51 protein-coding genes and 3 rRNA genes (2 of these 54 running past the window's edge) are annotated in these 57,671 nt (G+C 71.7%); 37 read left to right on the top strand and 17 right to left on the bottom strand.

Going from position 1 to position 57,671, the window contains the following annotated elements; translation table 11 throughout:
• The 16 genes from ATL41_RS02610 to ATL41_RS02535 form a co-directional block, all read left to right on the top strand.
• Positions 1-1,111 (top strand): 16S ribosomal RNA (locus tag ATL41_RS02610) (it extends 411 nt beyond the left edge of the window).
• A gap of 448 nt (positions 1,112-1,559) precedes the next feature.
• Positions 1,560-4,674 (top strand): 23S ribosomal RNA (locus tag ATL41_RS02605).
• Positions 4,675-4,742: 68 nt separating this feature from the next.
• Positions 4,743-4,859: ribosomal RNA gene (rrf, locus tag ATL41_RS02600) — 5S ribosomal RNA — on the top strand.
• The 16S, 23S and 5S rRNA genes sit together here, the layout of an rRNA operon.
• 1,601 nt (positions 4,860-6,460) lie before the next feature.
• Positions 6,461-7,264: a tetratricopeptide repeat protein gene (locus tag ATL41_RS02595; RefSeq protein ID WP_181010224.1), complete on the top strand. Its 804-nt coding sequence runs from the start codon at positions 6,461-6,463 to the stop codon at positions 7,262-7,264.
• Positions 7,261-8,298 (top strand): HAD-IIA family hydrolase, encoded by a 1,038-nt coding sequence (locus ATL41_RS02590; RefSeq protein WP_098457071.1) that lies wholly within the window; start codon positions 7,261-7,263, stop codon positions 8,296-8,298. Before ATL41_RS02595 ends, ATL41_RS02590 begins: the two co-directional genes overlap by 4 nt.
• Before the next feature lie 183 nt (positions 8,299-8,481).
• Entirely contained in the window at positions 8,482-8,634 is a 153-nt protein-coding gene (locus tag ATL41_RS13130; RefSeq protein WP_169924482.1) for a hypothetical protein, read from the top strand.
• A 1-nt stretch (position 8,635) separates the two neighbouring features.
• Positions 8,636-9,520, top strand: coding sequence for a TlyA family RNA methyltransferase (locus ATL41_RS02580; protein ID WP_098457069.1), 885 nt, complete (start codon positions 8,636-8,638; stop codon positions 9,518-9,520).
• Positions 9,517-10,443 (top strand): NAD kinase, encoded by a 927-nt coding sequence (locus ATL41_RS02575; protein ID WP_098457068.1) that lies wholly within the window; start codon positions 9,517-9,519, stop codon positions 10,441-10,443. The genes ATL41_RS02580 and ATL41_RS02575 overlap by 4 nt, the downstream gene beginning before the upstream one ends.
• 2 nt (positions 10,444-10,445) lie before the next feature.
• On the top strand, positions 10,446-12,164 hold the full coding sequence (recN, locus tag ATL41_RS02570; RefSeq protein WP_098457067.1) for a DNA repair protein RecN: 1,719 nt from the start codon (positions 10,446-10,448) through the stop codon (positions 12,162-12,164).
• 8 nt (positions 12,165-12,172) lie between these two features.
• Positions 12,173-13,357 (top strand): putative cytokinetic ring protein SteA, encoded by a 1,185-nt coding sequence (steA, locus tag ATL41_RS02565; protein ID WP_098458889.1) that lies wholly within the window; start codon positions 12,173-12,175, stop codon positions 13,355-13,357.
• Between the two features lie 60 nt (positions 13,358-13,417).
• On the top strand, positions 13,418-14,497 hold the full coding sequence (locus ATL41_RS02560) for a copper transporter (protein WP_098457066.1): 1,080 nt from the start codon (positions 13,418-13,420) through the stop codon (positions 14,495-14,497).
• Positions 14,494-15,351, top strand: a complete 858-nt coding sequence (locus ATL41_RS02555; RefSeq protein WP_098457065.1) for a hypothetical protein — start codon at positions 14,494-14,496, stop codon at positions 15,349-15,351. Before ATL41_RS02560 ends, ATL41_RS02555 begins: the two co-directional genes overlap by 4 nt.
• The gene (gene murJ / locus ATL41_RS02550) at positions 15,333-17,012 is read left to right on the top strand and encodes a murein biosynthesis integral membrane protein MurJ (RefSeq protein ID WP_245854582.1); all 1,680 of its coding nucleotides are present in this window, start codon (positions 15,333-15,335) and stop codon (positions 17,010-17,012) included. Before ATL41_RS02555 ends, murJ begins: the two co-directional genes overlap by 19 nt.
• The gene (locus tag ATL41_RS02545) at positions 17,009-18,073 is read left to right on the top strand and encodes a glycosyltransferase family 4 protein (RefSeq protein WP_098457064.1); all 1,065 of its coding nucleotides are present in this window, start codon (positions 17,009-17,011) and stop codon (positions 18,071-18,073) included. The genes murJ and ATL41_RS02545 overlap by 4 nt, the downstream gene beginning before the upstream one ends.
• A gap of 87 nt (positions 18,074-18,160) precedes the next feature.
• Positions 18,161-19,825 (top strand): CTP synthase, encoded by a 1,665-nt coding sequence (locus ATL41_RS02540; RefSeq protein ID WP_425432647.1) that lies wholly within the window; start codon positions 18,161-18,163, stop codon positions 19,823-19,825.
• The gene (locus ATL41_RS02535; protein WP_098457063.1) at positions 19,822-20,481 is read left to right on the top strand and encodes an NUDIX domain-containing protein; all 660 of its coding nucleotides are present in this window, start codon (positions 19,822-19,824) and stop codon (positions 20,479-20,481) included. Before ATL41_RS02540 ends, ATL41_RS02535 begins: the two co-directional genes overlap by 4 nt.
• Positions 20,482-20,571: 90 nt before the next feature.
• On the opposite strand, the gene ATL41_RS02530 is transcribed toward ATL41_RS02535, so the two are convergent.
• The 3 genes from ATL41_RS02530 to ATL41_RS02520 all read right to left on the bottom strand — a co-directional run bounded on the left by ATL41_RS02530 (position 20,572) and on the right by ATL41_RS02520 (position 23,323).
• A complete protein-coding gene (locus ATL41_RS02530; protein ID WP_098457062.1) occupies positions 20,572-21,540 on the bottom strand; it encodes a COX15/CtaA family protein in 969 nt (322 codons plus the stop codon).
• Between the two features lie 65 nt (positions 21,541-21,605).
• A complete protein-coding gene (locus tag ATL41_RS02525; protein ID WP_098457061.1) occupies positions 21,606-22,388 on the bottom strand; it encodes an ABC transporter permease in 783 nt (260 codons plus the stop codon).
• The gene (locus tag ATL41_RS02520; RefSeq protein WP_098458886.1) at positions 22,385-23,323 is read right to left on the bottom strand and encodes an ABC transporter ATP-binding protein; all 939 of its coding nucleotides are present in this window, start codon (positions 23,321-23,323) and stop codon (positions 22,385-22,387) included. The genes ATL41_RS02525 and ATL41_RS02520 overlap by 4 nt, the downstream gene beginning before the upstream one ends.
• A gap of 134 nt (positions 23,324-23,457) precedes the next feature.
• Between ATL41_RS02520 and ATL41_RS02515 the strand changes: the two genes are divergently transcribed.
• From ATL41_RS02515 to ATL41_RS02475, 9 genes are all read left to right on the top strand, one after another.
• Positions 23,458-25,242, top strand: a complete 1,785-nt coding sequence (locus tag ATL41_RS02515) for a fibronectin type III domain-containing protein (protein ID WP_169924481.1) — start codon at positions 23,458-23,460, stop codon at positions 25,240-25,242.
• Positions 25,243-25,525: 283 nt separating this feature from the next.
• On the top strand, positions 25,526-26,284 hold the full coding sequence (locus ATL41_RS02510; protein ID WP_098457059.1) for a helix-turn-helix transcriptional regulator: 759 nt from the start codon (positions 25,526-25,528) through the stop codon (positions 26,282-26,284).
• Positions 26,281-27,723 (top strand): Fe-S cluster assembly protein SufB, encoded by a 1,443-nt coding sequence (gene sufB, locus ATL41_RS02505; protein ID WP_098457058.1) that lies wholly within the window; start codon positions 26,281-26,283, stop codon positions 27,721-27,723. Before ATL41_RS02510 ends, sufB begins: the two co-directional genes overlap by 4 nt.
• Positions 27,723-28,955, top strand: a complete 1,233-nt coding sequence (gene sufD / locus ATL41_RS02500; protein ID WP_098457057.1) for a Fe-S cluster assembly protein SufD — start codon at positions 27,723-27,725, stop codon at positions 28,953-28,955. The genes sufB and sufD overlap by 1 nt, the downstream gene beginning before the upstream one ends.
• Positions 28,952-29,287, top strand: a complete 336-nt coding sequence (locus ATL41_RS02495) for a non-heme iron oxygenase ferredoxin subunit (RefSeq protein WP_098457056.1) — start codon at positions 28,952-28,954, stop codon at positions 29,285-29,287. Before sufD ends, ATL41_RS02495 begins: the two co-directional genes overlap by 4 nt.
• A gap of 21 nt (positions 29,288-29,308) precedes the next feature.
• Positions 29,309-30,064, top strand: a complete 756-nt coding sequence (gene sufC, locus ATL41_RS02490) for a Fe-S cluster assembly ATPase SufC (protein ID WP_098457055.1) — start codon at positions 29,309-29,311, stop codon at positions 30,062-30,064.
• A 117-nt stretch (positions 30,065-30,181) separates the two neighbouring features.
• The gene (locus tag ATL41_RS02485) at positions 30,182-31,453 is read left to right on the top strand and encodes a cysteine desulfurase (protein WP_098457054.1); all 1,272 of its coding nucleotides are present in this window, start codon (positions 30,182-30,184) and stop codon (positions 31,451-31,453) included.
• Between the two features lie 26 nt (positions 31,454-31,479).
• Positions 31,480-32,034 (top strand): Fe-S cluster assembly sulfur transfer protein SufU, encoded by a 555-nt coding sequence (gene sufU, locus ATL41_RS02480; RefSeq protein ID WP_098457053.1) that lies wholly within the window; start codon positions 31,480-31,482, stop codon positions 32,032-32,034.
• The gene (locus ATL41_RS02475; protein ID WP_098457052.1) at positions 32,031-32,354 is read left to right on the top strand and encodes a metal-sulfur cluster assembly factor; all 324 of its coding nucleotides are present in this window, start codon (positions 32,031-32,033) and stop codon (positions 32,352-32,354) included. Before sufU ends, ATL41_RS02475 begins: the two co-directional genes overlap by 4 nt.
• A gap of 111 nt (positions 32,355-32,465) precedes the next feature.
• Here the strand turns inward: ATL41_RS02475 and ATL41_RS02470 are convergent, their stop codons facing one another.
• The 5 genes from ATL41_RS02470 to ATL41_RS02450 are packed head-to-tail and all read right to left on the bottom strand — an operon-like array spanning position 32,466 to position 38,017.
• The gene (locus ATL41_RS02470; RefSeq protein WP_098457051.1) at positions 32,466-34,901 is read right to left on the bottom strand and encodes a DEAD/DEAH box helicase; all 2,436 of its coding nucleotides are present in this window, start codon (positions 34,899-34,901) and stop codon (positions 32,466-32,468) included.
• A 9-nt stretch (positions 34,902-34,910) separates the two neighbouring features.
• Complete coding sequence (gene ypfJ / locus ATL41_RS02465; protein WP_098458885.1) at positions 34,911-35,783, bottom strand: KPN_02809 family neutral zinc metallopeptidase; 873 nt, start codon at positions 35,781-35,783, stop codon at positions 34,911-34,913.
• A 19-nt stretch (positions 35,784-35,802) separates the two neighbouring features.
• A complete protein-coding gene (locus tag ATL41_RS02460; RefSeq protein WP_245854580.1) occupies positions 35,803-36,525 on the bottom strand; it encodes an energy-coupling factor transporter transmembrane component T family protein in 723 nt (240 codons plus the stop codon).
• A complete protein-coding gene (locus tag ATL41_RS02455) occupies positions 36,522-37,370 on the bottom strand; it encodes an energy-coupling factor ABC transporter ATP-binding protein (RefSeq protein WP_425432646.1) in 849 nt (282 codons plus the stop codon). Before ATL41_RS02455 ends, ATL41_RS02460 begins: the two co-directional genes overlap by 4 nt.
• Positions 37,367-38,017, bottom strand: a complete 651-nt coding sequence (locus ATL41_RS02450) for a biotin transporter BioY (RefSeq protein WP_098457049.1) — start codon at positions 38,015-38,017, stop codon at positions 37,367-37,369. The genes ATL41_RS02455 and ATL41_RS02450 overlap by 4 nt, the downstream gene beginning before the upstream one ends.
• A gap of 117 nt (positions 38,018-38,134) precedes the next feature.
• Between ATL41_RS02450 and ATL41_RS02445 the strand changes: the two genes are divergently transcribed.
• On the top strand, positions 38,135-39,733 hold the full coding sequence (locus tag ATL41_RS02445) for an ABC-F family ATP-binding cassette domain-containing protein (protein WP_098457048.1): 1,599 nt from the start codon (positions 38,135-38,137) through the stop codon (positions 39,731-39,733).
• Here the strand turns inward: ATL41_RS02445 and ATL41_RS02440 are convergent.
• Genes ATL41_RS02440 through ATL41_RS02430 form a run of 3 tightly spaced genes read right to left on the bottom strand, consistent with a single transcriptional unit; the run spans position 39,706 to position 41,227 of the window.
• Positions 39,706-40,665 carry an SURF1 family cytochrome oxidase biogenesis protein gene (locus ATL41_RS02440; protein WP_098457047.1) on the bottom strand — a complete coding sequence of 320 codons (960 nt, stop codon included), beginning with the start codon at positions 40,663-40,665 and terminating at the stop codon, positions 39,706-39,708. The genes ATL41_RS02445 and ATL41_RS02440 overlap by 28 nt on opposite strands.
• Positions 40,662-40,889: a hypothetical protein gene (locus ATL41_RS02435; RefSeq protein ID WP_098457046.1), complete on the bottom strand. Its 228-nt coding sequence runs from the start codon at positions 40,887-40,889 to the stop codon at positions 40,662-40,664. The genes ATL41_RS02440 and ATL41_RS02435 overlap by 4 nt, the downstream gene beginning before the upstream one ends.
• On the bottom strand, positions 40,886-41,227 hold the full coding sequence (locus ATL41_RS02430; RefSeq protein ID WP_245854579.1) for a DUF3099 domain-containing protein: 342 nt from the start codon (positions 41,225-41,227) through the stop codon (positions 40,886-40,888). Before ATL41_RS02430 ends, ATL41_RS02435 begins: the two co-directional genes overlap by 4 nt.
• A gap of 269 nt (positions 41,228-41,496) precedes the next feature.
• On the opposite strand from ATL41_RS02430, the gene fabG reads away from it, so the two are divergent.
• From fabG to ATL41_RS02415, 3 genes are all read left to right on the top strand, one after another.
• Positions 41,497-42,183 carry a 3-oxoacyl-ACP reductase FabG gene (gene fabG / locus ATL41_RS02425; RefSeq protein WP_281253854.1) on the top strand — a complete coding sequence of 229 codons (687 nt, stop codon included), beginning with the start codon at positions 41,497-41,499 and terminating at the stop codon, positions 42,181-42,183.
• Positions 42,184-42,253: 70 nt separating this feature from the next.
• The gene (gene fabI / locus ATL41_RS02420) at positions 42,254-43,021 is read left to right on the top strand and encodes an enoyl-ACP reductase FabI (protein ID WP_098457043.1); all 768 of its coding nucleotides are present in this window, start codon (positions 42,254-42,256) and stop codon (positions 43,019-43,021) included.
• A gap of 12 nt (positions 43,022-43,033) precedes the next feature.
• Positions 43,034-43,555, top strand: coding sequence for a SixA phosphatase family protein (locus ATL41_RS02415; protein ID WP_098457042.1), 522 nt, complete (start codon positions 43,034-43,036; stop codon positions 43,553-43,555).
• A gap of 111 nt (positions 43,556-43,666) precedes the next feature.
• Here the strand turns inward: ATL41_RS02415 and serB are convergent, their stop codons facing one another.
• Together serB and glgC are read right to left on the bottom strand one after the other, a co-directional pair.
• Positions 43,667-44,338: a phosphoserine phosphatase SerB gene (gene serB, locus ATL41_RS02410; protein ID WP_281253853.1), complete on the bottom strand. Its 672-nt coding sequence runs from the start codon at positions 44,336-44,338 to the stop codon at positions 43,667-43,669.
• Positions 44,339-44,396: 58 nt separating this feature from the next.
• Positions 44,397-45,641 (bottom strand): glucose-1-phosphate adenylyltransferase, encoded by a 1,245-nt coding sequence (gene glgC / locus ATL41_RS02405; protein WP_098457041.1) that lies wholly within the window; start codon positions 45,639-45,641, stop codon positions 44,397-44,399.
• Between the two features lie 116 nt (positions 45,642-45,757).
• Here glgC and glgA point away from each other — a divergent pair, with 116 nt between their 5' ends.
• Positions 45,758-46,972, top strand: coding sequence for a glycogen synthase (gene glgA / locus ATL41_RS02400; RefSeq protein WP_098457040.1), 1,215 nt, complete (start codon positions 45,758-45,760; stop codon positions 46,970-46,972).
• A gap of 21 nt (positions 46,973-46,993) precedes the next feature.
• Here glgA and ATL41_RS02395 read toward each other — a convergent pair whose 3' ends face one another.
• The 3 genes from ATL41_RS02395 to ATL41_RS02385 form a co-directional block, all read right to left on the bottom strand.
• Positions 46,994-47,653, bottom strand: a complete 660-nt coding sequence (locus ATL41_RS02395; protein WP_098457039.1) for a LuxR C-terminal-related transcriptional regulator — start codon at positions 47,651-47,653, stop codon at positions 46,994-46,996.
• Between the two features lie 28 nt (positions 47,654-47,681).
• A complete protein-coding gene (locus ATL41_RS02390; protein ID WP_098457038.1) occupies positions 47,682-49,016 on the bottom strand; it encodes a sensor histidine kinase in 1,335 nt (444 codons plus the stop codon).
• Between the two features lie 121 nt (positions 49,017-49,137).
• Positions 49,138-49,992, bottom strand: coding sequence for a hypothetical protein (locus ATL41_RS02385; RefSeq protein WP_098457037.1), 855 nt, complete (start codon positions 49,990-49,992; stop codon positions 49,138-49,140).
• Positions 49,993-50,041: 49 nt separating this feature from the next.
• Between ATL41_RS02385 and ATL41_RS02380 the strand changes: the two genes are divergently transcribed.
• The 5 genes from ATL41_RS02380 to ATL41_RS02360 all read left to right on the top strand — a co-directional run bounded on the left by ATL41_RS02380 (position 50,042) and on the right by ATL41_RS02360 (position 54,952).
• On the top strand, positions 50,042-50,827 hold the full coding sequence (locus ATL41_RS02380) for an ABC transporter ATP-binding protein (RefSeq protein ID WP_098457036.1): 786 nt from the start codon (positions 50,042-50,044) through the stop codon (positions 50,825-50,827).
• Between the two features lie 128 nt (positions 50,828-50,955).
• The gene (locus ATL41_RS02375) at positions 50,956-51,405 is read left to right on the top strand and encodes an NfeD family protein (protein ID WP_098457035.1); all 450 of its coding nucleotides are present in this window, start codon (positions 50,956-50,958) and stop codon (positions 51,403-51,405) included.
• A 58-nt stretch (positions 51,406-51,463) separates the two neighbouring features.
• Entirely contained in the window at positions 51,464-52,663 is a 1,200-nt protein-coding gene (locus tag ATL41_RS02370; protein WP_098457034.1) for an SPFH domain-containing protein, read from the top strand.
• Positions 52,664-52,783: 120 nt separating this feature from the next.
• Positions 52,784-54,016, top strand: a complete 1,233-nt coding sequence (locus ATL41_RS02365; RefSeq protein ID WP_245854577.1) for an MFS transporter — start codon at positions 52,784-52,786, stop codon at positions 54,014-54,016.
• A gap of 39 nt (positions 54,017-54,055) precedes the next feature.
• The gene (locus tag ATL41_RS02360; RefSeq protein ID WP_425432645.1) at positions 54,056-54,952 is read left to right on the top strand and encodes a TrmH family RNA methyltransferase; all 897 of its coding nucleotides are present in this window, start codon (positions 54,056-54,058) and stop codon (positions 54,950-54,952) included.
• A gap of 3 nt (positions 54,953-54,955) precedes the next feature.
• On the opposite strand, the gene yczR is transcribed toward ATL41_RS02360, so the two are convergent.
• The gene (yczR, locus tag ATL41_RS02355) at positions 54,956-56,389 is read right to left on the bottom strand and encodes a MocR-like transcription factor YczR (RefSeq protein WP_098457033.1); all 1,434 of its coding nucleotides are present in this window, start codon (positions 56,387-56,389) and stop codon (positions 54,956-54,958) included.
• A gap of 62 nt (positions 56,390-56,451) precedes the next feature.
• On the opposite strand from yczR, the gene yczE reads away from it, so the two are divergent.
• Together yczE and ATL41_RS02345 are read left to right on the top strand one after the other, a co-directional pair.
• Positions 56,452-57,132 (top strand): membrane protein YczE, encoded by a 681-nt coding sequence (gene yczE / locus ATL41_RS02350; RefSeq protein ID WP_219810359.1) that lies wholly within the window; start codon positions 56,452-56,454, stop codon positions 57,130-57,132.
• A 10-nt stretch (positions 57,133-57,142) separates the two neighbouring features.
• Positions 57,143-57,671: the beginning of a carboxylate-amine ligase gene (locus ATL41_RS02345; protein WP_098457032.1), read on the top strand. The gene runs 587 nt beyond the window's last position; only the first 529 of its 1,116 coding nucleotides appear in the window; the start codon lies at positions 57,143-57,145; its stop codon lies off the right edge, out of view.

Genomic DNA, 57,671 nt, shown 5'->3' with positions numbered 1-57,671 from the left:
GAAGGCCTTCGGGTTGTAAACCCCTTTCAGCAGGGAAGAAGCGAAAGTGACGGTACCTGCAGAAGAAGCGCCGGCTAACTACGTGCCAGCAGCCGCGGTAATACGTAGGGCGCAAGCGTTGTCCGGAATTATTGGGCGTAAAGAGCTCGTAGGCGGTTTGTCGCGTCTGGTGTGAAAACTCAAGGCTCAACCTTGAGCTTGCACCGGGTACGGGCAGACTAGAGTGCGGTAGGGGTGACTGGAATTCCTGGTGTAGCGGTGGAATGCGCAGATATCAGGAGGAACACCGATGGCGAAGGCAGGTCACTGGGCCGCAACTGACGCTGAGGAGCGAAAGCATGGGGAGCGAACAGGATTAGATACCCTGGTAGTCCATGCCGTAAACGTTGGGCACTAGGTGTGGGGCTCATTCCACGAGTTCCGTGCCGCAGCAAACGCATTAAGTGCCCCGCCTGGGGAGTACGGCCGCAAGGCTAAAACTCAAAGGAATTGACGGGGGCCCGCACAAGCGGCGGAGCATGCGGATTAATTCGATGCAACGCGAAGAACCTTACCAAGGCTTGACATACACCGGAATCATGCAGAGATGTGTGCGTCTTCGGACTGGTGTACAGGTGGTGCATGGTTGTCGTCAGCTCGTGTCGTGAGATGTTGGGTTAAGTCCCGCAACGAGCGCAACCCTCGTCCTATGTTGCCAGCACTTCGGGTGGGGACTCATAGGATACTGCCGGGGTCAACTCGGAGGAAGGTGGGGATGACGTCAAATCATCATGCCCCTTATGTCTTGGGCTTCACGCATGCTACAATGGCCGGTACAAAGGGCTGCGATACCGCGAGGTGGAGCGAATCCCAAAAAGCCGGTCTCAGTTCGGATTGGGGTCTGCAACTCGACCCCATGAAGTCGGAGTCGCTAGTAATCGCAGATCAGCAACGCTGCGGTGAATACGTTCCCGGGCCTTGTACACACCGCCCGTCAAGTCACGAAAGTCGGTAACACCCGAAGCCGGTGGCCCAACCCTTGTGGAGGGAGCCGTCGAAGGTGGGATTGGCGATTGGGACTAAGTCGTAACAAGGTAGCCGTACCGGAAGGTGCGGCTGGATCACCTCCTTTCTAAGGAGCCACAACCGATCGGATCTACCACTGGTTCACCTGCCTTGCGGGTGGCGGTGCCGGTCGGTCAAGTGCCACGCTCGGGCCGAACGCGCCTGGGGTGGGACGCTCATGGGTGGAACATTGACTTCTTGCGAGCTCGGGTGCTGGTGCACCGGTCAGTACGCCTCCTTGTGGGGTGGGAACGCCACGTGCCGGCGGCCTGGGGGAGTTCAAGCACACTGTTGGGTCCTGAGGGAACAGGCCTCTCGGTGCCGGTGACGGCGTCGGGTGGACTGGTTTCCTTCACGGACTGCCCCTGGCGGGTGAACCGCCGGTGATCTTCGGGTCGCCGGTAGGCGCGGCGCTGATGAGGGGGTGGGGTCGTTGGTAGCTTGAGAACTGCACAGTGGACGCGAGCATCTTTGTAACATCAAAGATTTATCTTTGGTATCTGCAATTTAGCTGTTGTCAAGTTTTTAAGGGCACAGGGCGGATGCCTTGGCACTAGGAGCCGAAGAAGGACGTTGTAGCCTGCGATAAGCCTCGGGGAGTTGGCAAACGAACCGTGATCCGAGGATGTCCGAATGGGGAAACCCACCTGGAGTCATGTCCAGGTACCCGCACCTGAATATATAGGGTGTGTGGAGGGAACGTCGGGAAGTGAAACATCTCAGTACCGACAGGAAGAGATATTCCGTGAGTAGTGGCGAGCGAAAGCGGATCAGGCCAAACCGATGGCGTGTGATACCCGGCAGGGGTTGCGTCATCGGGGTTGTGGGACCTTTTGGATCATTCTGCCGGATGGTCAGGGAGTCAGAAAGCTTCGTCATAGTCGAAGGCCTTGGGAAGGGCCGGCACAGAGGGTGACACCCCCGTAGACGAAATGGCGTAGCCTCCCGAGAGTGTTCCCAAGTAGCACGGGGCCCGAGAAATCCCGTGTGAATCTGTCGAGACCACTCGATAAGCCTAAATACTACCTAGTGACCGATAGCGGACAAGTACCGTGAGGGAAAGGTGAAAAGTACCCCGGGAGGGGAGTGAAATAGTACCTGAAACCGTGTGCCTACAATCCGTTGGAGCCTCCTTAGCAGGGGTGACAGCGTGCCTTTTGAAGAATGAGCCTGCGAGTTAGTGCTCAGTGGCGAGGTTAACCCGTGAGGGGAAGCCGTAGCGAAAGCGAGTCCGAACAGGGCGATCATAGTCGCTGGGTCTAGACCCGAAGCGGAGTGATCTACCCATGGCCAGGTTGAAGCGCGGGTAAGACCGCGTGGAGGACCGAACCCACCTAGGTTGAAAACTGGGGGGATGAGCTGTGGGTAGGGGTGAAAGGCCAATCAAACTCCGTGATAGCTGGTTCTCCCCGAAATGCATTTAGGTGCAGCGTCACGTGTTTCTTGCCGGAGGTAGAGCTACTGGATGGCCGATGGGCCCTACAAGGTTACTGACGTCAGCCAAACTCCGAATGCCGGTAAGACAGAGCGTGGCAGTGAGACTGCGGGGGATAAGCTCCGTAGTCGAGAGGGAAACAGCCCAGACCACCAGCTAAGGCCCCTAAGCGTGTGCTAAGTGGGAAAGGATGTGGAGTTGCACAGACAACCAGGAGGTTGGCTTAGAAGCAGCCACCCTTGAAAGAGTGCGTAATAGCTCACTGGTCAAGTGATTCCGCGCCGACAATGTAGCGGGGCTCAAGTACACCGCCGAAGCTGTGGCATTCACATTTTCGCTAGGCCTTCGTGGTCCAGGCATGTGGATGGGTAGGGGAGCGTCGTGTGGGCAGTGAAGCTGCGGGGTAACCCAGTGGTGGAGCCTACACGAGTGAGAATGCAGGCATGAGTAGCGAATGACGGGTGAGAAACCCGTCCGCCGAATGACCAAGGGTTCCAGGGCCAGGCTAATCCGCCCTGGGTAAGTCGGGACCTAAGGCGAGGCCGACAGGCGTAGTCGATGGACAACGGGTTGATATTCCCGTACCGGCGAAGAACCGCCCAGATCGAACCCGGTGATGCTAAGCGCCCGGACCGTCACCTGTTGACCCTTCGGGGTCTTGGTGTGCGGCGAGGCCGCGACCCGAGCTGGTAGTAGGTGAGCGTATTAACAGGGGTGACGCAGGAAGGTAGCCGAGCGTGGCGATGGTTGACCACGTCCAAGGTTGTAGGGCGAGCAGTAGGCAAATCCGCTGCTCACATAGCCTGAGAACTGACGGTGACCCCGTATGGGGGATGATTCGGTGATCCTATGCTGCCTAGAAAAACCTCGACGCGATGGTTCTAGCCGCCCGTACCCTAAACCGACTCAGGTGGTCAGGTAGAGAATACTAAGGCGACGAGATAATCATGGTTAAGGAACTCGGCAAAATGCCCCCGTAACTTCGGGAGAAGGGGGGCCTGAGGCGTGTACCGGCTTGCCCGGGAAGCGTTTGAAGGCCGCAGAGACCAGGGGGAAGCGACTGTTTACTAAAAACACAGGTCCGTGCGAAGTCGCAAGACGATGTATACGGACTGACGCCTGCCCGGTGCTGGAAGGTTAAGAGGACTGGTCAGCTCTTCGGAGCGAAGCTGAGAATTTAAGCCCCAGTAAACGGCGGTGGTAACTATAACCATCCTAAGGTAGCGAAATTCCTTGTCGGGTAAGTTCCGACCTGCACGAATGGCGTAACGACTTCCCCGCTGTCTCAACCGTGAACTCGGCGAAATTGCACTACGAGTAAAGATGCTCGTTACGCGCAGCAGGACGGAAAGACCCCGGGACCTTTACTATAGCTTGGTATTGGTGTTCGGTGCGGCTTGTGTAGGATAGGTGGGAGACTGTGAAGCCGGCACGCCAGTGTCGGTGGAGTCATCGTTGAAATACCACTCTGGTCGCTCTGGATACCTAACTTCGGTCCGTGATCCGGACCAGGGACAGTGCCTGGTGGGTAGTTTAACTGGGGCGGTTGCCTCCTAAAATGTAACGGAGGCGCTCAAAGGTTCCCTCAGCCTGGTTGGCAATCAGGTGTCGAGTGCAAGTGCACAAGGGAGCTTGACTGTGAGACTGACAGGTCGAGCAGGGACGAAAGTCGGAACTAGTGATCCGGCGGTGGCTTGTGGAAGCGCCGTCGCTCAACGGATAAAAGGTACCCCGGGGATAACAGGCTGATCTTGCCCAAGAGTCCATATCGACGGCATGGTTTGGCACCTCGATGTCGGCTCGTCGCATCCTGGGGCTGGAGTAGGTCCCAAGGGTTGGGCTGTTCGCCCATTAAAGCGGTACGCGAGCTGGGTTTAGAACGTCGTGAGACAGTTCGGTCCCTATCCGCTGCGCGCGCAGGAAACTTGAGAAGACCTGTCCCTAGTACGAGAGGACCGGGACGGACTAACCTCTGGTGTGCCAGTTGTTCCGCCAGGAGCATGGCTGGTTGGCTACGTTGGGAAGAGATAACCGCTGAAAGCATCTAAGCGGGAAGCTTGCTTCAAGATGAGGTTTCCACGCCCCTTGCGGGTGAGAGGCTCCCAGTAGACCACTGGGTTGATAGGCCGGATGTGGAAGTGAGGACCAAAGACTCATGGAGCTGACCGGTACTAATGAGCCGACAACTTGATAACAACTAATTTTGTGCTACGCGTCCACTGTGCGGTTCCCGAGATACCAGCGACGGATATCTCCATAGAGTTACGGCGGTCATAGCGAGAGGGAAACGCCCGGTCCCATTCCGAACCCGGAAGCTAAGCCTCTCAGCGCCGATGGTACTGCCCTGGAGACGGGGTGGGAGAGTAGGACGCCGCCGGACAACCATTCACCAAAGGCCCACCCCGCACGGGGTGGGCCTTTGGCGTGCGCGCATGCAGGGACGGCCACCGGCCTGCCGGCCGCTGTCCCGGTCTCACGACCCGGCTCGGCGGCGCTTCTTGCCGCCAGCCGGACCCCCGCGCGGCAACGGGGCCGCGAAGGCCCGTCATTCGTCACACCTCGCTCCCCATCGTTCTCTGCGACAATGGAGCGCAACTCAATCGTGGAAGGAACCGCATCAGCGTGAACGAGAACCCAGACAGGAACCGCCGCGACGACGGCGAGCAGCCCAGGCGGTCCTCGTCCGCACCCCGAGGCAGCCGCGACGACCGCGGCAGCGACCGAGCACCGCGCAGCGACAGAGCACCGCGCAGCGACAGAGCACCGCGCAGCGGTAGCTACGGCCGCCGCGACTCTGGTCCCCGCTACGGCGACGCACGCCGCGACGACAACCAGGGCAGCCGCTACGGCGCTGGCCGCGACGCCCGGCCCAGCTCGAACGACCGCGGCGACGAGCGTGGGTCCTTCCGCAACGACGACCGCCGCTCCGGTGCAACGCGCAACGACCGTGACACGCGTCCTTCCTACGGCGGCCCGCGAGGTGGAGGCCGGGACTCTCGTCCGTCCTACGGTTCGCGTCCTTCGTTCGGCGCGGAGCGTCGCGACGATCGCGGGACGGGTCGTGAGGAGCGTGGCTTCCGGGGCGGTCAGCCGCGCCGCGACGATGAGCGCACCCAGCGCGACGAGCGTGGCTCTTACGGTTCGCGCCCGTCGTTCGGCGGCTCCCGCGGTGGTGACCGCGACTCCCGCCCGACGCGCGACTCCGGCCGTGACCGGCGCCCGTCCTACGGTGCAGGCCGCGACGACCGCGACTCGCGCCCGACGTTCGGCGACTCGCGCGATGGAGACCGCGACGCGCGGTCCTCGTTCGGTCGGCCCCGAGGTGGAGGCCGGGACTCTCGTCCGTCCTACGGTTCGCGTCCCTCGTTCGGCGCGGAGCGTCGCGACGATCGCGGCACAGGTCGCGAGGAGCGTGGCTTCCGGGGCGGTCAGCCCCGCCGCGACGATGAGCGCACCCAGCGCGACGAGCGTGGCTCTTACGGTTCGCGCCCATCGTTCGGCGGCTCCCGCGGTGGTGGCCGCGACTCCCGCCCGTCCTACGGTTCGCGTCCCTCCTTCGGATCCGACCGTCGGGACGAGCGCCCCCGTAGCGAGAGCGGGGCGGCGCGTCGCGACGAGCGCTCCACCAGCGGCGAGCGTCGTCCGTCCAGCTACGACCGTCGTCCTGCGCACCGCGAAGGCCGTCCGCCGGCGGGGGACTACCGCCCCCGCACCTCGGACCGTGCAGGCTCGCGCGGCTACGAGGGCGGCGACGACCGCCGTCGTGACGACCGCCCGGGTCTGCGGCAGCGTCCCGACCGCCACGAGCACAGCAACCGTCCTGCCCGTGACGACCGCCCGCGCAACGCTGAGGGCGACGCCCCGCGCCACGGGCCTGTCCTGCCCGACGAGGTCTCGTTCAGCGAGCTCGACCGCGACGCTCGCGGTCGCCTGCGAACGCTGAGCAAGGACAACGCCGAGGCCGTCGGGCGCCACCTCGTCATGGTCGCCCGCCTCATCGACGTCGACCCGGAGCTGGCATACGAGCACGCCCAGGAGGCCGTCCGCCGCGGCGGGCGCGTCGACATCGTCCGCGAGGCCGCAGGCCTCGCGGCCTACCGCACGGGTCGCTACGCCGAGGCGCTGCGCGAGCTGCGCACCGTGCGTCGGCTCAACGGGTCGTCCGAGCACCTTCCGGTCATGGCTGACTGCGAGCGCGGACTTGAGCGCCCTGAACGGGCGATCGCCCTCGCAGCCACGCCTGAGGCCGAGACGCTCGAGCCCTCCGCCAAGGTCGAGCTCGCGATCGTCGTCAGCGGCGCCCGCGGCGACCTCGGCGAGCTCGACGCCGCACTCGCGGTGCTCGACCAGATCGAGGTCCCGCGCGGGGAACGCCTCCTCGAGGCGCGCGTCGCCGTCGCACGCTCGCTCGTCCACGAGGCCGCCGGTCGCCCCGACGCCGCTGCTCACGCGCTCGCCGGTTTCACCGCCGACGAGATCCGCGCCGCGAGCGGCGAGGTCGACGAGGAGGACGACGTCGTCGTCTACGACCTGACCGAGGAGCTCGTCCCCGAGCCCGAGACGCCTGACGACGCGGCAGCGACCGAGGGAGACGACACCGACACGTCGGCCGACACCCCGAGGGGCGACGCACAGGTCGCCGACGGCGAGAGCGACGACGCAGCCCTGGAGGCCGACGACCCGACCAGCGGCGCGACGCAGACCGCCGAGGCCGTCGCTCCCGACGAGCGCGGCGACGCTCCCGAGGACGACGCCGAGACTGACAGCACGGAGGACGAGAAGTGACCGCAGCCGGCCTCATCGGGACCGACCGGCCGCTCGCCGAGGCCTACGACCTCGCGCTCGTGGACCTCGACGGCGTCGCCTACCGCGGCCCGCTGCCGATCGACCACGCAGCCGAGGGGCTCACGTCCGCGCGCGAGCGCGGGCTCGGGCTCGTCTTCGTCACCAACAACGCGTCGCGAGAGCCCGAGTCGGTCTCGGACCAGCTCACGTCGCTCGGCATCCCGACGCAGCCCGACGAGGTCATGACCGCGGCCCAGGCCGCGGCCAAGGTTCTCGAGACGCGGCTCGCACCCGGGGCGAAGGTGCTCGTCGTCGGCGGCGCCGGCCTGCGCACCGCCGTGACGACGTCGGGCTTCACGGTCGTCGGCTCCGCCGACGACGAGCCCGACGCAGTCGTCCAGGGCTTCGCGCCCGAGCTCGGCTGGAAGGACCTCGCGGAGGCGGCGTACGCCGTCGGGCGCGGCGCCTGGTACGTCGCGAGCAACCTCGACCTCTCCCTGCCGACGGCCCGCGGTTACGCGCCCGGAAACGGCGCGCTCGTCGGAGCCGTCGTCAACGCGACCGGCGTCACGCCGGACAGCGCCGGTAAGCCGTCGCCGCGGATGTACGAGCTCGCGGTCGAGCGCGCCGGCGCCGAGCGTGTGCTCGTCGTCGGTGACCGCCTCGACACCGACCTCGCCGGCGCGCGCGCCGGAGGATACCCCGGTCTGCACGTCCTCACGGGCGTCAACACCGCGCGCGACGACGTGCTCGCCGAGCCGCACCTGCGTCCGCACCTCATCGGTGAGGACCTGCGTGCGCTGCTCGTCGCGCACCCCGAGCCGCGGCTCGAGTCCGGCTGGTGGGTCAGCCGCGGCGCGGCCGCCCGGGTCGTCGACGGACGTCTCGAGCTCGACGACACGAAGCTCGCCGACGACGCGGACGGCGTCGACATCGTCCGTGCGGCGTGCGCTGCTGCGTGGGACAGTGTCGACTCCGGCGCCGGCGCGGTCGCCCCTGACTCCGTCCCGGAGTTCGCGGTCGGCGACCACTGAGGCACCTGCCACCAGGCACAGGCGCCGCAGCCTCGGACACACGTCCGTCGCTGCGGCGTCGTCGTACCAGGGGAGCGGGCTAACCTGGGTGAGGCCGGTCTGCAGGCCACGCACCATGAACCACACGCCGCGTCAGGGCCACGTGCCGTTCCCCGACCACCCGAGTGCCGACAGGAGGAGACCATGCCAGGTAGCCGCACCGGCGACGCCGAGGTCGACCGCATGCTCGAGCGTCTCGACGGTCTGGACGAGCGCCCGGTCGTCGAGCACGTCCAGGTCGTCGAGCAGGTCCACCGCGACCTCGAGGCGCACCTCGCCGGGCAGGACGAGGACTGACATGACCGCAGGCGCCCAGCGCGTCGACGTCGCCCTCGTCGCGCGCGGGCTCGTCCGCTCGCGCACGCTCGCCCAGCACGCGGTGCGAGACGGCCGCGTCCTCGCGGACGGCACGCCCGTCACGCGCGCCTCGCACCCCGTCGACGACTCCACGACGCTCCGCCTGCTCCCCGGTGACGTCGACAGGTACGTCTCGCGCGCCGGGCACAAGCTCGCAGGCGCGCTCGGCGCGCTCGACGCGCTCGACGAGCGCGACCTGCCGTGCCCCCGCCCCCTCGTCGACGGTGCGAGCTGCCTCGACGTCGGGGCGTCGACAGGAGGGTTCACGCAGGTCCTGCTCGAGCGGGGCGCCCGCCAGGTCGTGGCCCTCGACGTCGGTCACGACCAGCTCGACCCGACCCTGCGTACCGACCCGCGCGTCGTCGTCCGGGAGGGCGCCAACGCGCGCGAGCTCTCACGTGACGACCTTCCTGACGAGGTTCACGTCGTCGTCGCCGACCTGTCCTTCATCTCCCTGACGCTCGTCCTCCCGGCGCTGCGCGCGGCTGCGCCCTCGGCGGACCTCCTGCTCATGGTCAAGCCGCAGTTCGAGGTCGGGCGCGAGCGCCTCGGCCGAGGCGGCGTCGTCCGTGACGCTGGCCTGCACGTCTCCGCCGTGCTGGACGTCGTGCGCTGCGCCACCGAGCTCGGGGCACCACCGGTCGCCGTCGCGGCGAGCTCGCTGCCCGGGCCGAGCGGCAACCGCGAGTTCTTCTGCTGGTTCAGCCCCCGTCGCGGCGACGTCGACCCGGCGTGGAGCGCCGCCGCCGTGCGCGCCGCGGTGGCAGACTCTGAGGGGCGCCAGGCCTACGTGGTCGGCGCGACGACGGACGGAGGTGACCAGTGACCAGGACCGCGATCGTGGTGACCCACGGCGGCCGGCCCGAGGCGCTCGTCGCCCTCCGGGAAGCCATGCACGAGCTCACGGCAGCAGGGTTCACGGTCGTCCTGCACGACCAGGACCTGCCCACCCCGCACGGCGACCTCGCCGGGGCGCACCGACCCGAGACGGCCGACGCCGAGATCGTCGTCGTGCTCGGGGGCGACGGGACCATCCTGCGCGCGGCGGAGCTCACGCGTGGCACCTCCGTCCCCATCCTGGGCGTCAATCTCGGCCACGTCGGCTTCCTCGCCGAGAGCGAGCGCGAGGACCTGCGGGCAGCGGTCCAACGGGTCGCGGCACGCGACTACGAGGTCGAGGAGCGTGGCGTCGTCGAGGTCGAGGTGCGCGCGCCCGGCTACCAGCAGCCCGTCGTCGGCTGGGCGCTCAACGAGGCGACCGTCGAGAAGGCCGACCGGCAGCGCATGCTCGAGGTCGCGATCGAGGTCGACGGGCGGCCCCTGTCCTCCTTCGGCTGCGACGGCGTCGTCGTCTCGACCGCCACCGGCTCCACCGCGCACGCATTCTCGGCCGGCGGGCCTGTCGTGTGGCCCGACGTCGACGCGATGCTCCTCGTCCCGCTCGCCGCGCACGCGCTCTTCGCGAGGCCCCTCGTCGTCGGGCCGCGCTCGACGTTCGCGGTCGAGATCGTCACGCGCTCGCAGTCGGGCGGCGTGCTCACCCTCGACGGCCGCCGTCGGGTCGACGTCGCGCCAGGGGCACGCATCGAGGTGCGTCGCGGCTCCGACCCCGTGCGGCTCGCGCGGCTGAGCCACGCACCGTTCACCGACAGGCTCGTGCGCAAGTTCAACCTCCCGGTCGTGGGCTGGCGCGGCGGCGCGCCGCGTACCGGTTCCCAGCCCGTCATCCCGCACCACCCGAAGGACTGACAGTGCTCGAAGAGATCGTGATCGAGAACCTCGGAGTGATCAGCCGGGCTCACATCCCGCTCGCCCCCGGGCTCACGGCGATCACCGGCGAGACGGGTGCTGGCAAGACCATGCTGCTGACCGGGCTCGACCTGCTCCTCGGCGGCAAGGCCGACGTCGAGCGCGTCCGCGTCGGCGCCGACCGCGCCCTCGCCGAGGGGCGCTTCGTCCTCGCACCAGGCTCCGCCGTCGCCGAGCGCGTCGAGGACGCCGGGGGAGCACTCGACGACGACGGCTCGCTCGTCGTCCTGCGGACGATCACGTCCGGCCGCTCGCGCGCGCACCTCGGCGGGCGCAGCGTGCCCCAGAGCGTGCTCGCCGACCTCGCCGAAGAGCTCGTCACGGTGCACGGCCAGAGCGACCAGCTGCGCCTGCGCTCCCCGCGGAGGCAGCGCGAGGCGCTCGACGCCTTCGCCGGGAGCGCCCACGCCCGCGAGCTCGAGGAGTACCACGCACTGTGGACCGAGCGGGCCGCCGTCGTCGAGGAGATCGACCGCCTCACCTCTCAGCGCGACGACCGCGCACGCGAGGCCGAGCTGCTCCGCCTCGGCCTCGCCGAGGTCGAGCGCGTCGACCCGCAGCCGCACGAGGACACCGAGCTCGACGCCGAGATCGCGCGGCTGAGCAACGTCGAAGACCTGCGTGCCCGCGCCGCGGTCGCGCACGACGCCGTCGCGGGCGACGACTTCGCGTCCGGCGACGCTCCGTCCGCCGTGTCGCTCGTGGACCGCGCGCGTCGCGAGCTCGAGGCCGCGGCCGCCCACGACCCGACGCTCGCACGCCTCGCCGAGCGCGCCGCCGAGGTCGGGTTCCAGCTCGCCGAGCTCGCTGCCGACCTCTCCGGGTACCTCCAGGATCTCGCGGTCGACCCCGGTCGGCTCGAGGAGGCCAACGCCCGTCGCGCCGAGCTGGGCCAGCTCACGCGAAGCTACGGCTCCGACGTCGACGCCGTGCTCGAGTGGGCGTCGACGGCAGGCCTGCGGCTGCTCGACCTCGAAGGGGGCGACGAACGTCTCGCCGGCCTCGCCACCCGGCGCGACGAGATCGACACCGAGCTCTCGGAGCGTGCCGCGACGATCAGCGCGACCCGCCGCGACGTGGGGGAGCGGCTCGCCGACCTCGTCTCGGCCGAGCTCGACGGGCTCGCCATGGCGGGCGCCCGGCTCGAGGTCGAGGTCCGGCCTGACGAGCCCGGTCCCTGGGGCGCGGACGCCGTCGTCATGAGCCTGCGCCCCCACCCCGGCGCGCCGGCGAGCCCGCTCGGCAAGGGCGCCTCCGGCGGAGAGCTGTCCCGCGTCATGCTCGCGATCGAGGTCGTGCTCGCCCAGGCCGCGCGCGAGGAGCGCGGTGGGGCCGTGCCGACGTTCGTGTTCGACGAGGTCGACGCCGGTATCGGCGGTCGCGCCGCGCTCGAGGTCGGGCGACGCCTCGCCGCGCTCGCGCGCTCCGCCCAGGTCGTCGTCGTCACGCACCTCGCCCAGGTCGCCGCGTACGCCGACCAGCACCTCGTCGTCACCAAGTCCGCGGGCTCGGGAGGTGACGTCGTCACGCAGTCCGACGTCAGGGTCGTCACGTCCGACGACCGCGTGACCGAGCTCGCGCGCATGCTTTCCGGCCAGGAGGACTCCGACGCCGCGCGCACCCACGCCGCAGAGCTCCTCGCCGCCGCCGACATGGGATGATCACCTCGATGAAACTCTCCTCCCGCAGACGACGGATCGACGAGACGACGCAGGGGCTCCACGCCCCTGTCCGCGTCGACCCCCGCACCAAGAACCTGACGAAGCGCCTCCGCGCCGGCGAGATCGCGGTCATCGACCACCTCGACATCGACCGCGTCGCCGCAGAGGCGCTCGTCGCCGCGCAGCCGGCCGCCATCCTCAACGCGTCCAGGTCGATCTCGGGCCGCTACCCGAACCTCGGCCCCGAGATCATCGTCGAGGCGGGCATCCCGCTCATCGACGACCTGGGCCCCGACATCATGGCGCTCAACGAGGGTCAGCGGATCCAGGTCGACGGCGCCCAGGTGCTCCAGGGCGGTCGCCTCGTCGCCGAGGGGGAGCTGCAGACCGCCGAGACCGTCGAGGCCAGCCTCGCGGAGGCGCGCGAGGGGCTCTCTGCCCAGCTCGAGGCGTTCGCCGCGAACACGATGGACTACCTGCGCCGCGAACGTGAGCTCCTGCTCGACGGCGTCGGCGTGCCGGAGATCTCGACGAAGCTCGAAGGGCGTCAGGCCCTCATCGTCGTCCGCGGCTACCACTACCGCGAGGACCTCGCGACGCTGCGCCCGTACATCCGCGAGTACCGCCCCGTGCTCATCGGGGTCGACGGCGGCGCCGACGCGATCCTCGACGAGGGCTGGCGCCCCGACATCATCGTCGGCGACATGGACTCGGTCTCGGACAAGGCCCTCACGAGCGGCGCCGAGATCGTCGTGCACGCCTACCGCGACGGCAAGGCGCCCGGCCTCGAGCGCGTCGAGCGCCTCGGGGCGAAGCACGTCGTGTTCCCCGCGACCGGCACGAGCGAGGACATCGCGATGCTCCTCGCCGACGACAAGGGCGCCGACGTGATCGTCGCCGTCGGGACGCACGTGACCCTCGTCGAGTTCCTCGACAAGGGCCGCTCCGGCATGGCGTCGACCTTCCTCACGCGGCTGCGCGTCGGCGGCAAGCTCGTCGACGCCAAGGGCGTCTCGCGCCTCTACCGCCAGCGGATCTCGAACGCGCAGCTGACGCTGCTCGTCGTCTCGGGCCTCGTCGCGCTCGTCGTCGCGCTCATGTCGACCGCCGCCGGGCAGACTCTCTTCGGGCTCACGGGAGCCTGGATGGACGACGTCTGGAGCTGGTTCCTCGGGCTCTTCGCATCACCCTGACCAGACCTGATCCGCCACACCCGCAACCCCGCTGCTACCGACCGAGGATGAACCCACGCCGTGATCGACTTCCGCTACCACCTCGTCTCCCTCATCTCGGTGTTCCTGGCGCTCGCCGTGGGCATCGTGCTGGGCGCAGGCCCGCTCAAGGAGGCGATCGGCGACCAGCTCACCGGTCAGGTCGAGTCCCTGCGTGCGGACAAGGAGCAGCTGCGCGCTGACCTCGACGAGGCAGCCGCCGACCTCTCCCAGCGCGACGCCTTCCTCGACGCGACCGCGCCGAGCCTCGTCGCCGGCTCGATCTCCGGTCGTCGCGTCGCGATCGTCGAGCTCGACCCCGCGGGCGACGAGACCGTCGCCGCGATCAGCGACCGCGTCGCCGCCGGGGGCGGATCCGTGACCGCGCGCGTCAAGCTCGCCGACACCTGGACGAGCGAGGGCCAGGCCAAGTTCCGGCAGTCGCTCGCCGCCAACCTCGCCCAGTACCTGCCGGAGACGTCCGACGGGTCTGTCGATGCCGACCTCGCGACGGCGCTCGTGCTGTCGCTCGTGCAGGTCGACGCGAACCAGGGCGACGCGTACTCGCCGGACGCCGTCGTGCTCCAGGGCCTCCTCGCCGCAGGCGACCTCGTCTCGTACGTCCAGGAGGACGCCGCACCCGCCGACATGCTCGTCCTCCTCACGAGCGAGGACGAGCCCGCGAGCGACGAGACCCCGAGCAGCGGCACGCAGGCCGAGACGACACGCCTCATCCAGGAACAGCTCGCTGCCGCGGCCGTCTCCGGTTCCGAGGCGGCGGTCGTCGTCGCTGCCGGGACGAGCACGACGCTCGTCGACGGGATCGCCAGCGGCGACATCCCGGTCAGCACGGTCGCCGACGGCGCGACGACGACGGGCCAGATCACGACCGTCCTCACCCTCGCGGCGCAGGCCTCCGGCACCGTCGGTCATTACGGCCCGCAGGCCGGAGCGACGGCGGTGGCGCCGCCCGTCGTGCGCCTCGCCGAGGTCGACCGCACCGCACGCACCGTCGTCGTGCAGCAGCCCGACGGCGACGCAGACGGCGACGCAGACGGCGACGCAGACGGCGACGCAGACGGCGACGACGAGAACGCTGCAGACGGGGGCGACGACGCATGACGCGGCTGCGCGGCTCGGTCGCCGGCGTGCTCGCCGGGGTCACGGCGCGCAACCTCGTCCGCGCGGCCCTCGACGAGCAGATGCCCGGTGGCACCGCGACGTGGCTGCGCACCAACTTCCGCGGCACCCGTGTCAGCCTCATGGGCGGCCCGGCGCTCGCCTCCGGCCTCGCGGCCGGTGCGCTGGTCGGTGGAGCGGCCTCACGCCGAGCGCGTGTCGGGGCTGCGGGCGCGATCGCTGCCCTGGCCGGGGGAGCGGCCGGGCTCAACGACGACCTGCGCGAGGACACCGAGCAGCGCGACAAGGGCCTGCGCGGGCACCTCGGCGCGCTGCGCGAGGGCCGCGTCACCACCGGAGCGATGAAGATCGCCGCCATCGGGGCGGGGGCGTTCGTCGCCGCGACCCTCGTCGGGAAGGACCGCCGACGCGCACAGGGGACGTCCGCCGCGGCCGCGCTCGGTGACCTCGCCCTCGACTCGGTGCTCGTCGCCGGTACGGCGAACCTCGTCAACCTCTTCGACCTGCGCCCCGGACGCGCGCTCAAGGTCGGCCTGATCGGCGCCGCGGCCGTCGCCGTCGCCGGGGCTCCCGCCCAGGCGGCCGCCGTCGTCGGTCCTGCCGCCGCGTCGCTGCCCGCCGACCTCGCCGAGCTCGACATGCTCGGCGACAGCGGCGCCAACGCGCTCGGCGGCGTCGTCGGCGTCGGGCTCACGCAGGCGTCGCGACGCGTGCGGCTCGCAGCTGCAGCGACCGTCGTCGGTCTGACGCTCGCGTCCGAGCGCGTCAGCTTCTCGCGCGTCATCGAGCGCACGCCCGTGCTCTCCACCCTCGACGCGTGGGGCAGACGCCCGTGAGCCTGCGGTCGCGCTCGGGCCGGATCGCCACCGGCCTGGTGGGCGCGGCCGCCATGATCACGGCGATCACGCTCCTCTCACGCATCCTCGGGTTCTCCCGGTGGATGGTGCAGGCCGGCACGGTCGGCTACGGCGCGACCGGCACGGCGTACGCGTCGGCGAACGCCCTGCCCAACGTCCTGTTCGAGGTCGCCGCCGGCGGCGCTCTCGCCGGCGCGGTCATCCCGCTCCTCGCAGCGCCGCTCGCGCGCGGGGCGCGCGCCGAGGTCGACCGGATCGCGTCCGCCGCCCTCACGTGGACCGCCACGATCCTCGTCCCGCTCGCGGTCCTCGTCGCCGTCCTCGCCGGGCCGCTCGTCACGGTGTTCCTCGGCGAAGGGGCGCCTGAGGCTCAGCTGGAGCTCACCGCGCACTTCCTGCGGGTCTTCGCGTGGCAGGTGCCGCTGTACGGTCTCGGGGTCGTGCTGACGGGCGTGCTCCAGGCGCAGAAGCGGTTCTTCTGGCCCGCTTTCGTCCCCGTCCTGTCGACGCTCGTCGTCATCGGCGCCTACCTCGTGTTCGGTGCGACCGCCGACGGCGCCCAGGACGACCTCGCCGCGCTCCCGGCGCGCGCGGTCGCCTGGCTCGCGTGGGGCACGACGGCGGGTGTCGTCGCCCTCTCCGTCCCGCTGCTCCTGCCCACCGCTCGCAGCGGCGTCCGGCTGCGGCTCACGTGGCGGTTCCCCGAGGGTGTCGCGCGACGCGCGCGGAAGCTCGCGGCCGCAGGCGTCGTCGCCGTGCTCGCGCAGCAGCTCTCGCTCGTCGCGACGATCTGGCTCGCCAACAACCGCGGCGGCGACGGCACGTTCGCCGTCTACCAGTACACGCAGGCCGTCTACGTCCTCCCGCACGCAGTCCTCGTCGTCCCGCTCGTCACGAGCGCCTTCCCGCGCATCGCCGACGTCGTGGGCCAGCCCGAGCGGCTCGCGCGCCTCGTCTCGCTCACGACCCGTGCCGTGCTCGTCCTCGGTGCGGTCGGCGCGAGCGCGCTGGTCGCAGCCGCGCCCCAGGTCGCGCGCGTGTTCTCCGTGGTCGGCCACGGGGACGACCGCGTGATCGCCGCGATGGCCCCGGCGCTCAGCTGGATGGCTCCCGGGCTCGTCGGGCTCGGCATCATGCTCCACCTGACCCGGGTGCTCTACGCGCTCGAGCGGTCCCGCGCCGCGGTCCTCGCGTCGTCGGTCGGCTGGGCGGTCGGCATCGTCACCTCGGCCGTGCTGTCGGTCGCGGCGACGTGGGGCGGGCGTGATGCCGCGGCCGCTCTCGTGGCCCTGGGCATCGGCGGTTCCGTCGGTATGGTCGTCGGCGCGGTCGCCGCGCTCGTGGTGCTGCGCCGCGCGGCCGGCCCGGACGCGTCCCAGGGGGTCGCGCGCACGGCCGTCGTCGTCGCGGGCGTCGGAGCGGCCGGTGCGGTCGCCGGGCGCGTCGTCGCCGACGCCGTCACGCAGGCCTGGGCGGGGACGACCGGCACGCTCGTGGCGGGCGCCGTCGGCGGGCTGCTCGCGGTCGGCGTCGCCCTCGCAGGCGCATGGGTCGCGGACCGCAGCTCCGTCCGCGAGATGCTGGGCCGCACGCGCGGCGGCGCAGCAGCGCCGGCAGCGCAGGAGGGGGAGCGAGCATGAACGTCTTGCAGGTCCTCGGCACGAGCGCAGGGGGCGTCATCCGGCACGTGCGTGCCGTCGCGGTCGCCCTGTCGGCCCAGGGCGACGACGTCCGCGTCGCCGGCCCCGCGTCCTCACGCGACCTCCTCGACGAGACGCTGCCGCTCGCGCCCGTCGAGATCGGCCCCCGGCCCGGGTCGGGTGACCTCGCTGCCGTCCGGGCGCTGCGCGCCACGATGGCGGGAGCCGACGTCGTCCACGCCCACGGCCTTCGCGCCGGTGCCTTCGCCGTGATCGCGGCACGCAGCCGACGACCCCGCCCGCGCGTCGTCGTGACTCTGCACAACCTCCCCGTCGGGGGACGTGCCGTGCGCACCGTGTCCGCCGTCCTCGAACGCGTCGTCGCTCGTGGCGCCGACGTCGTGCTCGGGGTCAGCGGCGACCTCGTCGCCCGTGCGGCACGGCTCGGCGCGCGGGGCGCCGAGCGGGCGCTCGTCCCCGCCCCGGCCCTGCGCCCGGTCAGCGAGGGCGACGTCGCTGCGGCGCGTGCCTCGCTCGAGGTTCCGGGCCCGCTCGTGCTCACGGTCGCCCGCCTCGCGCCGCAGAAGGGCCTCGACACCCTGCTCGACGCCGCCGCTCACCTCGCGCGCGACGTCCCCGACGTCACGTGGTGCGTCGCGGGCGACGGCCCGCTGCGCGGCGAGCTCGAGGCCGAGGCTGCCCGGCGGAACCTGCCGGTGCGCATGCTCGGCGCACGCTCCGACGTGCCTGCACTCCTGCGCGCGGCGGACGTCGTCGTGAGCACCGCCGTCTGGGAAGGACAGCCGATCGCGGTCCAGGAAGCGCTCGGCGCCGGCTCGGCCCTCGTCGTGACCGACGCGGGCGGCACGCGCGAGGTGACGGGGGACGACGGCGCGGTCGTCGTGCGCGTCGGCGACGCGGCAGCGCTCGCGCGAGAGACCGCCGCGCTGCTCGCCGACGACGGCAGACGTGCAGGTCAGGGGGAGAAGGCCGCCATGCGGGCCCTCGAGCTGCCGACGAGCGACGACGTCGTCGCCCAGCTGCGACGCGTCTACCGGTAGTCGCACGGTCGAAGGCCCGCAGATGTGACGCTGTCGATGCGGCGGGTCCGGGGGCGCGCAGCCAAGTCACTGATAGAGTGGAATCCCGTGGTAGAGCATGCGAATCGACTCTCCGGGCGGTCGGAATCCACGACCCGGCACATCTTCGTGACCGGAGGCGTCGCCTCCTCACTCGGCAAGGGACTGACGGCTTCCAGCCTCGGTCGCCTTCTCCGCTCGCGCGGCCTCCGCGTGACGATGCAGAAGCTCGACCCCTACCTCAACGTCGACCCCGGAACGATGAACCCGTTCCAGCACGGCGAGGTCTTCGTCACCGAGGACGGCGCCGAGACGGACCTCGACATCGGCCACTACGAGCGGTTCCTCGACGTGCCGCTCACGGCCAGCGCGAACGTGACGACCGGCCAGGTCTACTCGCACGTCATCGCCAAGGAGCGGCGCGGCGAGTACCTGGGCGACACCGTCCAGGTCATCCCGCACATCACGGACGAGATCAAGGCGCGCATGCGCGCCCAGGCGAGCGCTGACGTCGACGTGATCATCACCGAGATCGGCGGCACCGTCGGCGACATCGAGTCGCAGCCCTTCCTCGAGGCTGCCCGCCAGGTGCGCCACGAGCTCGGCCGCGACGACTGCTTCTTCCTGCACGTCTCGCTCGTGCCGTACATCGGCCCGTCGGGCGAGCTCAAGACGAAGCCGACGCAGCACTCCGTCGCCGCGCTGCGCAGCATCGGCATCCAGCCGGACGCGATCGTCCTGCGTGCCGACCGCGACATGCCGGAGTCGATCAAGCGCAAGATCGCGCTCATGTGCGACGTCGACAACGAGGCCGTCGTGACCTGCAAGGACGCGCCGAGCATCTACGACATCCCCAAGGTGCTGCACTCCGAGGGTCTCGATGCGTACGTCGTGCGCCGCCTCGGCCTGCCGTTCCACGACGTCGACTGGGACGGCTGGAACCAGCTCCTCGAGCGCGTGCACAACCCCGCGCGCCACGTCGAGGTCGCCCTCGTCGGCAAGTACATCGACCTGCCTGACGCCTACCTGTCCGTGACCGAGGCGCTGCGCGCCGGCGGCTTCGCGAACAACGCCAAGGTCGCCATCCGCTGGGTCGCCTCCGACGAGTGCCAGACGCCCGAGGGCGCCGAGCAGGCGCTCGGCGGCGCCGACGCGATCCTCGTCCCCGGCGGCTTCGGCGTGCGCGGCATCGAGGGCAAGCTGGGCGCGCTGCGCTGGGCCCGCGAGAACCGCGTGCCGACGCTCGGCATCTGCCTCGGACTGCAGTCGATGGTCATGGAGTACGCCCGCAACGTCGTCGGCCTCGAGGGCGCGTCGTCCTCGGAGTTCTCGGACAACACCGAGCACCCTGTCGTCGCGACGATGGAGGAGCAGCAGGCGTACGTCGACGGTGCGGGAGACCTCGGCGGCACGATGCGCCTCGGTGCGTACGACGCCGTCCTGACGCCCGGGTCCGTCATCGCCGGCGTCTACGGGACCACGCAGGTCTCGGAGCGTCACCGCCACCGCTACGAGGTCAACAACGCCTACCGGGCGCAGCTCGAGGAGGCCGGCCTGGTCTTCTCGGGGACGTCCCCCGACGGCACGCTCGTCGAGTTCGTCGAGCTGCCCGCGGACGTGCACCCGTACTACGTGTCGACCCAGGCGCACCCCGAGTTCAAGTCGCGCCCGACCAAGGCCCACCCCCTGTTCGCGGGCCTGATCGCCGCCGCGGTGGCTCAGCAGGACTCATGACCGACCCGATCTTCGACCGCGTCGCCCCGCGGCCCGTCGTCGACCGCCGCGCGGTCCACGGCGGGGCCGTGTGGGACGTCGTGAGCGAAGACGTCGACCTCGGCGACGCCGGGGTCGTCACCCGCGAGTGGGTCGACCACCCCGGCGCCGTCGCGACGATCGCGATGGACGACGAGGGCCGGGTCCTGCTGCTGCGCCAGTACCGTCACCCGGTGCGGCGCGAGCTGTGGGAGCCGCCCGCTGGCCTGCTCGACATCGCGGCCGAGGACGCGTGCCTCGCGGCGCAGCGCGAGCTCGCCGAGGAGGCGGACCTGCGCGCCAAGACCTGGCACGTCCTCGCGGACTACTTCACGACCCCGGGCGGCAACAACGAGGCCCTGCGCGTGTTCCTCGCGCGCGACCTGAGCCCCGTCCCCGAGTCCGAGCGCCACGTCCGCGAGGACGAGGAGATGGACATGGTGCCGCACTGGCTCCCGTGGGAGGAGGCCGTCGAGTCGGTGCTCGCCGGCCGGCTGCACAACCCGTCGACCGTCGTCGGCGTCCTGGCCCTCGCCGCAGCGATGCACCAGGGGCTCGAGACGCTGCGTCCCGGCGACGCGCCGTGGCCCGAGCGTCGCGAGGGCGTCCCGCCGGGCCGGATCGGCCGCGGAGCCTGAGGACTCACGCATGACGCACGAGAGGGGCGGACCATCGGTCCGCCCCTCTCGTCGTCCTCGCTCGGGATCAGGTCCTGGACGCTGTCGGCGTCAGTCCCGCACGCGGGTCGACAGGACGAGGTTCGTCGCGACCGCGGTCGACAGGGCAGCCCCGAGCATGTGCAGCAGCACGAGCGCGATCGGCAGGTCCGTGAAGTACTGCGTGTAACCGATCGCCGCCTGCAGGGCGATGACCGCGCCGACGAGGACGAGGGCCCGGCGCGGCCTCCTCGCGTCTGACCCGCCTCGCGCTGCCTGCGCGACGAGCACGGCCAGCACGACGACGGACGCGACGTAGAACCAGACGCTGATGCCGTGCAGCTTGGCAGCGTGCGCCGGGTCGAGCGCGAAGCGGTAGGCGACCTCGTCGTCGCCCGAGTGCGGTCCCGCACCCGTCGTGACCACACCGAGGACGAGCATCGGCACGGCGAGGACGCCGGTGACCGCCGCGACCGCACGCACGGGGGAGGGCAGCACGGCGCGGGCGGGACCGTCACCCTCCGCGTGGCGCACGATCAGCCACGTCGACGCGGCGACGAGCGCGAGCGAGATGAACATGTGGGAGCCCACGACCGCCGGGTGCAGGTCCACGAGCACCGTGATCCCGCCGACGACGGCCTGCACGACGACGCCGATGAGCGGGACGAGCCCGAGGACCCGGTACGACGTGAGGCGCTCGCGCTGCCGCCACACGGCGACGGCCGTGAGACCGGCGACGACGCACAGCACGAATGTGAGAGTGCGGTTCCCGAACTCGATCGCCGAGTGGTACGCCGTCTCGGGGTGATAGACGGGGGTGAAGCTGCCGGGCTCGCACTGCGGCCACGTCGAGCAGCCGAGACCCGACCCGGTCAGGCGGACGAGGCCGCCCGTGACGATGATGCCGATCTGTGCCACGAGGTTCGCGACGAGGATCGTCGGGCGTCGGGCGTCGGTCCACCGCAGGAACCGGTCGAGCGGGCCGCGCGGCGGCGTCGGCAGGGTCGAGGTCGGCTGAGCGGGAGCGTGCGGCGTGGTCACGGCTCCTACGCTATTCCTCGGGCCCCTGGCGGCACGAATCCCTCGCGCGTGACGCGCGTCGCGCGTCAGCTCCAGCGGAAGGTGCGCGACGTCGCCCAGCCGAGGCCGGCGGTCCACACGACGAGGGTGACGACGTCGCGCAGCGCGACCCCGCCGTCGAACGCACCGCGCATGCCCTCGCCGAGGGCACCTGACGGCAGCAGACGCGCGACCTCACCCGTCACGCCCGGGAACGACTCGACCGGCACGAGGGCCCCACCGACGAGCGTGAGGACGACGAGCAGGAGGTTCGCGAGAGCGAGAACCGCCTCGAAGCGCAGCGTGCCTGCGATGAGCATCGCGAACGACGTGAACACCGCCGTGCCGAGCACGCCGACAGCGAGGGCCGCGAGCACCTCGGGCAGCGCCGGCCGCCACCCGAGCGCGACGGCCCCGCCGCCGACGACGACCGCCTGGACCACCTGGAGCACGAGGACCGCGGCGACCTTCCCGCCGAGCAGCCCGAGACGGCCGAGGGGTGTCGTCGCCATGAGGCGCAGGACGCCGCCGCGACGGTCGAACGACGTCGCGATCGCCTGGGACGTGAAGGCGGCCGCCATGACGGCGAGCGCGAGGACGCCCGGAGCGACGACGTCGATCCGCGCACGCCCGCCCAGGTCGATGTCGACGACGTCCGTGCCCCCGAGCACGACGAGCGCGAGCAGGGGGAGCAGCAGCGTCACCATGACCTGCTCGCCGTTGCGGAAGATCGACGCGATCTCGAACGACGTCTGCGCGCGCAGCCGCGCGCTCGCCGGTGCGGCAGCGGGGGCCGGGGCGGGGACGGTGCCCGGGGTGGTCGCGCTCATCGCATGCTCCGTCCGGTCAGGTCGAGGAAGAAGTCCTCGAGCGTGCGCCGCCCGAGGTCGAACCGCGTGACGAGGACGTCCTCGTCGGCGCACCAGGCGAGGACCGCGGCGAGCGCGGCCGGGTCGAGCGGCCCTGCGACGCGGAGACGCGTCGTCTCGGTCGCCTCGACCGTCCACGTGCCGTCGTCGCCCAGGCGGCTGCGCAGCCGCGCGGCAGCGTCGCGGGGGAGCGCCGCGCTGGTCTCGAACGTCGCGACCTGGTCGCCCGACCCCGCCGTGAGCTCGGCGGGCGTGCCCTGGGCGATGACGCGGCCGTGGTCGACGACGACGACGTCGTCCGCGAGCTCGGCCGCCTCGTCCATGAGGTGCGTCGTGAGGATGATCGACGTGCCGACGTCGCGCAGCGCGCGGACGAGGGCCCACACCGCGAGGCGGCTCTGCGGGTCCATGCCCGCGCTCGGCTCGTCGAGGAAGACGACCTCGGGGCGTCCGACGAGCGCGCACGCGAGCGCGAGGCGCTGACGCTGCCCGCCGGAGAGGCGGCGCACGGTCGTCGACGCGAACGAGCCGAGACCGAGACGCTCCTCGAGGTCGGCGACGTCCCACGGGTCGCGGTGCATGCGCGCCACGTGCCGCAGGACCTCGCCCGAGCGCTTCTGCGCGGGCAGGCCCGAGTCCTGGAGCATGACGCCCACCCGCGGACGAAGCTGGGCCGCGTCGGCGCGTGGGTCGAGACCGAGCACCCGGACGGTTCCGCCGTCCTGGACCCGCAGGCCCTCGCAGCACTCGATCGTCGTCGTCTTGCCCGCCCCGTTCGGGCCGAGGACCGCCGTGACGCGCCCTGCGGCCGCGGTGAGGCTCAACGAGTCGACGACGGTCACGCCGTCGTACTTCTTGACGAGGTCCGTGACCTGCACGGCCGGTGTGGTGGGCACGGTCACCGAGTCTAGGACGAACAGCGACGCCGCGGCCGCCGTGTGCGCGGCGCACCGTCCGGCGCCACGCTCAGGTCGTGAGGCGTCGGTCACGGACTCTTCATCCGCGGACGATGATGCCCGATCGTGGACGTGTGAACATCATCCCCACGCTCCGACGGTCGGCCCTCGCAGGGGCCGTGGCGTTCGCGGTCCTCGCCGGTGGTGCGGTCGTCCCGTCAGCGCTCGTGCCGAGCGCCGAGGCCGCCCCGGTCGCCGCAGTCGTCGCCCAGGCGAAGGCCAAGAAGCCCAGGAAGGTCGCCGCGGTGAAGCTGGCCAAGGGCGGCAGCCAGCACCACGGCGTCCGGGTCGGGTGGACCTGGCAGAAGGGCGTCAAGCGCTACCAGGTGCAGGCGGCGACCGACAAGGCGTTCAAGAAGAACAAGGTCACGGTGGTCCGCGCGAACCCGACGGGCAAGCCGGCGCGCGGGCGGGTCGAGGCGACGGTCAAGGGCCTCAAGAACGCCACCGTCTACCGCGTCCGCGTCCGCGCCGTCGGGAAGAACGGCGCGAAGGGCCCGTGGTCCGCGCCGAGGACGGTCAAGACCAAGGTGCACACCCCCGAGGCGGTCACGTCCCTCACCGCGGTGCCGGGTGCCAAGCCCGGCGAGGTGCGCGTGACGTGGAAGCACAAGTCGAGGTACACGACGCACTACCGGCTCGAGCTCGGCTCGACCGCGTTCGACGACCAGGGCTCGAAGGGCCTGCCGAAGAAGGGCCGCAAGCACGTGCGGGTCGAGCTCTCGGCGAAGAAGGGGACCTCCTACGTCATCCCCGCCTCGGTCACGTCCAGGCTCGGTCTGAAGGCGGGCAGCGGGAACCAGCTCTACGTACGCCTCCGCGCGGTCAACAAGGGCACCGCCGGCTCCGCGCTCCGCGTCTTCCCCGGCCTGCACGTCGTGCAGCCCGCCCGCCCCACCGGGACGACGAAGGGGACGACGGCGCTCAAGGTCGGCTCGTACAACGTCACGTCAGCTCCCGCGGGCGCCGCGAAGAACAAGCCCTGGACGAAGCGCAAGGCGACGATCGCGTCGACCATCGTCGCGTCGGGCGCGAGCGTGGTCGGGCTCCAGGAGCTCTCGCCGAACACCGTGGACGTCAACGAGGGGACGGTCCGCCAGACGGAGTCCCTGCTCGCAGCCGTGCGCAGCGCCGCGGCGAAGGCCGGGAGCAGCGCGGACTACCGGATGGTGCGTCTGAGCCCCTACCTGCGGCCGGGCACGACCTCGGGCAGCCAGGGCCAGCGGATCCTCTACGACGCGAAGCGGCTCACCCTCGTGAGCCCTTGCTCGGACTACACGACCGAGACGAACGCCGCGGGCAAGCCCGTCGAGAAGTTCTGGTCCAGCACGTGCTTCGCCGAGCTCGCCTCGAACGCCTCGGAGTCGGACATCCACAAGCGCGGGTTCGCGTACGCGAAGTTCCGTGACCGGAAGTCCGGCGGGGAGTTCTGGTTCGTCTCCGTGCACCTCGACCCGCGCGACGGCGTCGAGTCCTTGCGCGGGCGCCAGGCGCAGTCGGTCGTCTCGACGATGAAGCGGCTCAACACGAGGGGGCTGCCCGTGCTCGTCACGGGTGACCTGAACTCGTACCAGAACAAGGCCGAGGGCAACGCGCCGCACGACGTCTTCGTGGGGGCCGGCTACACGGACTCGTACATCGCAAAGAGCCGCACGAACGCCCAGTACGCCACGGTCAACCACTGGGACACGACGGTCAGCACGAACACCCACGGATTCGGCATCCGGCTCGACTACGTCCTCGGCCTGGGGGTCGGCGACTTCGCGAGCTACGTCAACGTGGTCAAGCAGAAGGACAGCGCGCGCGGCTCGGACCACAACATGGTCTACGCGACGGCGTACCTGCCGGCGAAGTCCTGACCTGATCCGCGCACGGGGGCCCGAGGCGTCTGCCTCGGGCCCCCGTCGCGTGTGGCGTGTCGCACACGCCGGGGTGCTCGACGCGCGTCCGGGCCCGCCGAGGCCCGCCAGCACAGGCTCGGCTCGCGCCTGGGCGCCGTGACGTTGGTCCTACTGAGGGTCGCCTTCCTTGCAGCACCCCATTTATGCAACGAGAATGTTCGGTATATGCGCGCCGTCGGCGTGCTCGCGCGACCACCGCAACGGCGGCGCGCAGACCGGACGATCTCCAGGAGGTGGGCAGATGACGCACGTCGATCCCGTCCACCCCGTGGCCGACCCGAGCACGCGCGAGCGCGTCCTCGAGCTGATCATGTCCGACGGCCCCATCAGCGCAGCCGAGCTCGCCGAGCGGCTCGACCTGACCTCGGCGGCGATCCGCCGCCACCTGTCGGGGCTCGAGGCGGAGCAGCTCGTCGCCGTGCACGAGTCGGGGCACACCGGGATGCGCGGCAGGCCCGCCCGCCGGTACGTCGCGACCGTCGCGGCGCAGGGCGCGCTCTCCGCCGGATACCCCGAGATCGCCCTCCAGGCGCTCGAGTTCCTCGCGCGCACCGTAGGGACCGACGGCGTCGAGGCCTTCGCGGAGGAGCGCCTCGACGAGATCGCCGCACGCTACGCGCGGCACATCACCGCCGAGGACGTCCAGGGCCGCGTCGACCAGCTCGCCGCCGCCCTCCACGAGGACGGCTTCGCACCCAGCGTGCGGCCCGTCGCAGGGACCGCGATGGTCCAGCTCTGCCAGGGCCACTGCCCGGTCGCGCACGTCGCGGCCAGGTTCCCCCAGCTGTGCGACGCCGAGACCCGGCTCTTCTCGCGCATGCTCGGCACGCACGTCCAGAGACTCGCGACGCTGGCCGGCGGCGGCCACGTCTGCACGACGAACATCCCGGTCGGGGCGTGGCAGCCCCACCCGCCACCGCCGTCGCCCGCCGCACAGCACGACCACCCGACCTCGACCCACCACCGGCCCCAGGGCCGGACCGCGGAAGGATCACCATGACCGCACCAACCGAGAACGTCGTCCAGACGCCCTCGTCCGACGAGGAGATCATCGCCTCGATCGGCTCCTACGGCTACGGCTGGCACGACAGCGACGAGGCCGGCGCCACCGCGCGCCGCGGCCTCGACGAAGAGGTCGTGCGCAACATCTCGGCGCTCAAGAACGAGCCCGAGTGGATGCTCAAGACCCGCCTCAAGGCGCTGCGCATGTTTGACAAGAAGCCGATGCCGAACTGGGGCGCCGACCTCTCCGGCATCCACTTCGACGACATCAAGTACTTCGTGCGCTCCACGGAGAAGCAGGCCACCAGCTGGGAGGACCTGCCCGAGGACATCAAGAACACGTACGACCGCCTGGGCATCCCCGAGGCCGAGAAGCAGCGCCTCGTCGCAGGCGTCGCCGCGCAGTACGAGTCCGAGGTCGTCTACCACCAGATCCGCGAGGACCTGGAGGAGCAGGGCGTCATCTTCGTCGACACCGACACGGGCCTGCGCGAGTACCCAGAGATCTTCGAGCAGTACTTCGGCTCCGTGATCCCCTCGGGCGACAACAAGTTCGCCGCGCTCAACACCGCCGTGTGGTCGGGTGGCTCGTTCGTCTACGTGCCGCCGGGCGTCCACGTCGAGATCCCGCTCCAGGCCTACTTCCGCATCAACACGGAGAACATGGGCCAGTTCGAGCGGACGCTGATCATCGCCGACGAGGGCTCCTACGTGCACTACGTCGAGGGCTGCACCGCGCCGATCTACCAGTCGGACTCGCTGCACTCCGCCGTCGTCGAGATCATCGTCAAGAAGAACGCCCGCGTGCGCTACACGACCATCCAGAACTGGTCGAACAACGTGTACAACCTCGTCACGAAGCGCGCGACGGCCGCCGAGGGCGCGACCATGGAGTGGGTCGACGGCAACATCGGCTCCAAGGTCACCATGAAGTACCCGGCGATCTACCTCATGGGCGAGCACGCCCGTGGCGAGACGCTGTCGATCGCGTTCGCCGGCGAGGGCCAGCACCAGGACGCGGGCGCCAAGATGGTGCACGCCGCCCCGCGCACGTCGTCGTCGATCGTGTCGAAGTCCGTCGCCCGTGGCGGCGGTCGCACGTCCTACCGCGGCCTCGTCCAGGTCCTCGAGGGCGCCGAGCACTCGGCGTCCAACGTCCTGTGCGACGCCCTGCTCGTCGACCAGATCTCGCGCTCCGACACGTACCCGTACGTCGACGTCCGCGAGGACGACGTCTCGATGGGCCACGAGGCGACGGTCTCCCGCGTGAGCGAGGACCAGCTCTTCTACCTCATGTCCCGAGGCATGGCCGAGACCGAGGCCATGGCCATGATCGTGCGCGGGTTCGTCGAGCCCATCGCGCGTGAGCTGCCGATGGAGTACGCCCTCGAGCTCAACCGCCTCATCGAACTCCAGATGGAAGGGTCCGTCGGCTGATGACCACCGCAACTCCCGAGACGCTGAGCACCGACCACAGCCAGGCCGGCCTCGACGGCGCCCACTCGCACGGCGCGGGCATCCCGCAGGGCTCCCGCGCCGAGCGCGTCACCTCCTTCGACCTCGCAGCGATCCCCGTCCCCACGGGCCGCGAGGAGGAGTGGCGCTTCTCGCCCGTCTCGCGCCTCACCCCGCTGTTCGACCAGACGATCGACGGGCACGGCGTCCGCACGACCGTCGTCGCGCCGAACGAGGTCTCTGTCGAGATCGTCGGCCGTGACGACGAGCGCCTCGGCCGCGCCGGCCGCCCCGGCGACCGCTCCGCCGTCGTCGCCTGGAACGCCTTCCAGGAGGCCACGGTCGTCACCATCCCCGCCGAGACCGTTACCACGGGGGCCACGTCCATCCGTGTCGAGGGCATCGAGGGCAAGGGCGACGAGGCGACCGCGACGCACCTCCTCGTGCGTGCCGAGCACCACGCCGAGGCCGTCGTCGTCATCGACCACACGGGCGACGCGCTCCTCTCCGAGACCGTCGAGATCGAGGTCGGCGACGGCGCGCACCTGACCGTCGTGTCTGTCCAGGACTGGTCCGCCGGTGCCGTGCACGCGAGCTCCCACCGCGCCCGCCTGGGCCGCGACGCGAAGCTCAAGCACGTCGTCGTCACGTTCGGCGGCGACGTCGTCCGCATCACGCCCGACGCCGAGTTCACGGCCGAGGGCGGCGAGGTCGAGATGCTCGGGCTCTACTTCGCGGACAGCGACCAGCACCAGGAGCACCGCCTCTTCGTCGACCACTCCGTGCCCAGCTGCCGCTCCCGCGTGACCTACAAGGGCGCGCTCCAGGGCGAGGGTGCGCACGCGGTGTGGGTCGGCGACGTGCTGATCCAGGCCGCCGCGACCGGTACCGACACGTACGAGCTCAACCGCAACCTGGTCCTGAGCGACGGCGCCCGCGCCGACTCCGTGCCGAACCTCGAGATCGAGACCGGCGAGATCGAGGGGGCCGGCCACGCGAGCGCTACCGGACGCTTCGACGACGAGCAGCTCTTCTACCTGCAGGCACGCGGCATCCCCGAGATCGACGCGCGTCGCCTCGTCGTCCGCGGCTTCTTCACCGAGCTCATCCAGGAGATCGGTGTCCCCGAGGTCGAGGAGCGTCTCGTCGCCTCGATCGAGGCCGAGCTCGAGAAGTCGATGTCCGTCCTGACCGGGGCGAGCGAGCAGGCATGACCGCCCAGGTCGCCTGCCTGGCCCAGGACGTGCCCGTCGAGGGCACGTTCAGGGTCGAGCTCGAGAACGACGAGGGGCGCCTCGTCGAGGTCGCCATCGTCCGCGACTCCGACGGCGAGCTGCACGCCGTGTCCGACATCTGCTCGCACGGCGCCGTGTCGCTCTCCGAGGGCGAGGTCGAGGGCTGCCTCATCGAGTGCTGGCTCCACGGCTCCCGCTTCGACCTGCGGACCGGCCAGCCCGACTCGCCGCCCGCCGTGCGCCCCATCCCCGTCTACCCCCTGACCCTCGACGGTGACGACGTCCTCGTCGACGTCGACACCACCGTCTGAAACAAGCTTCCGAGGAGAACAATGTCCACCCTGGAGATCCGCGACCTGCACGTCAGCGTCGAGACGAAGGAAGGCGCCAAGCAGATCCTGCGCGGCGTCGACCTGACGATCAACGCCGGTGAGGTCCACGCCATCATGGGCCCGAACGGCTCCGGCAAGTCCACCCTGGCGTACTCGCTCGCCGGGCACCCCAAGTACACGATCACGGGCGGCACCGTGACGCTCGACGGCGAGGACGTCCTCGAGATGAGCGTCGACGAGCGTGCCCGCGCCGGCATGTTCCTCGCCATGCAGTACCCGGTCGAGGTCCCCGGCGTCTCGGTGTCGAACTTCCTGCGCACCGCCAAGACCGCGATCGACGGCGAGGCCCCCGCGCTGCGTCACTGGGTCAAGGACGTCAAGTCCGCCATGGCCAACCTGCGCATGGACGACTCGTTCGCCGAGCGCTCCGTCAACGAGGGCTTCTCCGGCGGTGAGAAGAAGCGTCACGAGATCCTCCAGATGGAGCTCCTCAAGCCGAAGGTCGCCATCCTCGACGAGACCGACTCGGGCCTCGACGTCGACGCGCTGCGCATCGTCTCCGAGGGCGTCAACCGCGTCATCGCGAGCGGCGAGGTCGGCACGCTGCTGATCACGCACTACACGCGCATCCTGCGCTACATCAAGCCGGACTTCGTGCACGTCTTCGTCGACGGTCGCATCGCGGAGGAGGGCGGCCCCGAGCTCGCCGAGCGTCTCGAGAACGAGGGCTACGACCGCTTCCTGGCCAAGGCCTGACCGAAGCGCACACGTCGCCCGGCCCGCGCCTCACGGGCCGGGCCGGGCGACGCAGCACGACACAAGACGTACCGCCACCTGCACGGGTCGGCGGCCGACGACCAAGGCGGTGCCTTCATGCTGACCGAGACCGAGCTGACGGCGGTGCGCGCGGACTTCCCGCTGCTCGCCCGGACGCTGCGCGACGGGCGACCGCTCGTGTACCTCGACTCGGGGGCCACGTCCCAGAAGCCCGACCCGGTGCTCGACGCCGAGCAGGACTTCTACCTGCAGCGCAACGCCGCCGTGCACCGTGGAGCGCACCAGCTCGCCGAGGAGGCGACGGAGGCGTTCGAGCAGGCTCGTGCGAAGGTCGCCGCGCTCGTCGGTGCCGACGAGGACGAGATCGTCTGGACGTCGGGCGCGACCGCCGCGATCAACCTCGTCGCGTACGCCTTCTCGAACGCGACCGCCGGACGCGGGGGAGCAGAGGCCGCGCGCTTCGTGCTCGCACCCGGTGACGAGATCGTCGTGACCGAGGCCGAGCACCACGCGAACCTCGTCCCATGGCAGGAGCTCGCTGCCCGCACGGGCGCCGTCCTGCGATGGCTCGATGTCGACGACGACGGCCGCATCCGTGTCGACCAGGCCGACGATGTCATCGGCGATCGGACCCGCATCGTCGCGTTCACGCACGTGTCGAACGTGACGGGCGCGATCACGCCCGTCTCACCGCTCGTCGCCCGCGCCCACGCGGTCGGTGCGGTCGTCGTCCTCGACGCGTGCCAATCCGTCCCGCACATGCCGGTGGACCTGCACGCCCTCGGCGTCGACTTCGCCGCGTTCTCCGGGCACAAGATGCTGGGGCCGACCGGTGTCGGTGCGCTCTACGGCCGCCGTGAGCTGCTCCACGCCATGCCCCCCGTGACGACGGGCGGCTCGATGGTCGAGGTCGTCACGATGACCGACACGACGTACGCGCCGCCGCCGCAGCGCTTCGAGGCCGGCACGCAGCCGGTCGCGCAGGCGGTCGCGATGGGCGCCGCCGCCGACTACCTGCGGGAGCTCGGCATGGAGGGCGTGCTCGCTCACGAGCGGGCGCTCGCCGCGGAGCTGCTGCAGATCCGCGACGTGCCGGGCGTGCGCATCATCGGCCCGACCGACGCGAGCGACCGCCTCGCGGTCGTGTCGTTCGTCGTCGACGGCGTGCACGCGCACGACGTCGGCCAGGTGCTCGACGATGCCGGCATCGCCGTGCGCGTCGGCCACCACTGCGCGCAGCCCCTGCACCGCCGCTTCGGCGTGGCCGCGACCGCGCGCGCGTCGGCGTCCGTCTACACGACCTCCGACGAGGTCGCCGCCTTCCGGGAATCTCTTGCGGGTGTCCGGACGTTCTTCGGACTGTCCTAGGAGGGTCAGACGTGTCAGCGAACGCGATGGAACAGCTCTACCAGCAGGTCATCCTCGACCACGCGAAGATGCCCAACGGGCGCGGCCTCGTCGACGCCGCCCCCGGGCACGCGTGCGGCGAGTCGCACCAGATCAACCCGACGTGCGGTGACGAGGTCACGCTCCGCGTGCGCATCGACGCCGGTGACGCCGGCGCGCTCACCCTCGGCTCGGTCACGTGGGAGGGTCAGGGCTGCTCGATCTCCCAGGCCTCGCTGTCCGTCATGACCGAGCTCGTCGAGGGCGGCACCGTCCAGCAGGCCGAGCGCCTCGGCGACCTCTTCCGCGACCTCATGGGGACGCGTGGCAAGGGCCTCGACGACGAGGCGGAGGACCTGCTCGGGGACGCCTCGGCGTTCACGGGCGTCTCCCGCTACCCGGCGCGCATCAAGTGCGCCCTGCTCGGCTGGGCCGCGCTGCGCGACGCCCTCGTCCGGACCGACGCGCTCGGGCGCGACGGCTCGGGTACTGTCGCCGCGACGGCGTCGGCCCCGCACACCACCACCTCGAACCCGGCTCCCGACTCTCAGGAGATCTCATGACCACCAACCAGGCGCCCACGGCGGCGGACGTCGAGGAGGCGATGCGTGACGTCATCGACCCTGAGCTCGGCATCAACGTCGTCGACCTCGGGCTTGTCTACGGCATCACCGTCGACCAGAACAACACGGCGATCATCGACATGACGCTCACGTCCGCGGCCTGCCCGCTGACCGACGTGATCGAGGACCAGACCGGACAGGCCCTCGAGGGCATCACCGACGGGTACCGGGTCAACTGGATCTGGATGCCGCCGTGGGGCCCCGAGAAGATCACGGACGAGGGCAAGGACCAGCTCCGCGCGCTGGGGTTCAACCTCTGACCATGCCCGTCTTTCACGAAGGCCGCGCCCGCTCGGGGCGCGGCCTTCGTCGTGTCGGAGCCGTGCCGAGAGGACGCGCGGCGCTCGGGCCGGAACGTGGGGCGCGTGCGGTCAGCCCGGTCCGTCGAGCTTGCCCGGTCCAGCGGTCGCGCCCAGCCCCGGGGTCTCGCCGGGCGCCGGCTCCGCGAGCTCGTCCCACCACGGTCCGTAGCCGAGGCGGGCCTGCTCGGCGGCGACGACCTCGCGGGCGAGATCACCGCGCGCGACGTCGACCGAGCCGACGGCCGCCTGCGCGAGCGAGGACACGCGGACGTAGTCGTCGAACACCTCGCGCTTGCTCGCGAGGATCTCGACGATGCGCTCGTCGACGCCGTCAGCGCCGAGCAGGCGGTGGACGCGGACCGGACGCACCTGACCCATGCGGTGCGCGCGGGCGATCGCCTGGTCCTCGAGGCTCGGCGTGAGCTGCGGCTCGCACAGCACGACGACGCTCGCGGCCTGGAGGTTCAGGCCCGTCCCGCCGACGGAGACCTGCGCGACGAGCACGGCGGCGGCGTCGGCGGTGAACGCGTCGACGAGCTCGCCCCGGCGTGCCACGGGGACGTTCCCCGTGAGGGGGCCGTGAACCTTGACGCCACGCTCGACGAGGTCGGTCGCGACGAGGGCGAGGGTCGCGCGGAAGTACGAGAAGACGAGGACGGACCGCCCCTCGTCGCGGGCCTCGTCGACGATCTCGAGCAGGCGGTCGAGCTTGGCCGGGGGAGCGGCTGCGCCCTCGGGAGCGTGCCACGCGGCCTGGCGCATCGCCATGAGGTTCCCGCTCGCGACCGTCGCGCGGTAGTGCGCCTCCTCCGGGGCGCCGAGCTCGACCCAGTCGTCGGACGCGACGACGTCTGGCAGCTCGACGAGCACGTCCGACTGGTTGCGCCGCAGGTACACGTGCGCGACCGCGCGGCGGAACGCCTCCGGTCCGACGAGCCCGAGGTGCTTCGGCACCGACTCGGAAAGGCCCGGGTGGAGCAGGTCCACGAGCGCGAGGAAGTCCTCGAGGCGGTTGTCCATGGGCGTGCCCGACATGAGCAGGACGCGCGCGCACCGCTGCGCCCACGTGGCGACGAGCCTCGAGCGCGCGGCCTTGGGATTCTTCACCTGCTGGGCCTCGTCGACGACGAGCAGCCCGACGCGCCACGGGTCCGCGCCGGCCGCGGCGCCGGCCGCCGCGCCGTCACCCGCCGCGCCGTCACCCGCCGCACCGTCCGCCGCGCCGCCGGCCGCCGCGCCGTCGTCCGCGGAACCGGGGGTCGGTGCGTGGTCAGAGCGGGGAGCGACGCGGTCGAGCGGCACGTGCACGAGCCCCTCGAACGTCGTGAGAGCGACGCCGCCGTCTCTCTCCCACGCCGCGAGCGCCTCGGCGCGCCCGGCCCCGTGGATACGGTGCACCGCGAGGTCGGAGCGTTCGTGCACCTCGTGCTCCCAGGTGGCGAGCAAGGAGGCGGGGCACACGACGAGGAAGCGCCGGTGCCCATCTGCGGCAAGGTGCGCCATCACGGCGATCGCCTGGACCGTCTTGCCGAGTCCCATCTCGTCCCCGAGGAGCACGCGTCCCTGGGAGAGTGCGAAGCGTGCCCCGAACTCCTGGTAGCCGCGCAGCGCGACCGTCAGGTGCCTCGTGTCGAGCGGCTGCGACTCGACGCGGGCGACGAGGTCCGCGGGCAGGAGCCCGCGGGTCGCGAGCGCGTCGGCGACGTGCGGGACGATCTGCTGCAGGGCGGTGACGTACTCCGCGGAGCGTCGGGCGTAGTCGTCCGCGAGCGCGACGCCTGTGGGGTCCGCGACCGCGATCTCTGCCTCGGCACGCGCGACGACGCCGGGCAGGTCGTGCGTGGCGAGAAGGTCGTCCCACGCCCGGAGCTGCTCGATGGCCTCGAGTGCAGCGCGGCGTGCGCGAGGCAGCGTGAGCAGCATGCGCGCTGCGTACCGCGCGGGGGCGGCGTCGCGGGTCGCGCGGCCCGCGAAGCGGACGTAGTCGTCGAGCGACTGCCGGTGCGGCGTCACGAGCGGGGAGACCCGCATGAACCTCCGCAGGAGGGCGAGCAGGTCGCGAGCCGCTCGAGGCTCGGGCAGCCCGGCCTGGTCGAGGACGACCCGCAGGGGCCGCAGCGCGACGGCGGCCCTGGCGAGCTGGTCGACGGCGGCCATGACGCCACGCGCGGTCGCCTCGCCGACACCCGGGATCGCGTCGAGCGTCTCGACGTCGACGCCGAGAAGGTCTGCGGCGGTCGTGTACCCGGCGGCCTGGACCGCAGCGAGCCGCAGGTTGCGGTCGGTCGTCTCGCCGAGACGTGCGACGGGGACGAGCGAGAGCTCCTCGCGGGCCCGCCGCTGCTCGTCGGCGCTGACCCACGCGGCGACGGCCACGGCGACGCTGTCGAGATGGTCGATGACGGCGCGCGCCCTCGCGACGAGCGCTGCGTGCTGGTCGACGAGCGCCCGCGCCGCGCCCCCGGGACGGACAGGTGCGCGCGGGCCGGGGGCGGGGAAGGTCACGAAGAGAGGCTAGAGGGCGTCCGCCGCAAACGTGTCGCACGCCGTCGCGCCGCGCTCGAAGCCGGTCGTGAACCACTTCTGGCGCTGCTCGGAGGAGCCATGCGTCCACGTCTCGGGGTTCACCTGTCCGGCGCGCTCCTGGATGCGGTCGTCACCGATCGCGGAGGCCGTGTCGAGGGCGTCGGCGATCTCCGCCTGGGTCGGCGCCTTGAGGAAGGCCGTGCCCGCCTCGTCGCGCGTCTGGGACGCGCCCGCGACCCAGGCGCCCGCGAAGCAGTCGGCCTGGAGCTCGAGGCGCACGCCGTCGCTCTTCGGTCCCGTCCCCTCGCGGTCGATCGCGGACATGGTCCCGGTCAGGTTGGAGATGTGGTGGCCCCACTCGTGCGCGATGACGTACATCTGCGCGAGGCTGCCGCCCTGCGCGCCGAGGCTGCCGCGCAGGGCGTCGTAGAAGTCGGTGTCGAGGTAGATCATCTGGTCGGCAGGGCAGTAGAACGGCCCGACGGCGGAGCTCGCGCGGCCGCACGCCGTCTGGACCTGGCCGGAGAAGAGGGTGACGCTCGTCGACGCGTACCGGTTGTCGCCGACGGACGGGTACGTGTCGGTCCAGAAGTCGTCGAGCGACGTCGCGGCCCCGACCACGCGGCACTCGACGTCCTCGTTCGCGGACGCGCCGGTCGTGCACCGGTCCAGCGGTTCACCGGACGCGGTGCTCTGCGGCGCGGTGCCCCCGCCGAGCAGCCCGGAGAGGTCGACACCGAGGAGCTGCCCGATGAGGAGGATCGCGACGACACCGACACCTCCACCCACCGCGATGCCCTTGCCGCCACCTGCGCGGCGGACCTTGCTCGTGTCGAGACGCGCGTCGTCGTTGAACGTCATGATCTGACGGTAAGCGACGTCAGGCTCCGTCGCCCGCTCCACGAGCGGCGAGCGCCTCGCCCGTGCGGTGCGCCATCGCGACGGTGCGCACGACCGTGGGCACGAGCCGCGCTCGCGGGGATCGTTCGAGGCCGCGCGCCCGCGCGGCGTCGCGCGTCTCGCGCTCGACCTGCGCGACGGCGGGGACCGCCCGCAGCATGAGCGCGACGGCGAGAGCGACGCTCTCGGGGCGGACGCGGCGGCCGACGAGGGGCAGGCGGGACGCGCGGCACAGCACGGCCGTGAGCATGTCCAGCAAGGCGTCCGCCCGGGTGGTCGCCGTGAGCAGCGCCGCGGCCAGGACGGTCGCCGCGAGCCCGAGCGACGTCGCGAGCGAGGCCTCGACGCCCACGCTCCACGCCTGGACCGCAGCGAGGGCGACGAGCATGACGAGGACGGCGCGCGCCTGGCGGAGCAGCACGCCGACGCCGACCCGTGCGGCGGCCGCGAGAGCGAGGACGGCCACGAGGACGACCGCTGCGAGGAGCGCGGACCGGCCGACGGCGAGAAGGACCCCGAGGACCGCGAGCACGGCGAGCTTGACCCCCGCCGGTGCGCGGTGGACGACGGAGCTGCCCGGAACGTGCAGCCCGAGCACGCTCGCCCCGGCCCCGGCCCCCGCAGCTGTGCCGGCCCCCGCCCCTGTGCCGAGCCGAGCCGGGCGTGAACGTGCTGGCCGCCGGCCGTCGTCGCGTCGGCTCATGCCGGTCCTGCCGTCGTCGTGCTACGCACGTCGACCTGGCCGTCGCCGGCGGCGGAGGCTGCCCCGGCGTGGCCGGTCGCCAGCGCGTGCGCCGAGGCGAGCATCCGCTCGCGGTAGGCGGCGATCCCGGCTGCAGGGTCACCGTCGTGGACGACGTGCCCGTCCTCGACGACGAGCAGGCGGTCCGCCGTCGCGGCCGCCGCGAGGTCGTGGGTCACGTGCACGACCTGCTGCGGCAGCCCGGCGAGGAGCGCGTCGACGTGTGCGGTCCAGCGCAGGTCGAGGAGCGTCGTCGGCTCGTCGCACACGAGGACCTCCGGCTCGGTCGCGAGCACGCCCGCGAGCGCGAGGAGCTGCTTCTGCCCGCCAGACAGTGCGTGGACAGACACGTCGGCGCGGTCGGCGAGGCCGAAACGCGCGAGCACCTCGCGGGCCCGCGTCTCCCGGCGCGCCCGGTCGCGCTCGTGGCGGCGCAGGGACAGCAGGACGTCCTCGAGCGGTGTCGGCATGACGAGCTGCGCGTCCGGGTCGCTGAAGACGAAGCCGACGACCGACCGCACGCGAGCGCCGTCGCGCCGGGTGTCGAGGCCGCGGACACGGACCGAACCCGACGTCGGCAGGACGAGGCCGTTGAGCAGGCGGGCGAGGGTCGACTTGCCGCTGCCGTTCGGACCGACGACGGCGACGCGTCGTTCGGTGAGCCGCAGCGAGACCGGGTGCAGGATCGTGCGCACGCCGCCCGGGACGGACGGGTCGGCGACCCGGACCTCCGCCGCGTCGAGCTCGAGGCCCTCGTCGAGCCCGGCGCGGTCGTGAGCGCCGGTCGTGCGGTCGCGGTCGGTCACGCGGCCTCGCGGCGTCGCCGGGTCGGGAGCAGGTCGGGGAACGCGCGGTGCACCGCCGGGGCCGTGATCGCGACGAGCGCGACCTTCACGAGGTCGAAGGGCACGAAGAGGTTGTTGAACGCGACGGCCGCCTCGAGCGACATGCCCGCCCGCCACGCCATGACGGGGACGCCGACGGCGTAGATGACGAGCGTTCCCGCGATCCCCGCGAGGAGCGTCACCGCGACGAGCGCGGCGCCCCGGCGACGCAGTGCCACGACGATCACGCCCGTGACGAGGGCCGCGAGGGGGAACGCGAGGAGGTACCCGGCCGAGGGGCCGGCGAGGACCGCGAGGCCGCCCTTGGCTCCTGCGAGCACGGGCAGCCCGACGAGACCGACCACGAGGTGCAGCAGCACCGCGAGCGGTCCGAGGCGAGGGCCGAGCACGGCCCCCGCGAGCAGCACGGCGAACGTCTGCAGCGTCACCGGGACCGGGACAGCACCGAAGGACAGCGCGAGGAGCGAGCAGACCGCGAGGAGCGCGGCGAACGTCGCGACGAGCGCCGTCTCGGTCGACGCCGACCGTGCCCGGGGCGCGAGGGACGTGCCCGCGACGGACCTGCTCGCGGCGGGGGCGTCGGCGGGACCGACGGTGCTGCTCGGCATGGGTGGGACCTCCGGTGAGTCGGTTATCACGTCGTCGGGAAACGGTAGGCACCGGTAAACTCGGGGGCGTTTGTGCCGCCGACCAAGGCTGGCCACCACCGCATGGAGGAAACCTCAGTGATCACTGCCCAGGGCGTCGAGATCCGGGTCGGAGCCCGCCTCCTTCTCGAACCGACGACGTTCCGTGTGGCCGCAGGCGACAGGATCGGCCTCGTCGGTCGTAACGGTGCGGGCAAGACGACGCTGACGAAGACTCTCGCAGGGGAGACCCAGCCGACCTCCGGCACGATCACCCGGTCGAGCGAGATCGGCTACCTCGCGCAGGACCCCCGCACGGCCGACCCTGACCAGCTCGCGATGGACCGCGTCCTGTCGGCGCGCGGGCTCAACGACATCGTGCGCGGCATGCGCGAGGCCGAGGGGCAGATGGCCTCGGCGGTCCCCGAGACCGCCGCGGCGGCGATGGAGCGCTACCCGCGCCTCGAGGAGCGCTTCCTCGCGGCGGGCGGCTACGCCGCCGAGTCGGAGGCCGAGCGCATCACCGTGAACCTCGGCCTCGACGAGCGGGTCCTCTCGCAGCCGATCGGCACGCTCTCGGGCGGTCAGCGCCGTCGCGTCGAGCTCGCCCGCATCCTGTTCTCGGGCGTCGACACCCTCCTGCTCGACGAGCCGACGAACCACCTCGACCACGACTCGATCGTGTGGCTGCGCGAGTACCTGCGCACCTACTCGGGCGGCCTCGTCGTCATCTCGCACGACGTCGAGCTGCTGCGCGTCGTGTGCACCAAGGTGTTCTTCCTCGACGCGACCCGCTCGACGATCGACCAGTACAACCTCGGCTACGACGCGTACGTCAAGCAGCGCGAGACCGACGAGAAGCGTCGCCGCCGCGAGCGTGCGAACGCCGAGAAGAAGGCCGCGACGCTCCAGGCCCAGGGCGAGAAGATGCGCGCCAAGGCGACGAAGGCCGTCGCTGCGCAGAACATGCTCCGCCGCGCCGAGAAGCTCCTCGAAGGCCTCGAGGGCGAGCGCGTGAGCGACAAGGTCGCGAAGCTGCGCTTCCCCAAGCCGGCGCCGTGCGGCAAGACGCCGCTCATGGCCGAGGGCCTGACGAAGGCGTACGGCTCGCTCGAGGTGTTCACCGGCGTCGACCTCGCGATCGACCGCGGCTCGCGCGTCGTCATCCTCGGCCTCAACGGTGCGGGCAAGACGACGATGCTGCGGATCCTCGCGGGCGTCGAGCAGCCCGACACGGGCTCGGTCATCCACGGGCACGGCCTGAAGATCGGCTACTACGCCCAGGAGCACGACACCCTCGACATGTCGATGACCGTCGTCGAGAACCTCCGCCACTCCGCCCCGGACCTCACGGACACCGAGGTGCGCTCGGTGCTCGGCTCGTTCCTGTTCTCGGGCGACGACGCGGACAAGCCGACGAAGGTGCTGTCGGGTGGTGAGAAGACGCGGCTCGCGCTCGCGACGCTCGTCGTCTCCTCGGCGAACGTCCTGCTGCTCGACGAGCCGACGAACAACCTCGACCCGGCCAGTCGCGAGGAGATCCTCGGTGCGCTCAGCACGTACGAGGGTGCGGTCGTCATGGTCACGCACGACGAGGGCGCCGTCGAGGCGCTCGTGCCCGAGCGCGTCCTCCTGCTGCCCGACGGCGACGAGGACCTCTGGAACGACAGCTACGCCGAGCTGGTGTCGCTCGCCTGACCGCTCTCGAGGGCGTCGATCTCGGCGTCCTCGGCGTCCTCGTCCGTCATGCGGCGCGGCCGGCGGTCGGCCGAGCCGGAGCGCCGCCCCGACACCCACGCGACGACCTCGGGGGCGGTGCCCTCGGGCAGGACCGCAGCGCCGGCGGCGAGACCGGCGCGCTCGTCCGCCTCGCGCCGCTCGCGGCGCAGCAGCACGAAGAAGCCGCCGATCGCCCCGGCCGCGAAGACGCACCACTGGAAGGTGTACGACAGGTGCGACCCGAGCGACGTGTCCGGGGCCTGCAGCGCCCGCAGCGTCGTCTCCGGGGCGGGCGACTCCGACACGACGGCGAGGTAGCCGTCGATCGTCGCGACGTCGTCGGCCGGGAGCCCGCCCGCGGCGAGGACCTGCTCGTTGTTGATCGACTGCACGTGGCCGCTGGGTGCGCCGCGCCCGCTCGGTGACTCCTCCTCGCGCAGCCGCGCCGTGACCGTCACGGTCCCGGCCGGCGGGGCAGGGACGACGTCGGGCGCGGAGGCGTCCGCACCGATCGGGATGAAGCCGCGGTCCACGACCACCGTGACGGCCGGGTCCTCGGCCTGGAACGGCGTCAGCACGTGGAAGCCCGCCGTCGAGTCGACCGGCCGGTTGCGCAGCAGGACGGTCGCGTCCTCGAGGTAGGTGCCGGTCACGGTCACGGTGCGCCAGACGAGGGACGCGGGGACCGTCGCCCCGGGCTCGGGCACGAGCGTGGCGAACGGCACGGCGGGCGCGTCGTAGTTGGTCGTCACGATCGCGACGGCGTCGCGCTTCGACTCGTAGCGGTGCCACTGCCAGCGCCCCGCCGCGAGGCAGAGCAGGGCGACGACGAGCGCCCCGACGAACAGCACGACCCACTCGCGCCGCGTCCTCGCGCGAGCGCGCTCGGGTGACGTGGCCGGCTCCGTCACTGCTCGAGCTCCTCGACCGGGATCGTGCCCTTGCGGAAGCCGCGCAGGTCGAGGAAGTTCTCGAGGTGGTCGCGGTGGTCGTCGCACGCGAGCCACACCTTGCGGCGGTCAGGCGTGTGGATCTTGGGGTTGTTCCACAGCACGGCCCACACGGCCTGCGCGCGGCAGCCCTTGCCGCTGCACACGAGCTCGCGGTCGACGGGGTCGGGTTCGGGCGTGGTCAACGTGTGCTCCTGGGTCGATGGCCTTCCGGCTGGTCCTGCCCATCGTCCCAGGTCCCCGCCGCACCGGGCGAACCTGGGCCTGCGGGGTCCGCGTAGGGACGGGACGGCAGGGCCCGCGTGTCGATGAGGGTCGCCTGCGTGCGCCGGTCGCGGCCGGCGTTGACGAGGATGACCGCCGTGTACGGGAGGACGACCGCTCCTGCGACGAACACCCACCGCAGCACGCCGGGCACGAAGACCGCGAGGAAGATGCACACGAGGCGGATCGACATCTGGACCAGGTAGGTGCGCATGCGCCGCTGCTGGTCGTCCTCGAGCGACAGGGGCGCGTCGGACACCCTCTGCACCGGGACGTCGTCAGAGCGTCGCCGCTGTCGTCCGGTGCCTCGAGTCATCACCTCAAGAGTCTAGGCGCGTCGCCTCGTGCGGACCCGGTGGCCGGCTGTGATCTTTGTGGGAAGTCCACAAGAGGCGCGTTCCATCCGTGCGTGCGCCGTTCACGGGTGCGCGCCCTCCCCGCGGGTAGCGTCGGGAGGACGTGGGCGCACCCTGCCCCTGAGCACGTCGACGACCTGGAGGACATGTGACCGAGCCGCGCACCGTTCTGGTGACCGGAGCCAACCGCGGGATCGGCCGCGCGATCGCCGAGCGTTTCGTGGCGAACGGCGACCGCGTCGCGACGATCTACCGCAGCGGCGACCTGCCCGACGGCGTGCTCGGCGTCGTCGGCGACGTCACCGACACCGCGTCCGTGGACGCGGCCTTCGACAAGGTCGAGGCAGAGCTCGGCCCCGTCGAGGTGCTCGTCGCGAACGCGGGCGTCACGAAGGACCAGCTGCTCATGCGCATGTCCGACGAGGAGTTCGAGTCGGTCCTCGACGTCAACCTCACCGGCACGTTCCGCTGCGTGCGCCGCGCGTCCAAGGGCATGATCCGCATGCGCCGCGGCCGCATCGTCCTCATCTCCTCGGTCGTCGGCCTCTACGGCGGCCCCGGCCAGGTGAACTACGCGTCCTCGAAGGCGGCGCTCGTCGGCATGGCCCGCTCGATCACCCGGGAGCTGGGCGGACGCGGTATCACCGCGAACGTCGTCGCTCCTGGCTTCATCGAGACCGCGATGACCGCCGAGCTCCCCGAGGAACGCCAGAAGCAGTACCTCGCCACGATCCCGGCCGGGCGGTTCGCGTCGCCCGACGAGGTCGCCGGCGTCGTCCAGTTCCTCGCCTCGCCCGACGCCGCCTACGTCAGCGGGGCAGTGGTCCCGGTCGACGGCGGCCTCGGCATGGGTCACTGACCGGATCCCCCCACCAACAGACCTCCCGCGGCCCGTGCACGCACGGGCCGCGATGCAGAAAGGACCACCCATGGCTCTTCTCGACGGCAAGAAGCTTCTCGTCACCGGCGTGCTCACCGACCACTCGATCGCCTTCCACGTCGCCCGCCTCGCCCAGCAGGAGGGTGCCGAGGTCGTCCTGACGTCGTTCGGCCGCCAGCTTCGCCTCACGCAGGCGATCGCGAAGCGCCTCCCGGCGCCCGCGCCCGTCATCGAGCTCGACGTCACCGACGAGGGTGACCTCGAGGCGCTCGCGGGCCGCGTGTCCGAGCACGTCGACCACCTCGACGGTGTCGTCCACTCGATCGGTTTCGCGCCGCAGTCCGTCATGGGCGGCAACTTCCTGTCGGGCCAGTGGGCCGACGTCGCGACCGCTCTCGAGGTCTCCGCGTTCTCGCTCAAGTCGCTCGCGGTCGCGGCCAAGCCGCTCATGACCCAGGGCGGCTCGATCGTCGGCCTGACGTTCGACGCGAGCTTCGCGTGGCCTGTCTACGACTGGATGGGTGTCGCGAAGGCGGCGTTCGAGTCGACGTCGCGCTACCTCGCACGCGACCTCGGCCCTGAGGGGATCCGCGTCAACCTCGTGTCGGCCGGCCCGATCCGCACGACCGCCGCGAAGTCCATCCCCGGCTTCGAGAAGATGGAGGGCGGTTGGCCCGAGCGCGCGCCGCTCGGCTGGGACCAGTCCGACCCCGAGCCGACCGCCCGCGCCGTCGCCGCGCTGCTGTCCGACTGGTTCCCGGCCACGACCGGCGAGATCGTGCACGTGGACGGGGGAGTCCACGCGATGGGCTTGTGAGACTCTAGGGCCATGCCCGGAACAGAACGCACCCTGGTCGTCCTGCGACACGCCAAGGCCGAGCCGGCCGACGGCGCCGCGGACGAGCTTCGTCCGTTGGCCCTCCAGGGCCGCAAGCAAGCGACACGCCTCGGCAAGCACCTCGTCGAGGGAGGCCTCCTCCCCGAGGTCGTGCTGTGCTCGACGGCGCTGCGCACGCGTCAGACGTGGGAGCTCGCGAAGGCTGCTCTCAAGCAGGCCGAGCCTCAGGTCGACATGCGTGACGACCTCTACGGCGCGACCCCGTCGGGCCTGCTCGCCGCCGTGCGCGGCATCGACGCGCGCGTGCGGACCGTGCTCCTCGTGGGGCACGAGCCGGCCGTGTCCGGGCTCGCGGGGGCGCTCGCCGCGCCTGGCTCCGACCAGGGCGCGCTCGCGCAGGTCCGTGCGGGCGTGCCGACCGCGGCGTTCAGCGTCCTGACGGCGGACGTGCCGTGGGAGCAGTGGGGCGACGACGTCGCGCTGCTCAGGGGAGTGTTCCGCCCCGAGGTCTAGCTCACCCGACGGTCACGGCGGTGCCGTCGACCCGGACGGAGGACGAGGCCCGCCCCAGCAGGGGCGGGCCTCGTCGCGTCGTAGAGCGAAGCTCGTGCGTGCGTGCCGGGCTCAGCGACCGGCGATCGCCGCGTCGATGACCGCCACCGCGTCGTCGATCCGCGGGCCGGGCACGGAGTAGGGCGCTGCTGCCACGACGACCGGCTTCGCCTGGAACGCGATGCCGATGCCGGCGGCACCGATCATGTCGAGGTCGTTCGCACCGTCGCCGATCGCGACGGTGCGCGACATCGGTATGCCCTCGGCCTCGGCGAGCTCGCGCAGCGTGCGCTCCTTGGCCGCGCGGTCGATCACCGGACCGGTCGTCCGCCCGGTGAGGACGCCGTCGCGCACCTCGAGCCGGTTCGCGCGGAACCGCGTGATCCCGTGGCGTGCCGCGAGCGGCGCGACGACCTCCTCGAAGCCGCCCGACACAAGGCCCACGACCCAGCCGCGGCTGCGGCAGACGTCGAGCAGCTCGACGACGCCCGGCGTCAGCCGGACCTCCGCGAGGACGTCCTCGAACACCGACACGGGCAGGCCTGCGAGCGTCGCGACGCGCCGCTCGAGCGACGCGGCGAAGTCGAGCTCGCCGCGCATCGCGGCCTCCGTGACGGCTGCCACCTCCGCCCGGGTGCCGGCGTGGTCGGCGAGGAGCTCGATGACCTCGGCGGTGATGAACGTCGAGTCGACGTCCATCACGAGGAGGTGGCGGTCGGTGCGGGCGGGCTCGGTCGCGGTCACGTGCTCACGATAGGGATCGGCGCGGGCCGCGCGCGTCAGTGCCCGCGACCCGGACGCCTCACGCGTCGCGGACGATCGTCCCCTTCGGGATGACCGTGAGCCCGCTCTCGGTGACCGTCAGACCGCGCGCGCGGTCGACCTCGGGGTCGAAGCCGACGCGGACGTTCTCCTCGATCACGCAGTTCTTGTCGATGATGCAGCGGTTGATCTGCGCGTGGCGCTGCACCTCGACGTTGTCCATGAGCACCGAGTCGGCGACCGAGGACCAGGAGTGCAGCACGACGCCGGGGGAAAGGACCGAGCCAGCGGCCTGGCCACCCGAGACGATCACGCCGGGCGACACGATCGAGTCGACCGCGTGACCGACGCGTCCTCCGCTCGCGTGGACGAACTTCGCGGGCGGCAGGCCGACGTAACCCGTGTAGAGCGGCCACAGCTCGTTGTAGAGGTTGAACACCGGCTGGACGGCCATGAGGTCGCGGTTCGCCTCGTAGTACGAGTCGAGCGTCCCGACGTCGCGCCAGTAGTCGCGGTCGCGATCGGTCGAACCGGGCACGTCGTTGCGGATGAAGTCGTAGACGGCGGCCGTGCCGCGCTCGACGAACATCGGGACGATGTCGCCGCCCATGTCGTGCCGGCTCGTCAGGCTCGCCGCGTCCTGCGTGACGGCCTCGACGAGCGCGTCAGCGTCGAAGACGTAGTTGCCCATGGAGGCGAGCACCTCGCCGGGGGAGTCAGGCAGGCCGACCGGGTCGGTCGGCTTCTCGAGGAACGCGCGGATCTTCGTCGCGTCGGTCGGGTCGGTGTCGATGACGCCGAACTGGTCCGCGAGCGCGATCGGCTGCCGGATCCCCGCGACGGACAGCTGCGCACCCGACTCGATGTGCGCGTCGACCATCTGCTTGAAGTCCATGCGGTAGACGTGGTCCGCGCCGACGACGATGACGATGTCAGGACGCTCGTCCGAGATGATGTTGAGGCACTGGTAGATCGCGTCCGCGCTGCCGAGGTACCAGTGCTTGCCGACGCGCTGCTGCGCGGGCACCGAGGCGACGAAGTTGCCCAGCAGGTGGGACATGCGCCAGGTCTTCGTGATGTGCCGGTCGAGCGAGTGCGACTTGTACTGCGTCAGCACGACGATCTGGAGGTAGTGCGAGTTCACGAGGTTCGACAGCGCGAAGTCGATCAGGCGGTAGATCCCGCCGAACGGGACGCCGGGCTTGGCCCGGTCTGCCGTGAGCGGCATCAGCCGCTTACCTTCGCCACCTGCGAGGACGATTGCCAGGACCCGGGGAGCTGCCATGACTAGACACTAGTGGCCGGTGTGGTCTGGCGCACAGGTGTGCTGCCCGTTTTCTCGCTCGTGTCGCCCCGGTCGCGCGGGGCTGCGACGTGCGCGCACACGCTACCGTGTCGCTTGTGAGAATCGACCTCCTGACCCGCGAGTTCCCGCCGTACGTCTACGGGGGAGCGGGTGTGCACGTCGCCGAGCTGTCCGGCGTCCTGCGGGCGCACGCCGACGTGCGCGTGCGGTGCTTCGACGGGCCGCGCGACCAGACCGAGCACCCGGGGGTCACGGGATACGTCGCCCCCGAGGAGCTCGCCGCGGCGAACCCGGCGCTCAGCACGTTCGGGGTCGATCTCGCGATGGCAGCAGACGTCGCCGGCGCTGACCTCGTCCACTCGCACACCTGGTACGCGAACCTCGCCGGCCACCTCGCGAGCCTGCTCAACGGCATCCCGCACGTCGTCTCCGCGCACTCGCTCGAGCCGCTGCGCCCGTGGAAGGCCGAGCAGCTCGGCGGCGGGTACGCGCTGTCGAGCTGGGCGGAGCGCACGGCGTACGAGAGCGCGGCCGCGATCATCGCGGTGAGCGGAGGCATGCGCGACGACATCCTGCGCGCCTATCCCGACGTCGACCCCGCGCGCGTGCACGTCGTGCACAACGGCATCGACCTCGGGCGGTGGCGTCGACCCGAGGGGGCCGCGGCGCAGGTGGCAGAGGATGCCGTGCGCGGTCTGGGCATCGACCCGGGGCGTCCCGCTGTCGTGTTCGTCGGCCGCATCACCCGCCAGAAGGGCCTGCCGTACCTGCTTCGTGCGGTCGAGAGCCTGCCCGCCGACGTCCAGGTGGTCCTCTGCGCGGGGGCGCCCGACACTCCCGAGATCGCGAGCGAGGTCGGCGAGGCAGTCGCCCGGCTGTCGGCGAGCCGGTCCGGTGTCGTGTGGATCGAGGAGATGCTCCCGCGCGACGTGCTCATCGCCGTCCTCGCGGCCTCGACCGTGTTCGTGTGCCCCTCGGTCTACGAGCCGCTCGGCATCGTCAACCTCGAGGCCATGGCCGTGGGCTTGCCCGTCGTCGGCTCGGCGACCGGCGGCATCCCGGAGGTCATCGTCGACGGAGAGACCGGCCTCCTCGTGCCGATCGAGCAGGTGCAGGACGGCACGGGCGAGCCCGTCGACCCGGACCGCTTCGTCGCGGACCTCGCGGCCGCGCTCGCGGCTGTCGTCGGCGACCCCGAGCGGGCTGCCGCGATGGGTGCCGCGTCCCGGCGTCGCGTCGAGGAGCACTTCGCGTGGGAGGCGATCGGCGAGCGGACGATGGAGATCTACCGCGCGGTGCTCGCGGGCTGAGGCCGCTGCCGTTGCAGGGTCTCAGACCCCGAGGTAGCGCAGCACGGCCAGCACGCGCCGGTTGTCCGCCGAGTCCTGCGGCAGCCCCAGGCGCTCGAAGATCGACGTGACGTTCTTCTCGACCGCCCCCGCGGACAGGAACAGCGTCGACGCGATCGCGGCGTTGGACCGCCCCTGCGCCATGAGCTCGAGCACCTCGCGCTCGCGCGGGGTGAGCGCCGACAGGGTCGCCTCGCGGCGCGACGCACCCATGAGCTGGCTGACGACCTCCGGGTCGAGGACCGTACGTCCCTGAGCGACCTGGTCGAGCGCCGCCATGAACTCCGCCACGTCGGCGACACGGTCCTTGAGCAGGTAGCCGACGCCGTGCGCGCCGGACGCGAGCAGGTCGGACGCGTACCGCGTCTCGACGTGCTGCGAGAACACGAGCACGCCGAGGTCGGGGTACGCCGCGCGCAGCGCGACCGCGGCGCGCAGCCCCTCGTCGGTGAACGACGGTGGCATCCGCACGTCCGTCACGACGACGTCGGGCAGCTCGTCCGTGCGCGCGAGGTGCGCGACGTGCGTCTCGAGCGCGGCGGCGTCACCGACGGCCTCGACGACGTCGTGGCCACGACGGGTGAGGAGGGCGACGAGCCCGTCCCGCAGGATCGCAGAGTCCTCCGCGACGATCAGGCGCACGCACCCTCCAAGGTGGTCGGTCGAGACGTCATCCGGCGTGGGTCGGCACGGAGACCGTCACCACGGTAGGGCCTCCTGGCGGGCTGTCGAGCGTCAGCGCGCCGTCGACCGAGCGGACCCGCTCGGCGAGCCCCGCGAGCCCCGTACCGGACCAGCCTGTGCCGACAGCCGGCGGCACGACGGCCGCGCCGCCGCGACCGTCGTCGCGCACCGTGACACGCAGCGCGTCACGGCCGTGCTCGAGCTCGACGTCGACCCGCGTGGCCTGTGCGTGCTTCGTCGCGTTCGTCACGAGCTCGGCGACGCCGAAGTAGACGATCGACTCTGCCGCGGGCGTGGCCTGCGCGGCGCCGTCGGCCCGGGTGACGTGGAGGCGTACCGGAACCGCGGATCGCGCGGCGAGGGTCTCGAGCGCGACCTCGAGCCCCGCCTCGAGTGCGGGAGGATGGATCGCCCGCGCGATCTCGCGCAGCTCCGCGAGGGTCTCCTTCGTCGAGGCGTGCGCGGTCGCGAGCAGGCTCGACGCCTCCTCGGGGGCCGTGCCCATGAGCTCCTTCGCCTCGCCGAGCTGCATCGCGACGGCGACCAGCCGGGCCTGCGTGCCGTCGTGCAGCTCGCGCTCGATGCGGCGCAGGCGTGCGTCCGCGTCCTCGACGGTCCGGCTCCGCGACTCCTCGAGCGCGGCGACCCGCAGCTCGGCGCGCGTCGGTGCGAGCAGCGCGACGGTCAGCGCGCGCCAGACGAGCGCCGACGCCCGGTTGACGAGCCCCCAGAGGACCAGCACGACGGCGCCGGCCGCGACCGCCAGGAGCGCGCGCAGCGGTGTGTCCAGGAACCACTCGTTGAGCTGGGCGCCGCGGTGCCACGTGCCGTCCGCGGCCTGCTGCGCGGGCAGGAAGAAGTACCACGCCCAGTACGTCAGCCCACCCACGCCGAGCGGCAGCAACGTCCACGTCAGCGTGAAGGTCAGGATCGCCAGCGGGAGCGAGGCGAGGCAGAACAGCATCGCGCGCCAGCCCGGCGCGTCCGTGAGCATCGACCACAGGGTGCCGCTCACGGAGGAAGCCCGGCGTCGAGCCGGCGGCGCGACGACGTCGGTGGCGAGGAGCGACGACGCGAGCCCCCGGTACATCGAGCCCCACCCGCGGCTCGCCACGACCATCGCCGCGGGGACGAAGAGACCGACGACGGTCACCAGGAGCCCCGCCCCCAAGGACACCGCGGCCACCGTCCAGGTGAACGCGAAGGGTGCGATCAGCATCTGCAGGTTCAGGTAGCCGAACTCGCGCCACGTCTGACGGTGCGCGACCGCGCGCCACGCGGGGACAGGGACGGTGCGGTTCACCACTCGCTCGGTGGTCATGAGGTCCTCCTCGGTCGGATGGCTCCATGCTCCGAGCAGGTCATGGCCCTGGACCATCGGGTGCGCACCCGCACCCCCGGGGGAAAACCCGACCCCTTCGACGCGACCGGCTCGGTCGCGCTCACAGGTGCGTGACGTCGACGTCGTCCGCGGGCAGGAACGTCGCGGCCGACAGCGCGCGCCGCGCGGCGCGCTCGACCTCGCGCAGCGCCGTCGAGCGCTGGTCCGACTGCCACAGGTTGGTCGCCCCGCCGTCGTCCTGGGCCGCGAGCGCGACGATCGCGCGCAGGCGCGCCGCCGTCGTCAGCACCTGCACGTTGCGGTGCGGGACGTCCTCCGGGAGGTCCCACGCCGGGACGAGCCCCGAGCGCAGGTGGTCGATCTCGCGCGCCGCCTCCTCGCGCCACTGCGCGACGTCGAGGTCGACGAGCGCGCCCGTCGCCTGGATCACCGCGTGCCGCATCGCGTTCTCGGCGTCCGCGAGCGTGCCGACCGCCTCGAAGAACCGCGGGGCCCACGGGCCGGTCTCCGTCACGTGCCACGTCACGCAGTGCCCGCGCTCCCAGACCGAGCCGAACTCGACGATCTCCGGGACCGCGACCGCGTGGCGGGTGCCGCACGTGAGCAGGACGCACTCGCCGGCCTCGACCGCGCGGTCGGGAACCATGGCCGGGAGCCCGGACGCGTCGCCCGGCGGAGGCACGAGCGCGACGGCGGCGCAGCCGCCCGCGATCCACCGCTCGACCTGCTGCCGGAACGCAGAACCGTCGGACCCGAGGAACGCCGCAGGGCCGGTCTCTGGAACCTCGACACCAGGCTCGTGGAGGTCGTGCGGCTCGTCGTCGCCACCTACTGCCGCGACGACACGCTCGGCATGGTCGGAGGGGGCACCTGGACCGCCACGCCGGGACGCCGCGGTGAGCCACAGAGCGAGCCGCACGGAACGCGGCAGCTCGACAGATGAGGTCCCGGTCACGTATCAAACCTACCCCTGTCTGCGGCTTCAGCGGATAGGCTCGGTGACCATGACCGAGGTTCTCGCCCTGCACGACGTCACCGTCCGCCGTTCCACCACCACGATCCTCGACAAGGTGAGCTGGACCGTGCAGGACCAGGACCGCTGGGTCGTCCTCGGTCGCAACGGGGCGGGCAAGACGACGCTGATGTCGATCGCGGCGGGGCGGATGCACCCCACCTCGGGCACGGCAGACATCCTCGGCGAGCGGCTCGGCCGCACCGACCTCAACGAGCTCCGTCCACGCATCGGCCTGTCGAGCGCTGCCCTCGCGGAGCACATCCCCGCCTCGGAGACCGTGCGCGACGTCGTGCTGACCGCCGCGTACGGCATGACCGGGCGGTGGCGCGAGCAGTACGAGGACTTCGACCTCGGGCGCGCCGGCGACCTGCTGCGCCTGTTCGGCATGGCGGAGCTCGCCGAGCGCACCTTCGGCACCCTGTCGGAGGGTGAGCGCAAGCGCGTGCAGATCGCCCGCGCGCTCATGACCGACCCCGAGCTCCTGCTCCTCGACGAGCCCGCCGCCGGGCTCGACCTGGGCGGCCGCGAGGAGCTCGTCGCAGCGCTCGCGGAGCTCGCGGGTGATCGGCGCTCGCCCGTCATGGTGCTCGTGACGCACCACGTCGAGGAGATCCCGCCGAACTTCACGCACGCGCTCCTGCTGCGGGGCGGTCAGGCGTTCATGGCCGGCCCGCTCGCCCAGGTGCTCACGAGCGAGAACCTCTCCGAGGCGTTCGGCCTGCCTCTCGTGGTCGAGTCGCACGACGGCCGGTACACGGCCCGCGGCGCGCGCTGACCGCGGCTCCCTCCAGGGCACGCCGAGCAGCCTCGAGCGGTGTCGCACCTGCCTCTTCTCCGGTAAAGTGTCGGTAAAGCACCGCTCGTCGTCGCGCTGACGCGACGATCAGCACGGGGGAGGAGATCATGGACTGGTACTGGTGGCTCGTCATCATGTTCGCGCTCGTCGCGATCGAGGCCCTGACGCTCGACCTCGTGCTGTTCATGTTCGCCGGCGGCACCCTCGCCGCCGGGATCGCGTCCGCCGCAGGCCTCGACCTGACGTGGCAGGTGGTCGCCTTCGCGGTCGTGTCCGCAGTGCTCCTCGCCGCGTTGCGTCCGTTCCTGCTCAAGAACCTCCGCGCCCGTGGTGAACCCCTCGTCGAGACCAACGCGGCGGCGAACGTCGGCCGCGAGGCGATCGTCGTCCAGGAGGTCACGAGCACGGCCGGCCTCGTCAAGCTCAGGGGCGAGGTCTGGACCGCCCGTGCCGACGACGACGGCGTCGTGATCCCGGCGGGCGCCGAGGTGGTCGTCCGACGCATCGACGGCGCGACCGCGGTCGTGGAGCCTCAGCAGCAGTCCGCAGGCGCCTGACCGGTACGTACCCGCAAGCCCCATCCCGCAAGCCCGGACAACCAGGAGCTGAACATCTATGGGTGAAGACCTCTCGTTCGTGTACGTCCTGCTGATCTTCGTCGCGATCTTCGTGCTGATCGTCATCGGCAAGAGCGTGCGCATCGTCCCGCAGACGCAGGCGTGGCTCGTCGAGCGTCTCGGCCGCTACAACCGGACCTTCGAGGCGGGCCTTCACCTCCTCATCCCGTTCGTGGACCGCGTGCGCGCCCAGGTCGACCTGCGTGAGCAGGTCGTGTCCTTCCCGCCGCAGCCGGTCATCACGTCGGACAACCTCGTCGTGAGCATCGACACGGTCATCTACTTCCAGGTGACCGACCCCAAGTCGGCCGTCTACGAGATCGCCAACTACATCGTCGGTATCGAGCAGCTGACGGTGACGACGCTCCGTAACGTCATCGGCTCGATGGACCTCGAGCAGACGCTCACGAGCCGTGACCAGATCAACGGCCAGCTCCGTGGCGTCCTCGACGACGCGACGGGCCGGTGGGGCATCCGCGTCAACCGCGTCGAGCTCAAGGCGATCGACCCGCCCGCGTCGGTCCAGGGCTCGATGGAGCAGCAGATGCGCGCCGAGCGTGACCGCCGCGCCGCGATCCTCCAGGCCGAGGGTGTCAAGCAGTCCCAGATCCTCACGGCCGAGGGTGAGAAGCAGGCGGCGATCCTCCGCGCCGAGGGTGCGGCTCAGGCCAAGATCCTCGAGGCGGAGGGTGAGTCCCGCGCGATCCTCCAGGTGTTCGACGCGATCCACGAGGGCGACGCGGACCCGAAGCTCCTCGCGTACCAGTACCTCCAGACGCTCCCGCAGATCGCGAACGGTTCGTCGAGCAAGATGTGGCTCGTCCCGACGGAGTTCACGTCGGCCCTCGGCGCCGTCGTCGCCGGTCTGGGCGGAGACGTCCCGACCCCGCCTGCGCCCCCGAGCGGGGACGCGGAGCCGCGCCGTGCGCGTCCGCGCTTCCAGAGCGCGGGTCTCGCCGACCCGGCCGAGGCCCTGGCCGAGGCGCGCCGTCAGGTTCAGGAGGCGACGGCGGACGCGACGACGGCGGGGCAGCGCTCCGGCCGTCCGTTCGACCCGAGCGCCGAGGCCGGCCAGCGCCCCGGTGTGCCCGTGCCTCCGCCCGCGACGCCGCCCGTCCAGGGACCGCCTACGCCGCCGGTCGCCCCGTACGGCCCGCCGACGACGAGCGACGGGGAGCCTCCTGCCCCGCAGCAGTGAGCTGACACGTGCGACCCGCGAGGGCGCGCCGCCACCCCGGCGGCGCGCCCTCGCGGCGTCTGCCGCAAAGTCCTCGCGTCACACGTACCGAATCGATTCGATGCCTGTCATCATGGTGCGGTGACCAACCCCCAGACCGTCGCCGCCCCGCTGCGCCGCGACCGGTACACGATCACCACCTACGGCACCTTCGCCGTCTGGGGGTGGTTCCTCTACTCGTTCAGCCCGTCGGTCTCGCTCCTCGCCGAGGACCTCGGCGTCTCGAAGGCCGCCGGCGGTCTGCACGGCACCGCGATGGCGGTCGGTGCCATCTCCGCGTCGTTCTTCACGCCCCGGCTCGTCGCCGCGATCGGCAGGCGCAACGCGGTCGCGCTCGGGCTGCTCGTCGTCGCGGCGGGAGTCGTCGGCCTCGTCGTCGGCCCCGTGCTGGCCGCGACGCTCGCGAGCATGTTCGTCCTCGCCGTCGGCGGCAACGTCGCCGTGTCCGCGTCGCAGGTCGGCATCTCCGACCACCACGGGCCCGCGGCGCCGGCGGCGATCACCGAGGCCAACGGCGTCGGGTCCGGCGTAGGGCTCTTCGCCCCGCTCGCCGTCGGCGCTGCGGTGGGTCTGGGCTGGGGGTGGCGCGCCGCGGTCGTCACGACCGTCGTCCTCGCCGTGCTCGTCGCGTGGGCGACCTCGCGCCTGCCCGACGGCGGGCGTCGCCCGGCCGCAGCGACCGCGCCCGCCGAGACGCCCGAGGACGCCCACGCGGTCGAGGTGCGCGGCGCCGCCGCGCCCGTCAAGGCCCTCGGGCCCGGGTCGGTCTGGTTCCTCACGACCCTCGTCGCCGCCGTCGCCCTCGAGAACGCGACGACCTACTGGTCGACGTCGCTCGTGCTCGAGCGCACCGGGGCCGACGAGAGCATCGCGACCGCGACGACCGCCGGCCTGATCGCCGGCATGACCGCGATGCGGTTCGTCGTCGGGCCGCTCACGCGGCGCTGGCACAGCGCCCACCTGCTCGCGGTCAGCTTCGGCATCTCCGTCGTCGGCTGGGCCGTCCTGTGGACCGCGACGTCGCCCGCGGTCGCCCTCGCCGGCCTCGCCGTCGCCGGCTTCGGCTACGGCGCGCAGTACCCGCTGTCCGTCGCCCTCGTCCTCGGCATCGCACGGGAGGCCGCCGACCGGGCACAGGCCGTCGCGACGTTCACCGGGGGAGCCGCCGTCGGGCTCGCGCCGTTCATCCTCGGCGCTGTCGCCGACGCGGTCGGCATGCACACCGCGTTCCTCGCCGTCCCCGTCCTCGCCGCGCTCGGCGGCGTCGGCGCGGTCCTCGGCTGGCGCCGCGCGCACGCCGCCGCTCTCCTCTGACCGGGATGTCGCACGCACCCGCTGCTGAGAGAATGGCGTGTGCCCACGATCGACGCCCAGCCTGACCTGTCCGACCTCAACCTCGTCGACATCACCGATCCCACGGCGGACGAGCTCGCCGACTACGTCCGGCTGACCGACGTCGCGCTGCGCTCCAAGCACGAGCCGGCCAAGGGCCTCTACATCGCCGAGAGCTCGACCGTCATCCGTCGCGCGATCGCGGCGGGGCACCGCCCGCGCTCGTTCTTCATGGAGCACAAGTGGCTCCCCGGCATGGCCGACGTCCTGCGCCAGTTCCCCGACGTCCCCGTCCATGTCGCCTCCGCCGACGTGCTCGAGTCGGTCACCGGGTTCCACCTGCACCGCGGCGCCCTCGCCGCGATGCACCGGCCGCCGCTCGCGACCGTCGCCGACCTGCTCGCGTCCGCGCGCGGTGGGCTGGGCGCACGCCGCGTCGTCGTGCTCGAGGACATCGTGGACCACACGAACGTCGGCGCGGCCGTGCGCGCGTGCGCGGCGATGGGCGTCGACGCGGTGATCATGACGCCGTCGTGCGCGGACCCGCTCTACCGGCGCGCCGTGCGTGTCTCGATGGGCACCGTCTTCCAGGTGCCGTGGACCCGCTTCGACGCGTGGCCGACGGCGCCGCGCGGCGCCGAGGCGACCGACGGCGTCGACCTGCTGCGCGAGCTCGGTTTCACCGTCGCGGCGCTCGCCCTCGAGGACGACTCGATCAGCCTCGACGCGCTCGAGAGCGACACCCCGGAGAGGCTCGCGCTCGTCTTCGGGACGGAGGGGGACGGCCTCAAGCCGCACACGATCGCGGCGTGCGACGTGACGGTGAAGATCCCGATGGCGGGGGGCGTCGACTCGCTCAACGTCGCCTCCGCGGTCGCTGTCGCGACGTGGGCGACGCGGGTCCGCGACGAGGCCTGAGCCTCAGACCGGGACGCTCGCGTCGACGAACGCGTGGCCTGGTCGCGCGGGCGACGCCGCGACCGCGTCCCAGGCGCGCGCGAGGATGTCGACCGCCTCGTCGAGCACCTCGGGCGCCGCGGTGATCGGGACGCGCAGGTGCCGCTCGAACTCACCGCCCGTCCCGAAACGCGGTCCCGCCGTGATCGCGAGGCCGCGCTCGCGGGCCGCGAGCGCGAGCCGCGAGCTGTAGGCCTCGCCCAGGCCGACCCACAGTGCGAGCCCGCCGTGGACGTGCGGGACGTCCCACGTCGGCAGCCGCTGCGCGAGGAGCGCCGTGAGGTGGTCGCGCGACGCGCGCAGCTGGGCCCGCCGCGTCTCCGCGACATCGGCCAGGTGCGGGAGCGCGTGCAGCAGGACGAGCTGCTCGAGGATCGGCGTGCCGAGGTCGTGGACGTGGCGCGCGGCCACGAGCCGGGCGATCGTCTCGACGTCGGCGCGCACCCAGCCGAGCCTGAGCCCGCCCCAGAGCGTCTTGCCGACGGAACCGATCGTCACGACCTGCGTGCCCTCCGCGGCGTGCCGCGCGAACGGCGTCCAGGGGTCGGGACGGTCGATGTCGAGCTCGGCGGTCGTCTCGTCGACGACCACGACAGCTCCGCTGCGCGCGGCGGCGTGGCAGACGGCGGTGCGCAGCTCGTCGGGCATGATCGCGCCGGTCGGGTTGTGGTGGTCGGGCATGAGGTGCGCGACGGCGGGCCCCGTGGCGACGGCACGCAGGAGCGCGTCGGCGTCCCAGCCCGTGCGTGCGTCGACGGGGACGGCGACGGGGCGCCCGCCGGCCGCGACGAGCGCGTCGAGCGCGTGCGGGTAGGTGGGCATCTCGACGACGGCGCGGTCGCCGGGACGTACGTGCGTGCTCGCGACGAGGCCGATCGCGTGCTGAGCGCCGAGCGTGACCATGATCTGCTCGGGTGCGGTCGGCAGCCCGAGCCCCGTGTAGCGGTCGGCGAGAGCCTGGCGCAGCGCCGGTAGCCCGACGGGGTCGTAGTCGTGGCGCAAGAGGTGCCGGGGCAGGTCGGCAGCCGCGGCCGCTGCGGCGGCCGCGAGCTGCGAGGCCGCCGGCATGGTCGCCTTCGTGAGGTCGAGCGCGGGCACGTCAGGACCGAGGGTGCCGGGGCGGGACCCGGGCGCGTGCAGGAGCGACCCGGACCCGCGACGGCTGCTGAGGAAGCCGTCGGTTCGCAGGGCGGCGTAGGCCTGGGAGACGGTCGTGCGGCTGGCGCCGAGCGTCTGGGCGAGGTCGCGCTCGGACGGCAGGCGGGTGTCGGGCGGGATGCGGCCGTCGATCGCGAGGAGGCGCAGCCGGTCCGCGAGCGCCCGGTAGAGCGGTGTGTCGCTCGGCAGGTCTCGCAGGAGCGGGACGAGGGCGTGCGCGCTCAGGTATCGGTCGCTCATAGGGGCCACCGTACGCGAATTGGCTCCTTGTGGGCAGGCCACTTCCGAGGTGAGATCGAGCCATGAAGATCGACCACGCAGAGACCACGGCCCCGGCGCCCGCCGCGGCCACGCCGGGGATGACGGTGCCGCGCCGCGGCTACCTGCTGCCGCGGCTGGCGCAGCTCGTCGTCGGGCTCACCTTCTTCGGTCTGTCGATCTCCCTCGTCGTGCACGCCGGCCTCGGCGTCTCCCCGTGGGACGTCCTCGCGCAGGGCCTCGCGCTGGCGACCGGGTGGACCTTCGGTCTCGTCACGTGCGCCGTCGGCGCGCTCGTCCTGCTCGCGTGGTGGCCGCTACGCACCCGGCCCGGCCTCGGGACGGTGCTCAACGTCATCATCGTGGGGCTCGCTGCCGACCTCGGCCTCATCCTTCTCGCGCGGCTTCCCGACCCCCTGCCGCTGCCCGTCCGCATCGCGTTCATGGTCGGCGGGATCGTGATCCTCGCCGTCGCGAGCGGCGCCTACCTCGCCGCACGGCTCGGTCCGGGCCCGCGCGACGGCCTCATGACCGGTCTGCACGACCGCTTCGGCTGGCCGATCGCCGTCGCGCGCGCCGTCATCGAGCTGTCCGTGCTCGGTCTCGGCTGGGCGCTCGGCGGGGACGTCGGCATCGGGACGCTCACGTTCGCCCTGCTCGTGGGTCCACTGTGCGGTCTGACGATCCCGTGGTTCGCGGCTCGCGCGCCGTGGCTGCGCGTGTGACAGTATCCGGGTGCGAGACGATCTGCGGACAGTCGGTGTCGAGGAAGAGTTCCTGCTGGTAGGCGACGACGGCACGCCCGTCGCGGTCGCGACGGAGGCGCTCGCGAACACGCCCGCCGACGTCGTCTCCCCGACGGGTGGTACGCCGGGCGGCGGTCTCGAGCACGAGTTCATGCAGGAGCAGATCGAGACCGGCACGCGACCGTGCCGTGACCTCGAGGAGCTCGCCCAGGAGGTGCGCGCCGGTCGCGCCCGCGTCCAGGCGGCGGCCGCCACCGTGGGTGCCCACGCCGTCGCCCTCGCCACGAGCCCCGTCGACGTCGAGCCCACGACCGTCTCGAAGCTGCGCTACATGCGCGCGGCGAGCACGTTCGGGCTCACGGCCGCAGAGCAGCTGACGAGCGGTTGCCACGTGCACGTCTCGGTCGCCGACGACGAGGAGGGCGTCGCCGTCCTCGACCGCATCGGCCCCTGGCTGTCGCCGCTCCTCGCGCTGAGCGCCAACTCGCCGTTCTGGCAGGGCAATGTCAGCGGCTACG

The organism is Flavimobilis soli, assembly GCF_002564025.1.
Taxonomy (GTDB): domain Bacteria; phylum Actinomycetota; class Actinomycetes; order Actinomycetales; family Cellulomonadaceae; genus Flavimobilis; species Flavimobilis soli.
This window is presented reverse-complemented; position numbering and strand designations above follow the sequence as displayed.

Bases quoted from the DNA above. Each gene is read 5' to 3' on its own strand.
- ATL41_RS02595 (WP_181010224.1), top strand. From the start codon at position 6,461: ATGGTCGCCCGCCTCATCGACGTCGACCCGGAGCTGGCATACGAGCAC.
- ATL41_RS13130 (WP_169924482.1), top strand. From the start codon at position 8,482: ATGCCAGGTAGCCGCACCGGCGACGCCGAGGTCGACCGCATGCTCGAG.
- ATL41_RS02580 (WP_098457069.1), top strand. From the start codon at position 8,636: ATGACCGCAGGCGCCCAGCGCGTCGACGTCGCCCTCGTCGCGCGCGGG.
- steA (WP_098458889.1), top strand. From the start codon at position 12,173: ATGAAACTCTCCTCCCGCAGACGACGGATCGACGAGACGACGCAGGGG.
- ATL41_RS02555 (WP_098457065.1), top strand. From the start codon at position 14,494: ATGACGCGGCTGCGCGGCTCGGTCGCCGGCGTGCTCGCCGGGGTCACG.
- ATL41_RS02545 (WP_098457064.1), top strand. From the start codon at position 17,009: ATGAACGTCTTGCAGGTCCTCGGCACGAGCGCAGGGGGCGTCATCCGG.
- ATL41_RS02535 (WP_098457063.1), top strand. From the start codon at position 19,822: ATGACCGACCCGATCTTCGACCGCGTCGCCCCGCGGCCCGTCGTCGAC.
- ATL41_RS02525 (WP_098457061.1), bottom strand. From the start codon at position 22,388: ATGAGCGCGACCACCCCGGGCACCGTCCCCGCCCCGGCCCCCGCTGCC.
- ATL41_RS02510 (WP_098457059.1), top strand. From the start codon at position 25,526: ATGACGCACGTCGATCCCGTCCACCCCGTGGCCGACCCGAGCACGCGC.
- sufB (WP_098457058.1), top strand. From the start codon at position 26,281: ATGACCGCACCAACCGAGAACGTCGTCCAGACGCCCTCGTCCGACGAG.
- sufD (WP_098457057.1), top strand. From the start codon at position 27,723: ATGACCACCGCAACTCCCGAGACGCTGAGCACCGACCACAGCCAGGCC.
- ATL41_RS02495 (WP_098457056.1), top strand. From the start codon at position 28,952: ATGACCGCCCAGGTCGCCTGCCTGGCCCAGGACGTGCCCGTCGAGGGC.
- sufC (WP_098457055.1), top strand. From the start codon at position 29,309: ATGTCCACCCTGGAGATCCGCGACCTGCACGTCAGCGTCGAGACGAAG.
- ATL41_RS02485 (WP_098457054.1), top strand. From the start codon at position 30,182: ATGCTGACCGAGACCGAGCTGACGGCGGTGCGCGCGGACTTCCCGCTG.
- sufU (WP_098457053.1), top strand. From the start codon at position 31,480: ATGGAACAGCTCTACCAGCAGGTCATCCTCGACCACGCGAAGATGCCC.
- ATL41_RS02475 (WP_098457052.1), top strand. From the start codon at position 32,031: ATGACCACCAACCAGGCGCCCACGGCGGCGGACGTCGAGGAGGCGATG.
- ypfJ (WP_098458885.1), bottom strand. From the start codon at position 35,783: ATGACGTTCAACGACGACGCGCGTCTCGACACGAGCAAGGTCCGCCGC.
- ATL41_RS02460 (WP_245854580.1), bottom strand. From the start codon at position 36,525: ATGAGCCGACGCGACGACGGCCGGCGGCCAGCACGTTCACGCCCGGCT.
- ATL41_RS02450 (WP_098457049.1), bottom strand. From the start codon at position 38,017: ATGCCGAGCAGCACCGTCGGTCCCGCCGACGCCCCCGCCGCGAGCAGG.
- fabI (WP_098457043.1), top strand. From the start codon at position 42,254: ATGGCTCTTCTCGACGGCAAGAAGCTTCTCGTCACCGGCGTGCTCACC.
- ATL41_RS02415 (WP_098457042.1), top strand. From the start codon at position 43,034: ATGCCCGGAACAGAACGCACCCTGGTCGTCCTGCGACACGCCAAGGCC.
- glgC (WP_098457041.1), bottom strand. From the start codon at position 45,641: ATGGCAGCTCCCCGGGTCCTGGCAATCGTCCTCGCAGGTGGCGAAGGT.
- ATL41_RS02390 (WP_098457038.1), bottom strand. From the start codon at position 49,016: ATGACCACCGAGCGAGTGGTGAACCGCACCGTCCCTGTCCCCGCGTGG.
- ATL41_RS02380 (WP_098457036.1), top strand. From the start codon at position 50,042: ATGACCGAGGTTCTCGCCCTGCACGACGTCACCGTCCGCCGTTCCACC.
- ATL41_RS02375 (WP_098457035.1), top strand. From the start codon at position 50,956: ATGGACTGGTACTGGTGGCTCGTCATCATGTTCGCGCTCGTCGCGATC.
- ATL41_RS02370 (WP_098457034.1), top strand. From the start codon at position 51,464: ATGGGTGAAGACCTCTCGTTCGTGTACGTCCTGCTGATCTTCGTCGCG.
- yczR (WP_098457033.1), bottom strand. From the start codon at position 56,389: ATGAGCGACCGATACCTGAGCGCGCACGCCCTCGTCCCGCTCCTGCGA.
- yczE (WP_219810359.1), top strand. From the start codon at position 56,452: ATGAAGATCGACCACGCAGAGACCACGGCCCCGGCGCCCGCCGCGGCC.